The organism is Mesorhizobium sp. M7A.F.Ca.US.007.01.2.1 (assembly GCF_003998165.1).
In the GTDB taxonomy this organism is placed as follows: domain Bacteria; phylum Pseudomonadota; class Alphaproteobacteria; order Rhizobiales; family Rhizobiaceae; genus Mesorhizobium; species Mesorhizobium ciceri.
Genome location: NZ_RZQP01000024.1, coordinates 1 through 46025 on the forward strand (window position 1 = coordinate 1; position 46025 = coordinate 46025).

35 protein-coding genes and 1 tRNA gene are annotated in these 46025 nt (G+C 63.0%); 16 read left to right on the forward strand and 20 right to left on the reverse strand.

Annotation, left to right across the window (positions count from 1 at the left end):
* The 3 genes from EN949_RS07045 to EN949_RS07055 all read left to right on the forward strand — a co-directional run.
* Nucleotides 1-8157: glucoamylase family protein (locus tag EN949_RS07045; RefSeq protein WP_127371659.1), on the forward strand; the 8157-nt coding region annotated here is incomplete at its 5' end.
* 510 nt (nt 8158-8667) lie between these two features.
* Nucleotides 8668-10449: a glucan ABC transporter ATP-binding protein/ permease gene (locus EN949_RS07050; RefSeq protein WP_013532297.1), complete on the forward strand. Its 1782-nt coding sequence runs from the start codon at nt 8668-8670 to the stop codon at nt 10447-10449.
* Between the two features lie 107 nt (nt 10450-10556).
* On the forward strand, nt 10557-11333 hold the full coding sequence (locus EN949_RS07055) for a heme ABC transporter permease (RefSeq protein WP_027162453.1): 777 nt from the start codon (nt 10557-10559) through the stop codon (nt 11331-11333).
* A 21-nt stretch (nt 11334-11354) separates the two neighbouring features.
* Here the strand turns inward: EN949_RS07055 and EN949_RS07060 are convergent, their stop codons facing one another.
* Complete coding sequence (locus EN949_RS07060) at nt 11355-12413, reverse strand: D-TA family PLP-dependent enzyme (RefSeq protein WP_164754816.1); 1059 nt, start codon at nt 12411-12413, stop codon at nt 11355-11357.
* A gap of 190 nt (nt 12414-12603) precedes the next feature.
* Between EN949_RS07060 and EN949_RS07065 the strand changes: the two genes are divergently transcribed.
* Complete coding sequence (locus EN949_RS07065; RefSeq protein ID WP_013532294.1) at nt 12604-13290, forward strand: D-lyxose/D-mannose family sugar isomerase; 687 nt, start codon at nt 12604-12606, stop codon at nt 13288-13290.
* Nucleotides 13291-13376: 86 nt separating this feature from the next.
* On the opposite strand, the gene EN949_RS07070 is transcribed toward EN949_RS07065, so the two are convergent.
* The 6 genes from EN949_RS07070 to EN949_RS07100 form a co-directional block, all read right to left on the reverse strand.
* Nucleotides 13377-14525 (reverse strand): L,D-transpeptidase, encoded by a 1149-nt coding sequence (locus tag EN949_RS07070; protein ID WP_245461887.1) that lies wholly within the window; start codon nt 14523-14525, stop codon nt 13377-13379.
* A 567-nt stretch (nt 14526-15092) separates the two neighbouring features.
* Nucleotides 15093-16772: a hypothetical protein gene (locus tag EN949_RS07080; protein WP_127366985.1), complete on the reverse strand. Its 1680-nt coding sequence runs from the start codon at nt 16770-16772 to the stop codon at nt 15093-15095.
* A 133-nt stretch (nt 16773-16905) separates the two neighbouring features.
* Nucleotides 16906-17538, reverse strand: coding sequence for a hypothetical protein (locus EN949_RS07085; RefSeq protein WP_024505763.1), 633 nt, complete (start codon nt 17536-17538; stop codon nt 16906-16908).
* Between the two features lie 264 nt (nt 17539-17802).
* Nucleotides 17803-18159 carry a hypothetical protein gene (locus tag EN949_RS07090; protein ID WP_024505762.1) on the reverse strand — a complete coding sequence of 119 codons (357 nt, stop codon included), beginning with the start codon at nt 18157-18159 and terminating at the stop codon, nt 17803-17805.
* A 151-nt stretch (nt 18160-18310) separates the two neighbouring features.
* A tRNA-Gln gene (locus tag EN949_RS07095) sits at nt 18311-18384 on the reverse strand.
* 187 nt (nt 18385-18571) lie between these two features.
* Entirely contained in the window at nt 18572-19504 is a 933-nt protein-coding gene (locus EN949_RS07100; protein ID WP_127366986.1) for a lysylphosphatidylglycerol synthase domain-containing protein, read from the reverse strand.
* A gap of 364 nt (nt 19505-19868) precedes the next feature.
* Between EN949_RS07100 and EN949_RS07105 the strand changes: the two genes are divergently transcribed.
* Entirely contained in the window at nt 19869-21227 is a 1359-nt protein-coding gene (locus EN949_RS07105) for a Ppx/GppA phosphatase family protein (protein WP_127371660.1), read from the forward strand.
* A gap of 229 nt (nt 21228-21456) precedes the next feature.
* On the forward strand, nt 21457-22200 hold the full coding sequence (locus EN949_RS07115; RefSeq protein ID WP_013532288.1) for an RlmE family RNA methyltransferase: 744 nt from the start codon (nt 21457-21459) through the stop codon (nt 22198-22200).
* A gap of 104 nt (nt 22201-22304) precedes the next feature.
* Here EN949_RS07115 and EN949_RS07120 read toward each other — a convergent pair whose 3' ends face one another.
* Nucleotides 22305-23723, reverse strand: coding sequence for a DHA2 family efflux MFS transporter permease subunit (locus EN949_RS07120; protein ID WP_013532287.1), 1419 nt, complete (start codon nt 23721-23723; stop codon nt 22305-22307).
* Between the two features lie 307 nt (nt 23724-24030).
* Here EN949_RS07120 and guaB point away from each other — a divergent pair, with 307 nt between their 5' ends.
* The 3 genes from guaB to EN949_RS07135 are packed head-to-tail and all read left to right on the forward strand — an operon-like array spanning nt 24031 to nt 26564.
* A complete protein-coding gene (guaB, locus tag EN949_RS07125; RefSeq protein WP_013532286.1) occupies nt 24031-25533 on the forward strand; it encodes an IMP dehydrogenase in 1503 nt (500 codons plus the stop codon).
* Nucleotides 25484-26107 carry a hypothetical protein gene (locus tag EN949_RS07130; RefSeq protein ID WP_127366195.1) on the forward strand — a complete coding sequence of 208 codons (624 nt, stop codon included), beginning with the start codon at nt 25484-25486 and terminating at the stop codon, nt 26105-26107. Before guaB ends, EN949_RS07130 begins: the two co-directional genes overlap by 50 nt.
* Before the next feature lie 37 nt (nt 26108-26144).
* On the forward strand, nt 26145-26564 hold the full coding sequence (locus EN949_RS07135; RefSeq protein ID WP_127371346.1) for an MAPEG family protein: 420 nt from the start codon (nt 26145-26147) through the stop codon (nt 26562-26564).
* 53 nt (nt 26565-26617) lie between these two features.
* Here the strand turns inward: EN949_RS07135 and rnd are convergent, their stop codons facing one another.
* The 3 genes from rnd to EN949_RS07150 form a co-directional block, all read right to left on the reverse strand.
* Complete coding sequence (rnd, locus tag EN949_RS07140) at nt 26618-27769, reverse strand: ribonuclease D (protein WP_127366197.1); 1152 nt, start codon at nt 27767-27769, stop codon at nt 26618-26620.
* A 75-nt stretch (nt 27770-27844) separates the two neighbouring features.
* Nucleotides 27845-29089 carry an MFS transporter gene (locus EN949_RS07145; RefSeq protein WP_127366198.1) on the reverse strand — a complete coding sequence of 415 codons (1245 nt, stop codon included), beginning with the start codon at nt 29087-29089 and terminating at the stop codon, nt 27845-27847.
* A gap of 72 nt (nt 29090-29161) precedes the next feature.
* Nucleotides 29162-29530, reverse strand: a complete 369-nt coding sequence (locus EN949_RS07150; protein WP_127366199.1) for a hypothetical protein — start codon at nt 29528-29530, stop codon at nt 29162-29164.
* A 194-nt stretch (nt 29531-29724) separates the two neighbouring features.
* On the opposite strand from EN949_RS07150, the gene aspS reads away from it, so the two are divergent.
* Nucleotides 29725-31515 (forward strand): aspartate--tRNA ligase, encoded by a 1791-nt coding sequence (aspS, locus tag EN949_RS07155; protein WP_064995496.1) that lies wholly within the window; start codon nt 29725-29727, stop codon nt 31513-31515.
* 111 nt (nt 31516-31626) lie between these two features.
* On the opposite strand, the gene EN949_RS07160 is transcribed toward aspS, so the two are convergent.
* Both EN949_RS07160 and EN949_RS07165 read right to left on the reverse strand, forming a co-directional pair.
* Nucleotides 31627-32817, reverse strand: a complete 1191-nt coding sequence (locus tag EN949_RS07160) for a hypothetical protein (protein WP_127366200.1) — start codon at nt 32815-32817, stop codon at nt 31627-31629.
* A gap of 103 nt (nt 32818-32920) precedes the next feature.
* A complete protein-coding gene (locus EN949_RS07165) occupies nt 32921-33190 on the reverse strand; it encodes a hypothetical protein (protein WP_127423385.1) in 270 nt (89 codons plus the stop codon).
* Here EN949_RS07165 and parC point away from each other — a divergent pair.
* The 3 genes from parC to EN949_RS07180 all read left to right on the forward strand — a co-directional run bounded on the left by parC (nt 33146) and on the right by EN949_RS07180 (nt 37319).
* Nucleotides 33146-35398 carry a DNA topoisomerase IV subunit A gene (parC, locus tag EN949_RS07170; RefSeq protein WP_127366116.1) on the forward strand — a complete coding sequence of 751 codons (2253 nt, stop codon included), beginning with the start codon at nt 33146-33148 and terminating at the stop codon, nt 35396-35398. The genes EN949_RS07165 and parC overlap by 45 nt on opposite strands.
* Before the next feature lie 271 nt (nt 35399-35669).
* Nucleotides 35670-36875 carry an AI-2E family transporter gene (locus EN949_RS07175; protein WP_127366115.1) on the forward strand — a complete coding sequence of 402 codons (1206 nt, stop codon included), beginning with the start codon at nt 35670-35672 and terminating at the stop codon, nt 36873-36875.
* Between the two features lie 42 nt (nt 36876-36917).
* Nucleotides 36918-37319: a hypothetical protein gene (locus EN949_RS07180; protein ID WP_013532276.1), complete on the forward strand. Its 402-nt coding sequence runs from the start codon at nt 36918-36920 to the stop codon at nt 37317-37319.
* 46 nt (nt 37320-37365) lie between these two features.
* On the opposite strand, the gene EN949_RS07185 is transcribed toward EN949_RS07180, so the two are convergent.
* The 3 genes from EN949_RS07185 to EN949_RS07195 all read right to left on the reverse strand — a co-directional run bounded on the left by EN949_RS07185 (nt 37366) and on the right by EN949_RS07195 (nt 39766).
* A complete protein-coding gene (locus tag EN949_RS07185; protein ID WP_127366114.1) occupies nt 37366-38262 on the reverse strand; it encodes a DMT family transporter in 897 nt (298 codons plus the stop codon).
* A gap of 128 nt (nt 38263-38390) precedes the next feature.
* On the reverse strand, nt 38391-39155 hold the full coding sequence (locus EN949_RS07190; protein WP_024504696.1) for an arginyltransferase: 765 nt from the start codon (nt 39153-39155) through the stop codon (nt 38391-38393).
* Nucleotides 39156-39295: 140 nt separating this feature from the next.
* A complete protein-coding gene (locus tag EN949_RS07195) occupies nt 39296-39766 on the reverse strand; it encodes an RDD family protein (RefSeq protein WP_127366113.1) in 471 nt (156 codons plus the stop codon).
* Between the two features lie 202 nt (nt 39767-39968).
* On the opposite strand from EN949_RS07195, the gene sthA reads away from it, so the two are divergent.
* The gene (gene sthA, locus EN949_RS07200) at nt 39969-41357 is read left to right on the forward strand and encodes a Si-specific NAD(P)(+) transhydrogenase (RefSeq protein WP_027162436.1); all 1389 of its coding nucleotides are present in this window, start codon (nt 39969-39971) and stop codon (nt 41355-41357) included.
* 26 nt (nt 41358-41383) lie between these two features.
* Here sthA and EN949_RS07205 read toward each other — a convergent pair whose 3' ends face one another.
* Nucleotides 41384-42052, reverse strand: coding sequence for an alpha/beta hydrolase (locus tag EN949_RS07205; protein WP_127366112.1), 669 nt, complete (start codon nt 42050-42052; stop codon nt 41384-41386).
* A 200-nt stretch (nt 42053-42252) separates the two neighbouring features.
* Here EN949_RS07205 and EN949_RS07210 point away from each other — a divergent pair, with 200 nt between their 5' ends.
* Nucleotides 42253-43488 (forward strand): OpgC family protein, encoded by a 1236-nt coding sequence (locus EN949_RS07210; protein ID WP_024504692.1) that lies wholly within the window; start codon nt 42253-42255, stop codon nt 43486-43488.
* 2 nt (nt 43489-43490) lie between these two features.
* On the opposite strand, the gene EN949_RS07215 is transcribed toward EN949_RS07210, so the two are convergent.
* Nucleotides 43491-44570: a substrate-binding domain-containing protein gene (locus EN949_RS07215; RefSeq protein WP_127366111.1), complete on the reverse strand. Its 1080-nt coding sequence runs from the start codon at nt 44568-44570 to the stop codon at nt 43491-43493.
* A gap of 82 nt (nt 44571-44652) precedes the next feature.
* Here EN949_RS07215 and EN949_RS35790 point away from each other — a divergent pair, with 82 nt between their 5' ends.
* Nucleotides 44653-45081 carry a hypothetical protein gene (locus tag EN949_RS35790; RefSeq protein WP_164753438.1) on the forward strand — a complete coding sequence of 143 codons (429 nt, stop codon included), beginning with the start codon at nt 44653-44655 and terminating at the stop codon, nt 45079-45081.
* A 32-nt stretch (nt 45082-45113) separates the two neighbouring features.
* Here the strand turns inward: EN949_RS35790 and EN949_RS07230 are convergent, their stop codons facing one another.
* Nucleotides 45114-45488: a DUF423 domain-containing protein gene (locus EN949_RS07230; RefSeq protein ID WP_027162433.1), complete on the reverse strand. Its 375-nt coding sequence runs from the start codon at nt 45486-45488 to the stop codon at nt 45114-45116.
* Nucleotides 45489-45516: 28 nt separating this feature from the next.
* On the reverse strand, nt 45517-46025 hold a 509-nt coding region (locus EN949_RS07235; protein WP_127371661.1), incomplete at its 5' end, for an MFS transporter.

Consider the following 46025-nt stretch of genomic DNA (forward strand, 5'->3'; position numbering starts at 1 on the left):
CATTCGGACAGTTCCGTTTCGGCGACGATGTTCAAGTCCATCGTCCAGGGTTTTCAGTCGGTCGAGCCGCTGAAGATCGGCGAACTCTGGGCGCTGCCTTCGCTGTTGCGCTTCGTGCTGATCGAAAATCTGCGCCGGCTGGCGGTCAGGGTCAATCGAACCCGTCAGATGCGTCAGATCGCCAACGATGTGGCAGACAAGGTCCTGGCCACCGACGACAGCGCCGACCGGCAGTCGATCCTGTCCAATTTCAGCGCACACGCACAGGACACCACCTTCGCCACCCAGCTGCTCTATCGCCTGCGCGATGGCTCGCAGAATGCCGGCAAGGCTCTGGAATGGCTGGAAGGCGAGCTCGAAAAGACCGGCTCCGATGCCGAGGAAATCATCATTTCCGAACATCACACGCTGTCCAGCGGCAATGTGACGACGGGCAACATCATTCGTGGCCTGCGCCTCATCAACGACGTCGATTGGACCGTGTGGTTCGAAGGCGTTAGCCGCATCGACACCGTGCTGCGCGAGCGCACCGATTTCGCCGCGCTCGACTTCTTCTCGCGCGACCAGTACCGGACCGCGATCGAGGAATTGGCGCGCCGCTCGAACCTTTCGGAATATCGCGTCGCCGAGAAGGCCATCGAGCTGGCCGGCCACGCCGCCAGCGATGGCGACGGCGACGTCGTTTTAACCGGGTCCGCCCACACCGATGTCGGCTTCTTTCTCGTCGGCCCACGCCGGCTCGAGCTGGAGAAGGCGATCGGCTATCGACCCACCATCAGCCAGACAGTCAAGCGTGCCTTCGGCAAGACCGGCTGGCTCGGCATCGTCGTACCGGTGTTTGCGCTGACGGCGCTGCTTCTCGTCCTCTCAGGCAACGCGCTTGCCAATCTCGGCCTGTCGGTGCCCTCGATCGTCCTCATGCTGGCGCTTTTTGCCGTGCCGGCCAGCGAGGGCGCGCTCGCCTTCTTCAACACGGTCGTTTCGCTGTTCCTGAAACCGACGCGCCTCGTCGGCTACGATTACCGGCACGGCGTGCCGCCCGAGGCGCGCACGCTGGTGGTGGTGCCGTCGCTGATCGGCTCGCGCGACGATGTCGAGGAAAACATCCGCAATATCGAGGTGCATCATCTCGCCAACACGGCCGATGAAATCCATTTCGCGCTGCTGTCGGACTGGCCGGACTCGAAGACCGAGATCGATGCTGCCGACACCGAAATCCTCGAATTCGCGCGTGCCGAGATCGCTCGTCTCAACGCACGCTATCCCTCCGAAGGCGCGCCGCGCTTCTATATCCTGCACCGGCGCCGGCTCTTCAATGCGGCGCAAGGGTCGTGGATGGGCTGGGAGCGCAAGCGCGGCAAGCTGCATGAACTCGACCTTCTGCTGCGCGGCGACAGCGACACCACGTTCCTGCCGCTCGACGTGCCGCTGCCGGAGAACGTCGTCCACGTGATGACGCTCGATGCCGACACGCGCACCACCCGTGACGCGGTCGCCACCCTCGTAGGCAAGCTCTGCCACCCGCTCAACCGGCCGCATTTCGATGCCAGCAAGCGCGTCGTCACCGCCGGCTACGCGATCCTGCAGCCGCGCATCACCGCGTCGCTGACATCAGGCGACGATGCGTCGTTCTTCCAGCGGGTGTTTTCGGCCAATCGCGGCCTCGACCCTTATGTCTTTGCCGTGTCCGATCTCTATCAGGACGTCTTCGGCGACGGGTCCTTCACCGGCAAGGGCCTCTATCACGTCGACGCCTTCGAGGCCGCCCTGCAGGGCCGCATCGAGGAAAACACCATCCTCAGCCATGATCTGCTGGAGGGCGCGCTGGCGAGATCGGCGCTGGTCACCGATGTCGAACTGGTCGAGGACTATCCGACCCGCTACTCGGTCGACGCCTCGCGCCACCATCGCTGGGCGCGCGGCGACTGGCAGTTGCTCGGCTTCATGCTCGATCCGCGCTCCGGCGTGCCTGCGCTGTCGCGCTGGAAGATGATCGACAATCTGCGCCGCTCGCTGACGCCGATCTTCTGGGTGATGGCGGCGATTGCCGGCTGGACGCTGCTGCCCTTCACACAGGCCGCGCAATGGCAGGCCCTGCTGATCCTCAGCCTGTTCATGGCGCCGACATTCGACATCGTCAACGCCATCCTGCCCAAGAGCGGCGACCAGACGCCACGCGGCCATTTCTCGGCCCTGGCACGCGACGTCGCCTTCGGCACCGCCATGGTGGCGCTGAAGATCGTGCTGATGGCGCACAACGCCTGGATGATGGGCGATGCCATCGTGCGCACGCTCTATCGGTTGTTCGTCAGCCGCCAGAACCTTTTGGAATGGCGCACCGCCTCGCAGGCGCACAAGGCGGGCGACAACGATGTCGGTTCGTATTACGGCATGATGTATGGCGCCGTGATCATCGGCTTCGTCGGCCTTGCCATTCCGGTGCTGGCCGATTCGACCGGCGCCTTCGTTGCCTTCTTCTTCGCGCTGTTCTGGATTGGCTCGCCCGCCATCGCCAGCTGGATCAGCCGTTCGGCTGAAACCGAGGATCGCTTGCGCATATCGCAGGCCGATATCCATACGCTGCGCACGGTGGCGCGGCGCACATGGCATTATTTCGAAAGCTTCGTGACGGCAGAGCATCACCATCTGCCGCCCGACAATTTCCAGGAAAGCCCGGCACCGGTGGTGGCGCCTCGTACTTCGCCCACCAATATCGGCGTCTACCTGCTGTCCGTCGTTTCCGCCCGCGACTTCGGCTGGATCAGCCTGTCCGACGCCATCACCCGCATCGACGCCACCATGGCCACGATCGAGGGCATGCCGCGTGAGCGCGGTCACCTCTTCAACTGGTACGACACCACGACGCTGAAGCCGCTCTATCCGCTTTACATCTCGGCAGTCGACAGCGGCAATCTCGCCGGCCATCTGGTGGCGGTGGCGGCCGCCTGCGCCGAATGGGCGGAGGCGCCCTCCGTCCACCTCCAGGGCGATTTCGAAGGCATTCTCGACACGGTCACCATCCTCAGCGAAAGCCTCGATGATCTGCCCGACGACCGCCGTCAGTTGCGCCCGCTGCGCCAGCGCCTCGCCGACCGTCTCGACGGCATGCGGCGCGCTGTCGACACCATCAAGGCGCAGCCCGAAATGGCGTCGATCCGCACCATCAACCTGGCTGTGCTGGCAGGCGAGATCCGAAAATTGGCCACCGCCATCCATACCGAGGCGGTGTCGCCCCAAAGCGACGTCATCGTCGACTGGGCGGCAAGGCTGGAAGCCACCTGCGAAGCGCACGTCCATGACGCGCACAGCGACGACAATGCCGTCGAGGCGCTGCGTGCCAAGCTGCTCACCTTACGCGAGCGCACCCGCCGCTATGCCTTCGAGATGGATTTCTCCTTCCTGATGCGGCCGGAGCGCAAGCTGCTGTCGATCGGCTACCGGGTCGAGGAACACCAGCTCGACGAAAGCTGCTACGACCTTCTGGCTTCCGAAGCACGGCTGACCAGCCTGTTCGCCATCGCCAAGGGCGATCTGCCGACCGAGCACTGGTTCAGGCTTGGCCGGCCGATCGTCGAAATCGGTTTCCAGGGCGCGCTGATGTCCTGGTCCGGTTCGATGTTCGAATATCTGATGCCGCCGCTGGTGATGAAGGAGCCGCAGGGCTCGATCCTCAACCAGACGAGCAAGCTGATCATCAAGCGCCAGATCCAGTATGGCCGCCAGAAGAACGTGCCGTGGGGCATTTCGGAGGCCGCCTACAATGCCCGCGACCGCGAACTGACCTATCAATATACCAATTTCGGCGTTCCAGGCCTCGGGCTGAAGCGCGGTCTTGGCCAGAACACGGTGATCGCGCCTTACGCCACCATACTGGCGGCCCAGTTCAATCCGCGTGAAGCCGTGCTGAATCTCGCCCGATTGCGGGAGATCGGGGCGCTCGGCCGCCACGGCTACTACGATGCCGTCGACTTCACGCCACAGCGCGTGCCGGAAGGCACGGACCATGTCGTCGTCCAGAATTATATGGCCCACCATTCGGGCATGTCGATCGCGGCGGTTGCCGACGCCATCTTCGAAGGTCGCATGCGCGACCGCTTCCACAGCGATCCGGTCATCGAATCGGCCGAACTCTTGCTGCAGGAGAGGGCGCCGCGCGACATCCCGACAGCGACCGTCAGGACCGAGGCCGACGAACGCTCCAAGGACGAGACCGAAGTCGACAGCCCCGACACCCGCATCGTGCTCAATCCGCTGCAGTCGCTGCGGTCGACCAACGTCATGTCGAACGGCCGCTATTCGGTGATGGTCAGCGCGACCGGCTCGGGCTACAGCCGCTGGGGCGATCTCTCCGTCACCCGCTGGCAGCCGGATCCGACCGAGGACCGGCTCGGCTCCTACATCTTCCTGCGTGACGCCGGCACCGGCGACTGGTGGTCGGCTACAGCCGAACCGAAGCGAGCCGCCGAGGAAAAGGCGCAGACCTTGTTCTCCGACGACAAGGCGAGCTTCGTCAAATCGGTGGGCACCTTGCGCTCCGAGGTCGAATGCATCGTCATCTCGGAAGGCAATGGCGAGGGCCGTCGGGTCACGCTCTACAATGACGGTCCGTCCGACCGTCACATCGAAGTGACCTCCTTTGCCGAGCTGGTGCTCGGCCTGGAGGCGTCCGACAACGCGCATCCGGCCTTCTCGAAGATGTTCGTGGAAACCGAAATCTCTGCGAACAACGCGGCGATCTTCGCCACGCGGCGCAAGCGCGAGACCAGCGAGCCCGATATCGCCATGGTGCATTTCGTCACCGATCCGTCCGGATCGGCGCGCGACGCCGAGGCCGAGACCGACAGGCGCGCCTTCATCGGCCGTGGCCGCACCATCGTCGACGCAGCCGCTTTCGACCCGGGCGCCAGGCTGGGCGGCCACTCAGGCTTTACGCTCGATCCCGTCGCCTCGCTGCGCCGCCAGGTGCGCGTGCCGGCCAACAAGAAGATATCGCTGACCTTCTGGACGGTTGTCGGCGCCGGCCGTGCCGAACTGGACGAAGCCATCGCCCGCCTCGACCATCCGGAGAGCTTTGCCCGCCAGGCCATGCTTGCCTGGACGCGGAGCCAGGTGCAGACCCGCCATATGGGCCTCAGCCTGACCGATGCCGCCAATGTGCAGAAGCTGGCGCGCTATCTGATCTATCCGGATCCGTTCCTGCGTCTTCCCGCCGAATCCATCGCCTCGGGGCTGGGCAAGCAGTCGAGCCTGTGGCCGACAAGCATTTCCGGCGATTTCCCGATCTTCCTGGTCAGGATCGGCGATGTCGCCGATCTCGAAATCGTCGCCCAGGCGCTGCGGTTCCAGGAATATATGCGCACCCGCGGCATGATGATCGACTTCGTCGTCGTCAACGAGCAGGCGTCCTCCTATGTCCAGGACCTGCAGCGGGCGGTCGAGACGCTGTGCGAAAACAGCCGTCTGCGCGGCAAGGAGCTCGGGCCGCGCCAGCACATTTTCGCGGTGCGCCGCGATCTTATGGACGAGACCACCTACAAGACGCTGCTCGCCGTCGCCCGCGTCGTCCTGCACACGCGCAACGGCACCATCTTCGACCAGATCGAGCGCGCCGAGGCGGCGGCCCTGCAGGCGCGGGATGCTCTGGCAACGTTGCCGATTCCGCGTGAATTGCCGTCGCCGCTATCCACGACGCATACTGCTGCCTCGCAGGCGGTGGCCAATGTCAGCGCCGATGGCAGCGGGCTCAGCCAGTGGAACGGCTTTGGCGGTTTCGACGGCGACGGACGGCACTATGTCGTGCGCCTGGCCGGGCGGCGCACGACGCCGCAGCCGTGGATCAACGTCGTCTCCAACGCCTCGTTCGGGTTCCACACCTCCGCCGAGGGCGCAGCCTTCACCTGGAGCCGAAACAGCCGCGACTACCAGTTGACGCCGTGGTCGAATGATCCGGTCTCGAACCGCCCGGGCGAGGGCCTCTATATCTACGATCAGGCCAGCGGCAAGGCATTCTCGCCGCTCGCCGCCATGGTGCGCGATCCCTCGATGACCTACGAGGCCTGGCACGGCCAGGGTTTCTCGACCTTCCGCTCGAAGCGCGGACCGTTGTCGATGGACCTTACCCATGTCGTCGATCCGGTCGATTCCCTGAAAATCTCGCGGCTGCGCATCCAGAATTCCGGCTCGGTGCCGGCGCGGCTGCGTGTCTATGCCTATGCCGAATGGGTGCTCGGCGGGCATCGGTCGCGCACTGCGGCAACCATCGTCCCGTCGCGGGATGCCGCCAGTGGGGCGCTGCTCGCACAAAACCCCTACGGGCTGGATTTCGGCGAGCGTGTGGCCTTCCTGGCGGCCGACGGCGGCGTCCATTCGGTGACGACAGACCGATCGGAGTTCCTGGGCCGGCATGGCTCCAGCGAGCTACCGCAGGCGGTGCTGAGTGGTGCAGCGCTGTCTGGCCGTGTCGAGGCCGGCGACGATCCGTGCGCGGCGATTGCCCGCGACGTCGAGATTCCGGCTGGCGGCGACGTGACGCTGCTCTGGCTGCTCGGCGACGCCGAGTCCGCCGAGGAGGCGAGCGCGCTGGTGGAGGAGCATAAGGTCAAGGACTTCGACCAGCGATTGGCCGACAATGAGCGCGAATGGCGCGGCTTCCTCGACACCATCCAGGTCGAGACGCCCGACAAGGCGCTCGACGCCATGGTCAACCACTGGCTGCCCTATCAAAGCCTGGCCTGCCGCATCCGCGCCCGCTCGGCCTTCTATCAGGCCAGCGGTGCCTTCGGCTTCCGCGACCAGTTGCAGGATACGCTGGCGCTGCTGGCGCATGACCCGCAGCTGGCGCGCGACCAGATCCTCAACGCGGCGCGGCGGCAGTTCCCCGAAGGCGACGTGCAGCATTGGTGGCTGCCGCGCACGGGTGCTGGCGTACGCACGTTGATCTCCGACGACGTGGTCTGGCTTGCCCACGCTACGGCGCGCTATTTGCTGGTCACCGGCGATGCCTCCATCCTCAAGGAGCAATTGGCCTTCATCGATGGACAGCCGCTGGGCGAGGGCGAGCACGATGCCTTCTTCACCCCGGAAATCTCGAAGAAGACAGCGACGCTCTACGACCATTGCGCGCGTGCGCTCGATCTCGCCATCAAGCGCAGCAGCCCCGCGGGCCTGCCGCTGATCCTCGGCGGCGACTGGAACGACGGCATGAACCGCGTCGGCGAGCACGGCAAGGGCGAGAGCGTCTGGCTCGGCTGGTTCCTGCTGAAGACGCTGGGCGATTTCGCGCCCGTCGCCAAGACCGAGGGTGATGCCAAGCGAGCACAGGCCTGGGCAAAGCATGCCGATGTTCTGAAGCGGGCGCTTGAGAGCACCGCATGGGACGGCGAATGGTACCGGCGCGGCAGTTTCGACGACGGCACGCCTTTGGGGTCTCGCAACTCGCAGGAGTGCAAGATCGACTCGATCGCCCAGTCCTGGAGTGTGCTTTCGGGAGAGGGCGACCCGGCACGGTCGACCACCGCCATGGAGCAAGCAACGAAGCTGCTCGTCGACGACAAGCTGAAGATCGTCAAGCTGTTCACGCCGCCATTCTCGAAGACGGAAAAGGACCCCGGTTACATCAAGAGCTATCCGCCTGGCGTGCGCGAGAATGGCGGCCAGTACACCCACGCCGCCACATGGTTCGTCATCGCGCTTGCCGAGATGGGGCAGGTCGACGAGGCCTATCGTTGTTTCTCGATGCTGAACCCCGTCAACCACGCGACCGACGAGGCCACGGCCGAGCACTATCGAGTGGAGCCCTATGTCGTGGCGGCCGACATCTATGCCGGGGACGACAATGCCGGCAACGGCAAGGGCGGCCGTGGCGGCTGGACCTGGTACACCGGCTCTGCCGGCTGGCTCTACAGGGCTGCGGTCGAAGGCATTCTGGGCATCGAACGGCGCGGCAAGCGTGTCCAGTTCAAGCCGAAGCTGCCAAGCCACTGGGATGGGTACTCGGCAAATCTCAAAATGCTGGGGGCGGAACTCAAGGTTCGTGTCATCCGCGACAATAAGGCCAAGGCCGTGTCGCTGGAGGTGAATGGGGCAAAGACCAAGGCTTCGGCAGTCGAGCTGAAGGACGGCGAAGTTGCCGAGGTGGTCGTCAGGATTCCGGCCTGAGGCCTGTTGCCCAAAAAGCATGCGCTCGGGGCGGGGTTCCGGGCCGCGACTTTTGTCACCACGGCGGATGAGAGGCCCCATCCCGCCTGGCGTTGCCGTCTGCCGTTGACGGGCATCTCGCCGAGAAGTCTATGAAATCAAAGGCTTGAGGCGTCCCATAGGAGTAGCCGCGAGCGGTGAGGGTTTGGCCACCCTTCGCCTGGAAGGGCATCCTGCAGCTTTGTTTTGCTTTATACTTCGCGAAAGGCGATTTCGGCCTCAGTCATCCGCCCGACATTGTTGCTGATTAAAATTATGGCAGCACGTGCCAACTGCCATGATTTCGCCGCATGCCTGACATTTTACCTGTCTTCTCAAACCGTTAGGTGATCACGGCAGATTTCGGAACGTCGCCATCTTTTGTTCGCTCTAAGGGAACTGAAGGGGTACACGGCCATTGTTTTGCGACGTATCAACCGGTACGAATAAAATGATGCAGTGCACAATAAACAGCGTGGCGGAGTAACTGGGGTGACCCTTCTGCAAATCTACTGGCGAGCTCTCGGTTATCTGGCCGCGGACAGGAAACGCGTTGCGTTGATCTGTTCGGCCAACGTGGCTCTCGCCATCGTAGCGCTTCTCGAGCCGATTATGTTCGGTCGCGTCATCGGCGCCATCTCCGAGCGTGGCTCTGTCTTCACCACGCTGGTCATGTGGGCCGGTCTCGGCGCCTTCAACATCGTTGCCTTCGTCATGGTGGCGCGCGGCGCTGACCGTTTCGCCCATGCTCGGCGCAGCGAAGTGCTTTGCGAGTCGTTCGAGCGCGTGATCACCATGCCGCTCGCCTGGCACCATCAGCACGGCACCTCCAATGCGCTGCACACGATGCTGCGCGCCGTGGAAACCCTGTTCAGCCTTTGGCTCGAATTCATGCGCCAGCATCTGTCCACGGCTGTCGCCCTCGTACTGCTGGTCCCGACCGCGATCAGCATGGACCTGCGCATGTCGCTGGTGCTGCTTGGCCTCGGGCTGCTCTATGTCGGCATCGGCCGGATGGTCATGCGCCGCACCAAGGCGGGCCAGGCCGCGGTCGAGCGCCACTACCACAAGGTGTTCGCGCATGTGACCGACTCGGTCAGCAACGTTGCGGTGCTGCAGAGCTACAATCGCCTCGGCCACGAGGCCGATACGCTGCGCCGCTACGTCAAGAACCTGCTCGACGCGCAGAACCCTGTGCTCGACTGGTGGGCGCTGGCCAATGCCTTGCACCGTCTGTCATCGGCAATCTCGATGCTGATCGTATTGTCGATCGGCTCCTATCTCGTGACTCATGGTCAGTTGGGTGTCGGCGACGTCATTGCCTTCACCGGTTTTGCCACGATGCTGATCGCTCGCCTCGATCAGATGTCGGCTTTCGCGAACCAGATTTCCGAGGCCCGTGCCAAGCTCGAGGATTTCTACCATCTCGAGGACTCCGCGGCTGATTCCGCCGAGCCGGACGGCTTGCGCGATCTTTCCAACGTCACCGGCCATGTCCGCTTCGAGAATGTCGGCTTTGAATTCGCCAATTCCGGCCAAGGCATCGACGACGTGTCCTTCGAGGTGCAGGCGGGCCAGACCGTCGCCATCGTGGGCCCGACGGGTGCCGGCAAGACCACGCTCATCAATCTGCTGCAGCGTGTCTTCTCGCCGTCCCATGGCCGTATCCTGATCGACGGCATCGACACCCGCACCGTGACCCGCAAGTCGGTGCGCCATTCGATCGCCACCGTGTTCCAGGATGCCGGCCTGCTCAACCGCTCGATCGAGGACAACATCCGTGTTGGCCGCGCCGATGCAAGCAATGACGAGATCCATGCCGCTGCCAATGCGGCTGCCGCACAGGACTTCATCCTGTCCAAGAGCAATGGCTACGACACGGTGGTTGGCGAACGTGGCGGCCAGCTGTCGGGCGGCGAACGTCAGCGCATCGCCATTGCCCGTGCCGTGCTGAAGGACGCACCGATCCTGGTGCTCGACGAGGCGACCAGCGCGCTCGACGTCGAGACCGAGGACCGCGTCAAGGAAGCGATCGACGAACTGCGCCGCGACCGCACCACCTTCATCATCGCCCACCGCCTGACCACCGTTCGCGACGCCGATCTGGTCGTGTTCATGGACAAGGGCAGGGTGGTCGAGATGGGCGGCTTCACCGAGCTGTCGCTGCGCAATGGCCGCTTTGCCAGCCTGCTGCGCGCTGGCGGCCTGCTCAACGACGAGGAGGTCCGCCGCCTCAGCCGCACCGTGCTGCAACAGCAGGAAGCGGCCGCCTGATCAGGCACGTCTCTGCCTTCTCCCACAGGGGAGAAGGCAAAGCGCTGCAGCCCTGCGACACCACCGCTCGATTGCCCCGAACGCCGCGGCGGTTTATGTAGAACCGCATGAGCGACACGACTTCACGCCTGACAAGCTGGATGGATCTCGCCAACCCGACGCGCTTCGTCGGGCTGGCGGACAAGGTCGTGCCATGGCTGGCCACGATCGCCGCACTGATCCTCGCCGTCGGGCTCTATATGAGCTTCGCCGCGCCTGAGGATTTCCAGCAAGGCATCACCGTTCGCATCATGTACATCCACGTGCCTTTCGCCTGGCTGGCCATGATGTGCTACACGCTGATGGCGGTTTCCGCACTTGGCACGCTCGTCTGGCGGCATCCGCTGGCCGATGTCGCGCTGAAATCAGCCGCCCCCATCGGTGCGGTCTTCACCGCGCTGGCGCTGATCACCGGTTCGATCTGGGGCAAGCCGATGTGGGGCACCTGGTGGGTCTGGGATGCGCGGCTGACTTCGGTCTTCGTGCTGTTCCTGATGTATCTCGGCATCATCGCGCTGACCCGTGCGCTCGACGATGCCAGCCGCGCCGCCTGGGCCGCCGCCATCATCACGCTGGTCGGCTTCATCAACATCCCGATCATCAAGTTCTCGGTCGACTGGTGGAACACGCTGCATCAGCCGGCCTCGGTGTTCCGCATGGGCGGCTCCACCATCGACCCCAGCCTGCTGTGGCCGCTTCTGGTGATGGCGCTCGGCTTCACCGTGCTGTTCTTCGCGCTGCACCTGATGGCGATGCGCACCGAAATCCGCCGTCGCCGGGTGATTGCCATGCGCAGGGTCGCGGCACGGCAGGCGGAGCGCTCTCCCCCTTCTCCCCTTGTGTGAAAAGGCAAGACGCTTCTTAGTTCACCCCATCCTTCCGCGCGCCGCCACAGGCAGCGTTTCCAGCACTTTGTCGCCGTCGACCAGGTTGACCTCGTTGAACAAGTTTGTGACGACGCAGCAATGGTCGGGCACGACACGCACGCGCTCGCCGATGCGCAATTTGCCGTCACCCGAAAGCGTGACGGTGCCGTGCTCCTCGCTCAGGCCCGTCACCCGCGCTCCCGGCACGCCGGGCAACTCGCCGAAATCGGCGAGACCCAGCGTGTCGCTGGACAGCGCCTTGCTGCCGGCATCGAGGATAGCGCGCATCGCGGTGGGATGGCTGACCACCGTCGACAGCACCGTCAGCGCGCAATCGTCGAGCGCGCCGACGCCTTTGGCGACCTGATAGCGGTCGAGATAGATGTAGGTGCCTGGACGATACTCCGTGACAACAGATGTATCGCTGGAGCGCCACATATCCGGCGTGCCGCCGCTGGAGATGCGTTCGCAGGCGAGGCCCGATGCGGCCAGCGCCTGCTTGGCGTCGGCGAGCCAGGCTTCGGCCTCCGCTGCCTTCCCGGCGGCCGGGTAGGTCATCAGTCCTCCGAAGGCGAGGCCACCGGCTCTGTCGATCTGTCTTGCCAGCGCAACCGCTTCATCGGCCGACTGCACGCCGCAGCGACCCATGCCGGTGTCGCATTCGACCAGCACCGGTAGACGATGACCGGCATCGGTGAAGGTGGTTGCCAGCCCTTCGAGCGTCTCCATGCTGTCCGCTGTCACCGACAGGGTGACGCGCCCGTGCAGCGCCAGAAGCCGCTCCAGCTTGGCGCGCCCAAGGATGTTGTAGGGAAGAAAAATATCGGTCAGCCCGGCATCGGCCATCACCTCGGCCTCGCCGATCTTCTGGCAGGTGATGCCGACGGCGCCGGCCGCCACCTGCTTCTTCGCCCAATAGGGCAATTTGTGCGTCTTGATATGCGGCCTGAGCTTCAGCCCGTTCCTGTCGGCATGCGCCTGGGCGCGGGCAATGTTGGCTTCGGCGCGCGCGGCGTCGATGAGAATCGACGGCGTATCGAGGTCGTGGACGGTCGGCATCATCTTTCACCCCATGAGGAATCCGCGGGATTTATGGCCCTGAAAATCCGCGATGTCACGTGGCCAGCGAAGCGGATCTGTGGTCCATGCGCCTAAGCGCAAGGCCGGGCAGGTGGCGAGATGGATCGACACCGCATCGACGTTCGGCTATGCGATTTGCCAGACAAATCGATACGAAGGGATCATGATCATGAAGCGCTCCGCCATCAACGACATCATCCGCGAAGCCGACGCTTTCATCCGCTCGTTCGGCTACATCATGCCGCCCTTCGCCTATTGGTCGCCGCAGGAGGCGAAGGCGCGCCAGGTCGACTCGTCGGCGGTGTTCACCTCGCGGCTCGGCTGGGACATCACCGATTACGGTCAGGAGAAATTCAGGGAACTCGGCCTGTTCCTGTTCACCGTTCGCAATGGCCGCTACGAGGACATGAAGAAGGGCATGGGCATGCTCTATGCCGAGAAAATCATGATCTCGCGCAAGGACCAGCTGTCGCCGATGCATCGCCACAACATCAAGGCCGAGGACATCATCAACCGTGGCGGCGGCAAGCTGGTGCTGGAACTGTTCATGCATGACCGCGACGGCGGCATCGATCCCAAGGCCGAGGTTTCGGTGCCGGTCGACGGAACCATCCACAGGCTGCCTGCGGGCGGGCTCCTGAAGCTCGACCCGGGCCAAAGCGTCACGCTGCTGCCCGGCGTCTGGCATGCCTTTTGGGCCGAGGGCAAGGATGTGCTGATCGGCGAGGTCTCGACCGTCAACGACGATCTCACCGACAATGTGTTTCGCGAACCGATCGGCCGTTTTTCCAACATCGACGAAGACGTTGCCCCGATCCATCTGCTGGTGTCCGACTACGAGAAGTGGCTGGGGTAAGGGGCCGCTCCACGCCCTCGGCGACGCCAGTCACACGACCGTGTGACTAGTCACACGGTCGAAAATGGGTAGGCCGTAGCGCCTACCTACTGCGATCCTTGTTCGACCGATCCTGCCGCTTCGTCCTTGAAGACGACCTTTGTGCCTTTTTGCACTTCAGAGGCGAGGTCTTCGGCATCCCAGTTGGTCAGCCTGATGCAACCATGCGAGAAGGTCTTTCCGATCTTGCCTGGGTCCGGCGTTCCGTGAATGCCGTAGCTATCGATGGACAAGTCGATCCAGACCGATCCCACCGGATTGTTTGGCCCGGCAGCGATCGTGAAGGGGCGCTTGGTCTTCACCCCCTTGAAGGCAAACTCGGGATCGTAATGATAGGTTGGGTGGTGCACCACGCGTTTGACCTCCGCCTGGCCACTCGGCGCGGGCTTCTCCTGGCTTCCGATCGAGGCGGGGTACGTCGCAAGCACTTTGCCGGAAGGGTCAAGCACCCGAACCTGGCGAGCGCTCTTGTCGACCTCGACGCTCGCGATGTCTTGCGGCGGATCACCTCGGGTGACAGCTGGCACGAGCAGCTTTTGCCCCGCCCTCCTGAAGCCGATGCCGGGATTGAGCCGTTCAAGCAGTTGCTCGCTGATGTGGAAGCGCTCCGCCATCTTTTCCAAGGCATTGTGGTAAGCCAGCCTGGGCAGGCGGGCCATCCTCTCCATGCGTGCCGGAATTCGCCTGGTGAACGGCCCATGCACATCCTTGCGTGTCAAATCGTAGGTCTCAATCGCGGGGCGCGAGGAGGTCGCGACCAGCTTGTCCCATGTCTCGCGGGTGAGCTTGCCGTCGGCAGGCAATCCGTTGGCCGCTTGGAACGCACTGACTGCCCGGGTGAAGTTCTCTGCTTGGCGGCCATCGATCAGGCCTGGCGAGAAGCGTGCACGATCCAGGAGGATTTGCGCCTTCAGCACGGTCGCACTGACGCCTTTCGCTTCGCTGCCGTCAAATTGGGCGTTGTTGACGGCGGCCGCGTCCAGTTTTGCCGCCGCCGTTGCATCGCATGCCATGACGAGCATGGCGACCGCGACAAGAACGAGCCTGATCATGGAGGTCACACTCCCGTATGGGCACCTGCTTCTATGACGTCGCACGGCCGATCTGGTTCCATTTCCTGCAGTTGCGTCCGACTGCCGAGTGCCGTGCGCGCAGTGAACCCGGACCAGGAGCACCCGGCGGTGGCGCGGGTGCATTGTTGATAAGGGTCCGCCATCATCAAGATGAATGGCGACTCCCGTCAGCGCATGTGTTGGCTTCAGAACCGCAGAGACCGGAGCGACAACGGGCCAACGCCCGATTGAGTCCGTCTCCACAGGCTCGGTGATCGAGGAGAGCCAGGATGCAATTTCCTGCCCAGAAGAACAAAGGACCGGCTCAACCAGCCGAGGATGAGCGCCAGGCACGGCTTGAGAAAACAGCCAGGCTCAAGCAGCTTCGCTCCTATGCTTCCTGGCTTTCGTCTGACCCAAACGCCCAACTTCACGATGAGATAGACTGCTCCGTGCTGATCGAAGGCGTGGGACGACGCAGCATGGAGCCTTGGCTGATCGGCAGGTGACATACCCGGGCGGCGAGGTTTCCACCGCCAACGACGATCTGGTCGACAATTTGTTTGGCTAAAGCAGTTCACCGTTTCACGGAAACGGCGACCCGCTCTAACTCCTTGTTTTGACGCAATTCCGGACGGAAAACCGTTTCACACTTTTCCTGGAATTGCTCTAGCCGATCGGCCGCAACAGTGGCGACAGGCAGACTTCGCGTCAGTGACAGCAGCCTTGCTGCGCGCTCGTCCTGCACAGGCAGGACGAGGTGATCGGTACGTCCGCCTTGGCCAGCGCCGCTGCAAGGCTTGTCTGCAATGTCGGCAATTCATCGGTCTCGCCGCGCCGTTTCAGGCATTCCACAAGCCCGTGCAATGCCCAGACATTGTTCGGATGCTGGGCACAGCGCTGCACCGTGCCGCTCAGGCCCAGATCGTCGCGATAGACCTGTTCTGCTTCCTGCGCGTGACCCTGGTCGAGAAGCAGCGCCGCCAGCGCATGGCGCGGCGGGTGCATCCAGGCCCACGGCTCGGTGTAGGACAGATTGTCGTCAAGCTCGACCGCCTGCCGCAAATGGCCATACGCCTCCTCATGCCGGCCCTGGTGGTACGCGAGCTCGCCGTCGAGCAGGGCGGCACCGACAGCCAGCGAAGCTTGCGCCGGGTTGCTGAGGAAGCGCCGCTCGGGCGCAATGCCTTTCAGATGCCGATGGAACTCTTCGCGCTCACGTTCAGCCTCAGCGAAATGCTTGAGCGTCGCATGCGCCACACCCTTGGCGTAGCGCTGCATGGCCGCCGTCAGCACATAGAGGCCCGGCTCCTCGGTGACCGGTTCGTCGATGATCTCCTGCCAGCGGCCGAAGCGCACCTGCACATGCGATTTCATCGCATGGTAGCCTTCCACCGTCTGCGTGAGCTTTGGCCGGCCCTGGATGGCGACCACGTCGCGCGCGACCAGGCTGCGCACTCTGTCGGCCGCCCACAATGCAGGCTGGTACTGGCCCGACAACATGCAGGTGAACATCATCAGATGCAGATCGTGGCAGCAGCCGAGCAAATAATAGGTCGGCTCGTCGGCATAGGCGAGATAGAGGTCGTTGGCACGCACCGCCTTTTCGCTGGCGCGTTTTGCTTTCTCATACTCGCCGCACAGCACATAGATGTGCCCCGGCATGTGGTTCATATGCCCGGCATCGGGGCACATCTCGCCGAGCAGATCCGCTGACCGCATGCCGCGCTCCGGCATGGTGGACATTTCCAGGAGATGGATGTGCAGGTGGATGATCGCCGGATGTTGTGCTGCGCCGGCCTCATCGGCAAGCCGGATCGACCGCTCACAGACGTCGAGCGCCTCGACGACATCGGAATTCGGCGCCGGCGCGCCGGTCTTGAGGTTCCACAGCCGCCGCACCGTGCGCATCATCAGTGCTTCGACCAGCAGTGCCATCACATCATGGTCATCGGGAAAGTCCCGATACACAAGCCGCATCGCGGCGGCATAGGCGTCATCCCAACGTTCGAATTCCTCCAGGCTCACCCGGTGTGGCTTCTGGAAGCGGGCGGCCAGCGCCTCGATCAGCCGCTTCTCGATCTCACTGGCGGCAGCCGCATTGGCCCGCGCCAGCTGGACATGCTCGAAGCAGCGCTTGGTCGCGCTGTCGGCTTCGGCCTCGCCATGCTCCTTCCAGGTCAGATTGTAGAAAGGCCCGGCGGCATAGGCGATGCCCCAGTGAACCATCGCGCAGTGAGGATCTGTTTCGAGCGCCTTCTCAAAACACTTGATGCCTTCCTCATGGTTGAAGCCGTAGCACCAGTTAAGGCCAATATCGAACCAACGCTGGGTTTCTGTCGAGCGAGTGGAGATGGGGCGGCGGTAGGTGCCGAGGTCGAAGCGGTCCATGTGGTCTCATTCAATTCTGATTGCCAGCGAGCCAGCTCTGGTCAGACTCCTTCGCCATCAATGTGTGCCGAAACTGGCAGGCATGGCAAACGCAACGAGTGCCATCGCTGCTTGCATTTGGATACTACCGCCCTTAGCCGGTCTCTTCGGGCACCGTTTCATTTTGCCAGCCGGCTAGCTCAGGCAGGTCGTCAAGCCAGCTTTTCTCGGTCATCAAGGCATCGCCGGCCTGCGGAGCAGCCTCGGTGGCGTTTTGAATGAGCCAGTCCATCCACTTCCGATAGGCAGCCGGGGTCAACTCGGGCGGCAGCACCTTGGCCTTGGCCAGCATGCGTTTGCGGAAACTCACCTGCCTGCGGAGTTTCGTCGTCGTGAATTTGATGGTCTTGCCCTGATATTCGACCGTCCAGCGCCCGTCGCCGTGGCTGGCGAGCCTGTCGATGGCGAAGCCGCTATCCACCGGCCTATCCCGCCAAGGAAGCTCGACGGCATTCTTCCTCAGATCGAGTGCCCATCGCCTGTAGTTGGTCCCGGCACGCTGGGGCGGCAGCACCCCTGTCTGTTCGAGCATTTTCCTGCGGAAGGTCGGCTGCTTCTTAAGCTGGCCTGTCGTCAGCTCGATGCGATGCCCGCGGAATTCGACGTGCCAGCGGATCCTGCCATTGCCGAAATACTTGACCAGCCTGTCGATGACGAATTCGTCGTCGGAGAGCGTCACGCAGCCTTGGCTGATGCGTTCGAGAATGAATCGGCTGTCACTGACCATTACGCGTTTGCTCCATGCTCCTCGATGTAGCAGAGGCCGGGTGCCGGGAGTGGAGCGCGACCGGAATCGGCCTCGGCTTCATCGAAGGAAATCACGCGGCCGAGGCGGCCTACAGGAAGGCAGGGTAAGTGACGACACGGCGCGCGATGCGGCGAACGCCGGAATAAATATGCCGGCTCGTCGGATCGACTGGTGTTGCTGGCGGTGTCTTGAATTTCACGCTTGGCGCGTTCGACGGGGTCGCTGGTACAGCACTCCACTCGCTTAATCTGGTGCCATCTGGCAATTGGGGCCAATCCATTTATTTGCCGAAGTATCGAGTTCATTGTCCATGTCGGAGGCGCTGCATACAGGATACCGATCATCACCGCGCCGAGCCATACTTAAGGACTTATACCGGCGAAGGAGTGCATCGTGATCTTGGGGCTGTTGGCCTTGTCGCTGCGACGAAAGCTTCATCATGCAATTGGCAAAAGCATCCGTGCCTTGTTTAAAACCAAAGCCGGTACACTGCGCCTTGTCTTCCGCAGTCTGGGTTTGACTGGCATTCCCCTTGTCTGTCGTGCAGCCAACCAAGAAAGTAACGAACATCAGAAATCCGATGAAGACCAAAGCGCGCATTCCGTTCTTCCTTCGATAATTTCGATCCTTTGACGATCCTATAAATGTCACCCCGCCGCAACCCACCATAGCTGGAATCCCGTCAGGTGGTCGCCAGGGAGCATTTCACGATGATGAGCGTTGGTGATTGTTTTGATCGAGAGAAGAGGAGTGGCTGGGGAACCTGGATTCGAACCAGGACTAACGGAGTCAGAGTCCGTGGGTCTACCGTTAACCTATTCCCCAGCAGGCACGATCTTGAATATCACGATAAACGTGAAAACCGTGCGGGCCGAGCGGGCAAGCCGCTGTGAGCGCTGCCTTGTAGCCGCCAGCGGAAAATAGTCAAGCCTGCTCTGTGCTTCAATGGCACGTTTCGACAGGACGCCACACTTCAGATGCCGGCGCGCGGCGCCCAGTCCTATTCCACGCCTCAAGGCTCCGTCCGGCTGAACTGCGAGCGTTCGAAGAACAACACCACGCCCAGGCCCAGAATCAGCGGGACGATCAGGTAGAACAGCCGGAACACCAGCAGTGCCGCCAGCACGCCGACCGGATCCATGTCCGACAGGCCGGCGAGGAACACCACCTCGAACACGCCGAGTCCGCCCGGCGCATGCGAGATCTGCGCGATCGAGAAGGAGACGAGGAAGACGCCCAGTATGACGAAGTAGCCGGGATTGTGGGCTGCGGGCAGGGCGAAGAAGATGATCGCGGCGGCGGCCAGCAGTTCGATCGGGCCGATCAGCAACTGCCGGGCGACGATCGGCAGCGCCGGATAATGCAGCTGAAAGCTGGCGATCTTCAGCGGGCGCAGATGCAGCCAGCTGCCGAAGACATAGGCGGCGACGAGCAGCAGCATCGCGATACCGGCCGCTTCGGACAGGCCATGATGGGCGATGCCGGAAAATCGGTCGAGTATCTCAGGCTCGAACACCAGAACGAGGCCCGAGGCCAAAATCGTCGACAGCACGAAGGTGATCCAGCAGACCGCCACCAGCACGCCGACATCCTGTCCGGTCAGGCCCCTGGTACCGTAGGCGCGGTAGCGGATGACGGCGCCCGAGAACACCGAACCGCCAATGTTGTGCGACAGCGCATAGGTGGTGAAGGAGCACAGCGTGACGAACAGCCACGACACGCGCTTGCCGATATGCAGAAGCGCGATGTGGTCGTAGCCGGCGAGCGAAGCATAGGCGATGATCGAACTCAGCGCGGCAAGAACCCAGCCGCGGGTCGGAATGGCAGCGATGCCGTCCCAGACATCGTCGAGCGAAATGCCGCGCAGTTCGTGCCAGAGCAGCAGCAGCGAGAAGATCACCGCCGCGATGCCGACGACCGGCCAGAAATAGCGTCTCCAGTTCATTGCCTGACTGCCATGCGTTGCGGGGTCCGCTTCCTTTCGCGGCTGGTGGGAGGCCGGCTGCGCCGGATTCTTCCGCTCATTTCAGAAATGCCTCATCGAAGCCGGCTATTCAACCGCGAACCCTTGTCGCAGCGGCGGCCGGCAAGATTTGTCCGTGGGGCGACCGAAGAGATGCCGGCAGGCGTTGCGCCGGCAACGGATTCATCTCACGGTGGCACCGGAACGGCGGTCAGCGGCCTGCCGGTAAAATTCGGCATGCGGCTCTTGGTGATCGGGCACGGCGCTGTTAGTCTGGCGACAACTTAAAACACTGAAGCGCCTGCTGCGTCCATCATAGGTTCGCGCGGCGCCGGAAGGAACGACAGTGGAAGACCACGATACCGGCGCCGGCGCGCCGGAGGTGGGCGTGTCCAGCGCTTCCCAGCGGTCGGCTGACCCGGGGAACGCAAGCTGGCAGCAACGCCGCCCGACGGAGCTCCGCTCCGCAGACGGGCAGGCGGGCGACGCACCCCACAAAGGCAAGCCCAAGAAGCGGCGCAAGCGAAGGCGCGGGCGCAAGGTTTTTGCGCGCGAGGAAGCGCGCCCCGCGGAGAATCGATCGCCGGCGCCAGGCAAAACCGGTGCCCCGGCGGCGGAGGCCCACAGACCGGCGGAAGCGGCGGTCTCGCCCGCCGCTCTTGAGCCGCGGCCGGAACAAGGCGCCCGTCGGCCGCCGGTCCATGAGCTTCCGGTGTTTGCGGCGCTTGACCTCGGCACCAACAATTGCCGGCTGTTGGTCGCCGTGCCGACGCGGCATGGCCAATTCCGCGTCATCGACGCCTTTTCGCGCATCGTCCGGCTGGGCGAGGGGCTCACCGCCAATGGCCGGCTCGGCCAGCCGGCGATGGACCGCGCGGTCGAGGCGCTGAAAATCTGCGGCGACAAATTGCGCAACCGCAAGATCAGAAAAGCCCGGCTGATCGCCACCGAGGCTTGTCGGACGGCCGAAAACGGCGTCGAGTTCATCGACCGCGTCGAACGCGAGGCCGGCCTGAAGCTCGAGATCATTGACCGCCAGACCGAGGCGCGGCTGGCGGTGTCCGGCTGCGGCTCGCTGGTCGAGCGCGACACCCAAGGCGTCGTGCTGTTCGATATTGGCGGTGGCTCGTCGGAAATCGCGCTCATCGATCTCGCCGGCCGCCGTTCGCCGAGGTTGGCCAATCATATCGTGTCGTGGACGTCGCTGCCGGTCGGCGTCGTCTCGCTGGCCGAGCGCTTTGGCGGCCGCACGGTGACGCGCGAGATCTTCGCCGCCATGGTCGATGACGTTGCCGGCCGGCTGGCCAGCTTCGACGGTCGCGATCGGCTGAGCCATCTCAAGGCCAGCCCGAATTTCCATCTGCTGGGCACGTCCGGAACGGTGACGACGCTGGCCGGTGTCCACCTTGAACTCGAGCGCTACGATCGCCGCCGTGTCGACGGGCTGTGGATGGACCGCGACAGCGTCGATCGCATGGTCGAGAGACTGGTTGGCTGGGATTTCCAGCAGCGCTGCGCCAACCCTTGCATCGGTGCCGATCGCGCCGATCTGGTACTGGCCGGCTGTGCTATCCTCGAAGCGATCCGCGCCGTATGGCCGTCCGAGCGGCTGCGCGTCGCCGATCGTGGCCTGCGCGAAGGTATTTTAAGCGAACTGATGGCCGATGATGGCGTCTGGCGCAACGATGGGCGTGGCAGAGCGTGAACAGTCGACCCCCACTCCGTCGAGCTACGCTCGACACCTCTCCCCCGATCGACGGGGGAGAGGAAAGGCGTGAACTTATGCAGGCTGGCTCCCTTCCTCTCCCTCCGGAGGGGGGAGAGGTGGCTCGGCGAAGCCGAGACGGAGTGGGGGAAGCCGTTCACGAAACGCGCAGACGTCGAAAAATGAACACAACTCGACGAGCGAGAAAACCCGGACCAGAAATCAGGCAATGACCAAGAAACCGGAAAAACCAGGATCCGCCAGCATTCGCGTGCTGAAGACGCGAATCAAGAAGAAGAGCGGGCTGAAGGAATCGTCGCGCCGCTGGCTGCAGCGCCACATCAACGATCCCTATGTCCAGCGCTCCAAGGCTGACGGCTATCGCTCGCGCGCGGCCTATAAGCTGATCGAGATCGACGACAAGCATCATCTGTTGAAACCCGGCATGAAGGTGATCGATCTCGGTGCCGCCCCCGGCGGCTGGTGCCAGGTCGCCGCCGCGCGGACGAAATCGACGGCCGACAAGCCGCATGTCATCGGCATCGATTATCTCGAAATGGACGCCGTGCCCGGCGCACCGGTGCTGCTGATGGATTTCCTCGATCCGCAGGCGCCGCAGAAGCTGGCCGAGGCGCTGGGTGGGGATCCCGATATCGTGTTGTCCGACATGGCGGCACCGACCACCGGCCACAAGCGGACCGACCATATCCGCACCATGCATCTGTGCGAGGTGGCGGCCGATTTCGCGCTGTCGGTGCTGAAGCCAGGCGGGCACTTCCTTGCCAAGACCTTCCAGGGCGGCGCCGAAAACGAACTGCTCTCCATGCTCAAGAAGAATTTCCGCTCGGTCCATCACGTCAAGCCGCCGGCGTCGCGGGATGAATCGGTCGAGCTTTATTTGCTGGCCAAGGATTTCAAAGGGCGAGATCTTCCTTCTCCCCTGGGAGAAGGTGTCGCCGAAGGCGACGGATGAGCTCCAGGGAGCGCCAACGTTTCACTCCGCTGGAACACCCCTCATCCGTCTCGGCGCTTTCGCGCCGATCCACCTTCTCCCACAGGGGAGAAGGCAAGAGGGAACTACTTCCCCGCCGTGCTCGTTTCCAGCGTCTTGGGTGTGGTCAGGCGGCCGTGGCCGGAGATGGCGTTGCCGGCATCGGGCGCCAGCCGCATGAACGACAGCGACGCGGCGGCCGAAATCGCCGCGACGACGAAAAACGCGGTGTGGAAATCCGCCAGCGTCAGTGATCGGTCGTGCAGGCTTGTGGACACTTCCAGGATTCCGCCGGCCAGCGCCACGCCGAGCGCGACGGACAACTGCTGGAACACCGCCGTGATCGGTGTCGCCTTGCTGGTGTCTTCAGCCGAAACCTCGGCATAGGCGAGCGCATTGACGCCGGTGAAGAACATCGAGCGGATGAAGCCGCCGACGAGCAGCATGGCCAGCATCAAGAGATAGGGTGTGTCGGGTGTGAACAGGCCGTTGATGGCGATCGAGGCGGCGGCGACCAGAGAACCGACAACCAGGACGCGGCGGAAGCCGGCGACGCGGAAGATCAGCGCGGTGACAAACTTCATCCCGATGGCGCCGATCGCCGAGACGAAGGTGATCATGCCGGACTGGAACGGCGTCAGCCCAAAACCGATCTGGAACATCAGCGGCAGCAGGAACGGCACGGCACCAATGCCGATGCGGAACAGTCCGCCGCCAAGCACCGAGGAGCGGAACACCTGGTTGCGGAACAATTCGAGCGCCAGCAAGGGATTTTTGGCGCGTCGCGCGTGCAGCAGATAGAGCGCGCCCGAAAGCAGGCCGACCGCTACGGTGATAAGGCCGGTGGCCGGCGGCAAATAGGGCAGGCTCACCACCGACAGGCCGAAAACCACGCCGGATGCCGCCAGCCCGCTTAGCACGAAGCCGAGGAAGTCGAGCGGCGGCGTCTCCATCGATTCGGTCTCCGGCAGGAAACGCGTCGCCAGCCAGATGCCGATCAGGCCGATCGGCACATTGATCAGGAAGATCCAGTGCCAGGTGAAGTAGGTGGTGATGAAGCCGCCGACCGGCGGCCCGACCAACGGTCCGACCAACGCCGGAACGGTTAGCCAGGACATCGCCGCGACGAGTTCGCTTTTTGGTGTCGCGCGCACCAGCACCAGCCGCCCGACCGGTGTCATCATGGCGCCGCCAATGCCTTGCAGGAAGCGCGAGACCACAAAAGCCGGCAGCGAACCGGACAGCGCGCAGGCGATCGAGCCGACGATGAAGACGGCGATCGCGGCGCGAAAGATATTCTTGGCGCCGAAACGGTCGGCCATCCAGCCGCTGATCGGAATGAAGATCGCCAGCGAGACGAGATAGGCGGTCAGGGCCAGCTTGAGCGCGATCGGGCTGGTGTGGATGTCGACGGCGATCGCCGGCAGCGATGTCGCGATAACAGTCGAATCCATGTTTTCCATGAAAAGGGCGACCGCCAATATAAGCGGGATGGTGCGGTTCAAGGAACGCGTCCAGACTTGAATGTTGCGTTGCCGGTTGCATGTCGGCCCTGAGGCGGGCGGTTACCATGCCTTCGCCGGGATGTCGCATTAATTTGCTGTCACTTTTGTGCGACCGGCAACCACAGGTGGCATCCCTTCGCCGGAAAGTCACCTTTCCGGGAGCGTGAAATCATCCGCTTTTCATCGGTGCTTGGACGTGGTACCAGCCAGCGCCAATCCTGAAAGGGAAGAAACGAGTCGGCGCTGTCCATTCCGGTCCAGCGCTTTTTTGTATTCCCCCACCGTTTTTATGTTCAAGGGACTGGCCATGGCAAAAATCATCGAAACGTCCACCGGCGCATTGGCGCTGACCTTTGACGACGTGCTGCTGCAGCCGGGTCATTCCGAGGTCATGCCTGGCGAAACCGATGTCCGCACCCGCATCGCCGGCGACATCGACCTGAATGTGCCGATCCTGTCGGCGGCGATGGACACCGTCACCGAGGCGCGGCTTGCCATAGCCATGGCCCAGGCCGGCGGCATTGGCGTCATCCACCGCAATTTCTCGCCGGCCGAACAGGCCGAGCAGGTGCGGCAGGTCAAGAAATTCGAATCCGGCATGGTGGTCAATCCCGTCACCATCGGCCCCGACGCGACGCTCGCCGACGCGCTGGGCCTGATGCGCAGCTATTCGATCTCGGGCATTCCGGTGGTCGAGAACGGCGGCAGCGGCGGCCACAAGATCGGCCGGCTGATCGGCATCCTGACCAATCGCGACGTGCGCTTTGCGTCCGATCCGGCGCAGAAGGTCCATGAACTGATGACCCGTGACAACCTGATCACGGTCAAGGAGAACGTCGACCAGGACGAGGCCAAGCGCCTCCTGCACCAGCACAGGATCGAAAAGTTGGTCGTCGTCGACAGGCAAGGCAATTGCGTCGGACTGATCACCGTCAAGGACATCGAGAAGTCGCAGCTCAATCCGCACGCCACCAAGGACGCACAGGGCCGCCTGCGCGCCGCCGCCGCCACCAGCGTCGGCGATGACGGTTTCGAGCGCGCCGAACGCCTCATCGATGCCGGCGTCGACCTTCTGGTGATCGACACCGCGCATGGCCACTCGCAGCGCGTGCTCGACGCCGTCACGCGGGCGAAAAAACTATCCAACTCCGTCCGCATCCTGGCTGGCAATGTCGCCACCGCCGCGGGCACGCAGGCGCTGATCGACGCCGGTGCCGACGCCGTCAAGGTCGGCATCGGCCCGGGTTCCATCTGCACCACCCGCATCGTTGCCGGCGTCGGCGTGCCGCAGCTCTCAGCCATCATGTCGGCGGTCGAGACGGCGCACAAATCCGGCGTCTCGGTGATCGCCGATGGCGGCATCAAATATTCCGGCGATCTGGCCAAGGCGCTCGCCGCAGGCGCCAGTGCGGCCATGATCGGCTCGCTGCTGGCCGGAACCGACGAAAGCCCGGGCGAGGTCTATCTGCACCAGGGCCGCTCCTTCAAGGCCTATCGCGGCATGGGCTCGGTCGGCGCCATGGCCCGCGGCTCCGCCGATCGCTACTTCCAGGCCGAGGTGCGCGACACGCTGAAACTGGTCCCGGAAGGCATCGAAGGGCAGGTTCCCTACAAAGGACCTGTGTCTGGCGTGCTGCACCAGCTTGCGGGCGGCTTGAAAGCCGCTATGGGTTATGTTGGTGGCCGCGATCTTGCCGATTTCCGCGAGCGCGCCACTTTTGTGCGCATATCCAATGCCGGACTTCGTGAAAGCCACGCCCATGACGTCACGATTACCCGCGAAAGCCCGAACTATCCCGGCGGAGCCTGACCGGTACGGGCTCGGGCGGAGCCTGACGGCAACGATCCTGCGGCTGCCGCGCCACGCAGGCGCACTCTGTTTCCTGTCGGCGGTCGTTTTCATCGCCATGACGGCTATGGAATTACTCTACTTCCGCCAGTTGAGCGGCGGCTTGCCATCACTCGACATGCGTATTTTCGGTTTCACTCCGGACGAAGGCATGGCCTGGCTGACGGCACTCGGCCGGCGCGGCGGCGAGATCATTCTCGTCTGGCACTATCTGACCTTCGATCTGTTGTTCCCGGCGCTGCTGTCTGTGACGCTGGTCAGCCTGATCCTGGCCACCGGCCGGCGATTGAAGGCTTTCCGCGTGCAGCCGGTGCAGCTGCAGTCGATCTTCGCGCTGGTCCTGGTGCTGCCCTACACGCTTGCCGACTACGCCCAGAACATCGCGGTAGCGCGGCTTCTGTCCGATTTCCTGTCGGCGAATCCGGACTCGCTGTCTTTGGCTTCGGCGCTCACCGTCACCAAATTCGCGCTTTTCGCCGTCCCGGTGATCGTCATTGCCGCCTTCTGGCTGGCAGGCCAGAAACGCCTGGCCTGATGCCGCGCGCAAAGCTCAGCCCGCTAGGGGAAACTTCGTGAACCAGACCACGATCTTCTGGCCTGTTCTGGCGCATGTGCTGCTGATCTACATTGTCTACTGCGTCCTGGGTCGCCGCAGATACGGCGCAATCAGGTCAGGCGAGGCGAAGCCCGGTCATTTCAAGGTGCGTTCGACCGAGCCGGCCTCCAGCGTTACCGTTTCCGCCAATCTCACCAACCAGTTCGAGCTGCCGGTGCTGTTCTATGTGCTGTGCCTGGCGCTGCACCTGACCAACGGCGTCAACTATTTGACCCTGGCGCTGATGTGGATTTTCGTCGCATCGCGCTATTTCCACGCCTGGGTTCACCTGACCAGCAACAATCTGCTGCTGCGCAGCCGCTCGTTCTTCGTCAGTGCGGTGATTCTCCTGCTGGGATGGATCTGGTTCGCGCTGCACCTGCTCGGCGTGGTTTGAGCAGACAGTTCTGCCTTCTCCATTTGCTTGCGGGAGAAGGAAAGAACGCTCCTCTACAGGTCGAACACCGCAATCTTGCGCTTGTCGAACTTGATGCCGATCTCGCCGCGTACCAGCTTGAGCGCGGCCTCGCCGAACACCGCGCGCCGCCAGCCCTGCAGGGCCGGTACGTCGGCTTCCTCGCCCTCGGCGGCGATACGGTCGATGTCGTCGCTGGAGGCCAGCACCTTGGAGGCGACGCCTTCCTTTTCGGCGACGATCCGCAGCAGCACCTTCAACAGTTCCGCCGCGGCGCTCGAGCCCTCGGGCGGCTGGAAACTCTTTGGCAGTTTCGGCATCTGCTCCTTGGGCAAGGCAAGGGCGGTGTTGACCGCGCCGAGCAGCGCCGTCGCCGTCGAGGAGCGTTCCCAGCCCTTCGGCGTCGTGCGCAGCTTGCCCAGGGCTGCCGCGTCGCGCGGCGCCTGCTGCGCCACCTCGTAGATCGCGTCGTCCTTGAGCACGCGGCCGCGCGGCACGTCGCGTTCGCGCGCCTCGCGCTCGCGCCACGCCGCAACGCCCTGCACGATCGCCAGTTCCTGCGGCTTGCGCAGCCGCATCTTCAGCCGTTTCCAGGCGTCCTCGGGGTGCGGATCATAGGTTTCGCGCGAGGTCAGCACCTCCATTTCCTCGTTGAGCCAATGGGCGCGGTTTTCGCGCGCCAGTTCGGCGCTGAGGTGCTGATAGACCTCGATCAGATGGGTGACGTCGGCCAGCGCATAGTCGAGCTGCTTGTCGGAAAGCGGCCGGTGGCGCCAGTCGGTGAAGCGCGACGACTTGTCGAGCCGCGCGCCGGTGATGCGCTGCACGAGCTGATCGTAGGAAACGCTGTCGCCGAAGCCGCAGACCATCGCCGCCACTTGCGTGTCGAACACTGGATGCGGAACCAGATCGCCGAGATGGACGATGATTTCGATGTCCTGCCGCGCGGCGTGGAAGACTTTGACCACCGCCTCGTTGGCCATCAGCCTGAAGAACGGCTTCAGGTCGATATCGGGAGCCAGCGGATCGATCAGTGCCGTCACGCCGGGAGCGGCCATCTGGATCAGGCACAGGATCGGCCAAAACGTCGTTTCTCGAATGAATTCGGTGTCGACAGTGACGAAATCCGACTTTTCGAAAGCGGCGAGAACGGTCTCGAGTTCTTTCTGGGTGGTGATGACGTGCATCAAATCGCTTTTGGCAGGAGTAAGGTCTTCCTAGATTTCAGCCGCCGGGGCTTTCGTCAAGCTTTGGCACCGCCATCATGAGGTTCCCGGACCGTCGGAATCGCCGTTTCTCCTGGCCAGCCGCGCGAAAACCGTCGAAGTGCGCAGGAGCGCAATGAAGCGGCCGCGCCTGCCCGCCGGCACCCCGGACCGGGCCTGCATGCGGTAGAGGATGACGGCGATGAAGATCGCATAGACCACCGCGCTGAATACAAACAGGGCGCCCGGTCCGAAATATTGCATCGCCGTCGAGGCGGCGAACGGGCCACCAATGGCGCCGAAGGAATAGAACAGCATCAGCGCCGCGTTGATCAGCACGAACTCGCCCGTGTCGGCGCGGTCGTTGGAATGCGCCGCCGACAGCGAATAGAGCGGCATGGCGAAACAGCCGAAGATGAAGATGAAGATGAAGTTGAGCGCCGGATTGCTGCCGGCGATGAACACCAGCGCCAGCGCCGAAAACATCGCGCAGCACGTCGTCATCAGCAGCACCCGGCGCCGGTCCCAGCGGTCGGAAAGGTAACCCAGCGGATACTGGATGATGGCGCCGCCGAAAATGCCGACGCTGACGAAGGTGACGACATCGGCGACCGACATGCCGATCTGCTCGGCATAGACAGGCGACAAGGTGCGAAAGGCGCTGTTGGTGACGCCGACGGCGATGCAGCCGAAGCAGCCCAGCGGCGAAATCCGCCAGACGCGCGCCAAGTCGAGCTTGACCTCCTCCGGCGGCGTCGGGTTGGAGCGGTCGCCGAGCGAAACCGGCACCAGCGACAGCGTGATCATCATCGACATGATAGCGAAAATTGCGAAACCGCCAGCGCCGAAGATCGGGATCAGGAACTGGGCTGATGTCACCGAACCGATGTCGACCATCCGGTAGATCGCCAGCACGCGTGCCCGATCGTGATTGCTGACGCCGGAATTCAGCCAGCTTTCGACGATGGTGAACAGCCCGGCGAAGCAGAAGCCGCCGGCAAGACGCACCGCGCACCACATCACCGGATCGATGACCAGCACCAGGAGCAAGGTGCCGACTGAGGCGATTGCCGCCAGCGCCGAAAATGCCCTGATATGGCCGACCGCCTTCATGATGCGGGTGATGGCCAGGCAGCCGAGCAGGAAGCCGGCGAAGTAGAAGGTGCCCATCAGGCCGATGTCGGAAGCCGAAAACCCTTCCTGCGCGCCGCGCAGCGCGATCAGCGTGCTCTGCAGCCCATTGCCGCCGAGCAGTATGCCTGCGGCGAGAAGAAGCGGGATCATCGGGCGGATGGAGGACATGAAGCAATCACGTGTCGGTGATCCCTTCTTGAACCATCGCCTTGACCAATACCAGCGGCAATTCCCGGCAAACTACAGCGAGGATATGTCCAACTCTTCGTGGAAGGTCCAAACGCTTATGAACGGGCCGTCGTTTAGGTTCTTGCTACAGATCGTCATGATCACCTGTTGCCGTTGATCGTCGCGCGGAGGCAACTGACCGGTGATGAGCCGGAAACCGTCGGGATCTACGCCAACAGCGAATTGCTGTTCCGGGTCGATACGATCGTAGTCGATTATGAGCCGCGATCCGTCGAACTGCTCCCGCATCGATTCGTCGTTCGGAAAGTCACCGTCGGAGAGGGCTTTGAACCGCGCCCAATCGTCTATGCGAGCCGCGTCAAGCAGGTTGACGATGCGGCTGCGCTCTTGAGGTGTCAGAAAGAGCTTCTGGTTTTGCATATCCTGATCTCATTTGCCGTAAACGTAGCGGTAGAGGATATCGCTATCCATTGTGCCGCCCAAGTTTACAACGGATGTCCTGTCGAAGCTGCTTGCCTTGACAAATCCGGCCTCCCATGCGCTTTTCGCGCAAATTTTGAGGCCGGGCTTGATGCTTGGCCTGCAACCCAGCACCCCGGACTTTACCAATGACAATGCACCGTTACCGCAGCCATACCTGTGCCCAGTTGAGGAAGAGCGACGTCGGCTCGACCGTTCGCCTGTCGGGTTGGGTGCATCGCGTGCGCGATCATGGCGGCCTGCTCTTCATCGACCTGCGCGACAATTATGGCCTGACCCAGATCGTCGCCGATCCGGATTCGCCGGCCTTCAAGGTCGCCGAGACCGTACGCGGCGAGTGGGTCATCCGCGTCGACGGCGAGGTCAAGGCGCGTTTGCCCGAGACCACCAACGCCAATTTGCCGACCGGCGAGATCGAGATCTTCGCCCGCGAGATCGAGGTGCTGTCGGCGGCCAAGGAATTGCCGCTGCCGGTGTTCGGCGAGCCCGACTATCCCGAGGACATCAGGCTGAAATACCGCTTCCTCGATCTGCGCCGCGAGACGCTGCACAAGAACATCATCGCGCGGACGAAAATCATCGCGGAAATGCGCAAGCGCATGGGCGAGGTCGGCTTCACCGAATTCTCGACGCCGATCCTCACCGCGTCGTCGCCGGAAGGCGCGCGCGACTTCCTGGTGCCGTCGCGCATCCATCCCGGCACCTTCTATGCGCTGCCGCAGGCGCCGCAGCAGTACAAGCAGCTGATCATGGTGTCGGGCTTCGACCGCTATTTCCAGATCGCGCCCTGCTTCCGCGACGAGGACCCGCGTGCCGATCGCCTGCCCGGCGAATTCTACCAGCTCGACCTTGAAATGAGCTTCGTCGAGCAGGACGACGTGCTGTCGACCATGGAACCTGTCATGCGCGGGGTCTTCGAGACCTTCGCCAACGGCAAACCGGTGACGCAGAACTTCCAGCGCATTCCCTATGATGTGGCCATGCGCAAATACGGCTCCGACAAGCCGGACCTGCGCAACCCGATCGAGATGCAGGCCGTCTCCGATCATTTTCGCGATTCCGGCTTCAAGGTGTTCGCCAACATCCTGGCCAACGACCCGAAGGCCGAAGTGTGGGGCATTCCCGCCAAGACCGGCGGCAGCCGCGCCTTTTGCGACCGTATGAATTCCTGGGCGCAGGGCGAGGGCCAGCCGGGGCTGGGCTATATCTTCTGGCGCAAGGAGGGCGACAAGCTCGAAGGCGCCGGTCCGCTCGCCAAGAACATCGGCGAGGAGCGCACCGAGGCGATCCGCCTTCAGCTCGGCCTTGCCGATGGCGACGCCGCCTTCTTCGTTGCCGGCGACCCGAAGAAGTTCGTCTCCTTCGCGGGGGCTGCGCGCACCCGTGCCGGCGAGGAGCTGAACCTTGTCGACCGCGAGCGTTTCGAGCTGTGCTGGATCGTCGACTTCCCGTTCTTCGAGTGGAACGAGGAAGAGAAGAAGATCGACTTCGCCCACAACCCGTTCTCGATGCCGCAAGGTGGCATCGATGCGCTGAATGGCGAGGACCTGCTCGGCATCAAGGCGTTCCAGTACGACATGGTCTGCAACGGTTTCGAGATCGCCTCAGGCGGTATCCGCAACCATCTGCCCGAAACCATGGTCAAGGCGTTCGAGACGGTCGGGCTGGACCGCGCCACGGTCGAGGAGCGCTTCGGCGGCCTCTATCGTGCCTTCCAGTATGGCGCACCACCGCATGGCGGCATGGCCGCCGGCGTCGACCGCGTCGTCATGCTGCTGCTCGGCGCCAAGAACCTGCGTGAGATCACCATGTTCCCGATGAACCAGCAGGCCTATGATCTGTTGATGAACGCACCGTCGGAAGCGAGCCCGCAGCAGCTTCGCGACCTGGCGCTGCGCGTTGCCGTGCCCAAGAAGGACGCCTGATCGCGCTTCGGGCGATGCTTTAAAGACCGCCCGAACCATTCTTTCGATTCGCTAATCCCAACGAAAAGCCCGGCATCGCTGCCGGGCCTTTCGCATACCAGATCGCTTCGATCAGTCTTCGTTGGCCTTGACGGAGACGCCAAGTGTCTTAGGCAGGTCGAGCGGGTTGGACATGGCGCCCGCCATGATCAGCGCGAACGGCACCGAGGCCGGCGGCTCGGCCGAGATTTCGAGGCTCTTCGGATCGTCGAGGAATTTGCTGACCGCGGCCGTAACCTGCGCAGTCAGTTCCGGATTGTTGAGCTGAGCCATGCCGAACGGCACGATCGCCTTGGCCTGGTTGGCGATGTCCTTGCCGGACATGCCTTGCTGCTTGCCGACATAGTCCAGAACCTTGTTGGTCAGCGAATCGTCGTCGAAGCGGATCGAGGCGCTGTTGAACGAAAGCTGCTGCAACAGGCCGAGCATGGCCATGCCTTGCGCCGAATTGTCGGCGCCTTCCGGCTGTGCCGCCATCTTCTTCTGCATTTCCTGCAGCGACTTGATGAAGTCCAGCGTGTAGCCGCCGAGATCGAAGGTCATGCCGAGCGTGCCGGCATTCTCGACCGAGATGTCGTATTTCGACAGTTCCATCTTGCCGTCCGTGGGCTGCCAGGTGCCGGCCATTTCGAGGTTGCCCGCGATGTTCTGGTAGCCGAGCGCGTTGATGACTTCCTTGGACTTGGGATCGTCCACCAGCGTCAGGTCGGCATTGAATTTTTCGGTGGTTGCGGTGAATTCCATCGCCTTGCCGTCCGCCGGCGGCGTGATCTCGATGGCAAGTCCGTCCATCGAGAAGGCGGTCTTGTCGGCGACCTTGACGGTCATGTTCGAGAGTTCGGCGGACTTGTACATCATCAGCGAGCCCAGCGGGCCGGTGGCGCCGTCGGCCGGAACTGTCATGTCGTGGATGACGAAGGGGCTGAGGTCGAGGGTGACGCCGTCCTTGCTGTGTGTGAAGGCAGCCGTTGATACGGTGGCGATGTCATAGCCGCCATTTGCCTCGGTCACGCCTTCGAGTTTGACGTCGCCGATGGGAAGCGCTTCCTTCTCCGCCGCCGGTTTGATGGCAACGCCCTGTAGCACCATGCTGGTGTTGTCGCCGGTCACCCCGGTCCAGGTGATGTCGACACCTTGTGCGACAAGCGCTGCCTTCAGCCGGTCGGCCACTGCCGTATCCTGTGCGAGGGCCGCATTCAGCGGCAGCGTGAGCAAGAAGGTCGAAAAAGCCAGTTTCTTGAGAATTGAGCGTTTGATTGTCATCGCAAGGTCCCTGAGAGTGTCCTGAAATTGTTTTTTCAATTATTTGCGCCATCACCATTCCGTGACGAACTGGACCGGAAAAAGGCGTGTCCCGGCACATTGGTCAAAAATCGCGGTGAAAGGCAAACCCGATCCCACCGTCTTTGCGCAAACCGGTGAATTTGTCATGAAGAGCCGATAGCCGGATATCGTCGCGCTTGGCGATAGAGCCCGCATGTAACAGGCTGATGTTGGCCGACATCCGCTGGGGTATGGTTTCATGTTGCAGAAAGGCCGGTATCTCCGTCGGGCTCTTGCCGCGAATCACCCGCTCGGCTAGTCCGAGCCCATGGGAAAAAGGCTTTTGCCGCCTGAAAATGGCGGTGGCGATCACATCGAGCCGGTCGATCTGAAGAAGGCGCTGGAAGAGCGCTATCTTGCCTATGCGCTGTCGACCATCATGCACCGGGCGCTGCCCGATGTGCGCGACGGACTGAAGCCGGTCCATCGCCGCATCATGCACGCCATGCGCCTGCTGCGGCTCAACCCCGATCAGGGCTTTGCCAAATGCGCCCGCATCGTCGGCGAGGTGATGGGCAAGTTCCACCCGCATGGCGACCAGTCGATCTATGACGCGCTGGTGCGGTTGGCGCAGGATTTCTCGATGCGCTATCCCCTGGTCGACGGGCAGGGCAATTTCGGCAACATCGACGGTGATAACGCCGCCGCCATGCGCTACACCGAAGCGCGCATGACCGATGTGGCGACCGAACTTTTGTCCGGCATCACCGAGGATGCCGTCGATTATCGGCCGACCTACAATGAAGAAGACGAGGAGCCGGTGGTTTTGCCCGGCGCCTTTCCGAACCTGCTGGCCAACGGCTCGTCCGGCATTGCGGTGGGCATGGCGACATCGATCCCGCCCCACAACGCCGCCGAGCTTTGCGATGCCGCACTTCACCTGATCGAAAACCTGGACGCGCCGGTGGCGAAGCTGATGGACTTTGTCCAGGGGCCGGATTTCCCGACCGGCGGCATCATCGTCGACAGCCGCGCCTCGATCCTCGAAGCCTACGAAACCGGTCGCGGTGGCTTTCGCGTGCGCTCGAAGTGGTTCCAGGAGGACCAGGGCAGGGGCACCTGGAGCATCGTTGTCACCGAAATCCCGTACGGCGTGCAGAAGGCGCGGCTGATCGAGAAGATCGCCGAGCTGCTGATGGCGCGCAAGCTGCCGCTGCTCGAGGACATCAGGGACGAAAGCGCGGAGGACGTCCGCGTCGTGCTGGTGCCGAAGAGCCGTTCGGTCGACCCCGGCATCCTGATGGAATCGCTGTTCAAGCTGACCGAGCTCGAAAGCCGCTTCCCGCTCAACATGAATGTGCTGTCGCGCGGCAAGGTGCCCAACGTGCTGTCGCTGAAGGGCGTGCTGCAGGAGTGGCTCGAGCACCGCCGCGAGGTTTTGGTCCGCCGCTCGAAACATCGCCTCGGCGAAATCGAAAGACGGTTGGAGATACTTGCCGGCTACCTGATCGCCTACCTCAACATCGACGAGGTGATCAGGATCATCCGCGAGGAGGATGAGCCCAAGCAGGTGATGATGGCCCGCTGGTCGCTCACCGACACCCAGGCCGAAGCCATCCTCAACATGCGGCTGCGCGCCCTGCGCAAGCTGGAAGAATTCGAGATCCGCAAGGAATTCGACGGCCTGAGCGCGGAGAAGAAGCAGATCGAGGCACTGCTTGCTTCAAACGAGAAGCAGTGGGCGACGATCAAGTGGGAAGTCACCAACATCCGCGACAAGTTCGGTCCGGAGACCGAGCTCGGCAAGCGCCGCACCCAGTTCGCCGACGCGCCCGAGCATGATCTGACCGACATCGCACACGCCATGATCGAGCGCGAGCCTGTCACCGTCGTCGTCTCGGAAAAGGGCTGGCTGCGGGCGATGAAGGGGCATCTGGCCGATCTCTCGACGCTGACCTTCAAGGAGGGCGACAGCCTCAAGCTCGCCTTCCATGCGCAGACCACTGACAAGGTACTGGTCTTCACCACCGGGGGCAAGTTCTACACCATCGGCGCCGACCGGCTGCCTGGCGGGCGCGGCCATGGCGAGCCGATCCGCATCATCGTCGATATGGACAATGACCAGGACATCGTCACCGCCTTCGTTCACGATCCGAAGCGCAAGCTGCTGCTGGCCTCGCACGACGCCAACGGTTTTATCGTGCCGGAGGAGGAAGTCGTTGCCAACACCCGCAAGGGCAAGCAGGTGATGAACGTCAAGGCGCCGGACGAAGCCAAGCGCTGCATCCCGGTCACCGGCGACCATCTCGCCATCGTCGGCGAGAATCGCAAAATGCTGGTGTTCGCGCTCGCAGAGATTCCGGAGATGGGCCGCGGCAAGGGCGTGCGCCTGCAGAAATACAAGGATGGCGGCCTTCTCGACCTCAAGCCGTTCACGCTTGAGAGCGGCCTCTCCTGGCAGGATTCAGCCGACCGCACCTTCACAAGGTCGCGCGAGGAACTGGCTGAATGGATCGGCGCCCGTGCCTCGGCCGGACGCATGGTGCCGAAGGGATTCCCGAGGACGGGGAAATTTGGGTAGCGAGTGAAGCTGCCGATCTCCCCCCTCGTGGGGAGATGCCCGGCAGGGAGAGGGGGGCGCTGTCCCGCCGACGGTCGAGTTCACAGATACTCGATTGGTTTGCGGCTCACGGTCCAAATCCAAGGCCGCGATCCTTCACGCCCCCTCTGTCCTGCCGGGCCTCTCCCACGAGGGGGAGATTGGCAGCTTCACCATCTCATTTGGACTATCGTCACGATTGCTGCACTATATCAGTGCATAGACAGGAGGGGTGTTTGGGAGAGCCAGGCGTTTGAAGGAAGCAAGAATCCAGAAACCGGAACGGCAGCAGCGCCTCTTCGGCCTGTCGACGCCGCTCAGGGCAGCCGTCATCCCGCCGCTGTCGGCGGCACGCTGGCTGCTGGTGCTGATCGTTGCCGCCGGCGTCTATTTCTTCCACGGCTTCCTGTTTCCGGTGCTGGCGGCGCTCGTCATCGCTTTCGCCAGCTGGCCGCTCTACCGCCGCCTGCTTGCCGCGGTCGGCGGCAACCGCACCATCGCCGCGACCTTCGCCATCCTGTTCATCCTCGCCTTCCTGGTGATCCCGATCGCGCTCGCCGGCACCTATGCGATCAACGAGGTCCGCGAATGGGTCGCCTGGGCGATCGAGACCAACCGCCACGGCGCGGTGACGCCACACTGGATCGCCACCATGCCTGTCGTGGGCGAGTGGCTGAACGAACAGTGGACCACCAATTTCGGCCATCCGGGCGGCATTGGTGAGCTGATCCAGCTGGTCAGCGGCGCTAATATCGGCAGCATCTATCGTGGCGTGCTGGCCGCAGGCGGCAGTGCTTTCGGCCTGCTGTTGACGCTGCTGTTCATGATGATCGCGCTGTTCTTCGCCTATCGCGACGGCGAGCACTTTGCCGGCCAGGTCGACCGTCTCGGCGAGCGCATCCTGCCGACCAGATGGGAGCGGATCTCGCGCGTCGTGCCGGCGACGATCTCGTCGACGGTGACCGGCATGACCGTCATCGCCATCGGCGAGGGCCTGGTGCTGGGCATCGCCTACTGGCTGGCCGGCGTGCCGTCGCCGGTCACACTCGGCGCCCTGACCGGCGTCATGGCGCTCATCCCGGGCGGTGCACCGCTGTCGTTCACGCTGGTCTCGATCTACCTCGCCGCCAGCGGCTCGCCGATGGCCGGGCTGGCGCTGTTCCTCTGGGGGGCGGTCGAACTGTTCATCGTCGACAAGACATTGCGCCCCAAGCTCGTCGGTGGCCCGATAAAACTGCCCTTCCTGCCGACTTTTTTCGGTCTGATCGGCGGCGTCAAGACCATGGGGTTTCTCGGCCTGTTCATCGGCCCGGTGCTGATGGCCCTGCTGGTGGCTATCTGGCGCGAATGGCTGCGCGAGGTGGAAATGGCGGAAGACGTCGTTCCCGATGGCGTCGCCGAGATCGAAGGCAGCCCGCCGCAGATCGAAATTGTCGCCGAGAAAAAGGCCCGGGCATGATCTTCGGGATCCAAGCGCGACTCACCTGACGTCGGTCTACGCATGTTTTTGCGATTTGTTCTGCCAAGAATTATTGAGGGAATGCAGGCGCGCGAAGGTTTTTTTGGCGCTGCCTACGAATTGCGAGGCCAACCTGATATCGATCAACACACGTTAGATCGGCTGGAAGATAGTCTCGCCTGGTTTCGACAGAACCTTGCGGTACCGCCACGTTTCAACCTCTCAAGATCGAAAGGTTTTTACCGGAAACAGACGACCCAAGGATTAAGCTGGTTCAAGCCAACGGCAACGGACCATTTGGCAAGGGCTTATGACCTCGCGGCGCTCCTTGGGCGGCATGGGCATCATGTCGAGGTCATGAAGAGTTCCCGTCTGGGATATGTTGTTTACGAGGACGAATACCAGATAATCGCAGAGCCTTTTTCAGATACGGCAACGCGTTGATTGCGCTTGCGTGCGCTGCAGGTCTGGAACGACTGCCGTCCACTCTCTAGGCCGGGTGAGCGACGGCGAGCGTCGCTCGGCGCTTGCGGCCCTCATGCAGTTGCCACAGCGAATGCGCAGTCAGCGTGACGATCAGGATCCCGCCACCGATCAGGCTGTTCCGGGTCGGTGCCTCGGCGAAGATCATCCACACCCAGACCGGCGCCAGCACCGTTTCGAGCACGTAGAACATCGCCACTTCCGGTCCCGAAATGTATTTCGGCCCGGCGGCAAGGCAGAAGAACGAAATCGGCATGACGACCGCGCCGTTGAAGATGATCCACCAGGGCGCGTTCACGTGAAAGCCTTCGCCTGTCACCATGAAGGCCGCCAGCCCAAGCGGCAGAAGCACCCCGACGAGCGAGGTGAATCCCATGTCCTTGCCACTGGCGCGCGAGATGGTGATGGCCACGGCGATGAAGAAGGCCGAGCAGAGCGCCATGAAATCGCCGAACAGCTTGCCGGTGCCGACGGAACCGCCGACGATGACCAGCACGCCGAAGATCATGATCGCCATCGCCGCGATGGTCACCAGCCGCGGCCTCTCGCGCAGGAATATCCAGGACAGCAACCCCGCAAAGACGGTGTTGAAGGCCAGGATGAACACCAGGTCGGCGGTCGAGGTGTGGTAGACGGCGGTGACGAAGGTGATCCCGGTCAGCCCGTAGCATATCGCCACGATCAGGCCGGACCAGCCGGGGATCAGCGGCGGGGCGTTTCGGCTGAGTGCCCGCCAGACCGACCAGATGACCATGGCCGCGACGAAAGTTGTGCCGGTGCGCAGCAGCATGATCGTCCATGCGCCACCGTCGGCGAGGCGGATCAACGGTATGTCGACAGTCAGCGTGAGCCCGCCGATGGCGGTTATCAAAAGACCTTTCTGGTGATCGTGATGAGAGGACATGCAGGAACTTTCGCAATGAAATGCAGGCTGGCGGCCGGCCGGTGCAATGGCGCACTCTCTCCAGCCAACCGGCTGAAAGACCAGCATCCCCTGCCTTGAAACAGTTTAAAGGCGGACCTTGGAAAAGCTCAGCGTGAAACCGCTTCGTTGATGTAGCGTTCCCAGCCCTTGGGGCCGAGATGCTCCTGCGGCATGAAGCGCATCTTATAATTCATCTTGCGCGAGCCGTTGACCCAGTAGCCGAGATAGACATGGGGCAGACCCATCGCCCTGGCGCGGGCGATGTGGTCGAGGATCATGAACGTGCCGAGCGACCGTTCCTCGAAATCGGGATTGAAGTAGGAATAGACCATCGACAGGCCGTCAGCCATCTTGTCGGTGAGCGCCACCGCGATCAGCTCGCCCTGTCCCTTGCCGGTGATGAAGGTGTCGGGTCCACGCCGCCGATATTCGATCACCTTGGTGTCGACATGGGTATCCTCGACCATCATCGCATAGTCGAGCACCGTCATGTCGGACATGCCGCCACGGCGGTGGCGGGCATCGAGGTAGCTGCGGAACAGGGAATATTGTTCGGTCGAGGGCTCGGCATTGTGCATGTAGCCGACGAGATCGGAATTGTGCTGCAGCACGCGCTTCATGTTGCGGCTGGCGACGAATTCCTGGGCGAGGATGCGTACCGAAACACAGGCGCGGCAGGTCTCGCAGGCCGGCCGGTAGGCGATGTTCTGCGAGCGCCGGAAGCCGCCTTGCGTCAACAGGTCGTTCATCTCCGCCGCCTTGTCGCCAACCAGGTGCGTGAACACCTTGCGCTCGAACTGGCCGTCGAGATAGGGGCACGGCGACGGCGCGGTCAGGAAGAACTGCGGCGACTGGGTCGGATGCTGCGTCATCGAGCCTTGGAAACACTCCTTCGAATCGCTCTACCTTTGGCGCGGATGGCGAAAAATTCAACAGGATTATGTGGGCGCGGTCGACTCGACTCCTTCACATTTGTGCTCAATCGGTTGCGACTGCTCTTCAGAGGGCCGTTTCAGCGGTCGGTGCGGCTGACGACCGTGCCAAGCAAAAGATCGTGCAAGGTGCGTTTGCGGTCGGAAAACAGCGTCACCAGCAGGACAAGCGGCGACAGGATGACATTGCCGGCCCAGAACAGCACCGAATGGACAACCGCAGTGAGGCCGTCGATCGGCCTGCCGTCGAGCCGGTCGAGCCGGATGCCCATCATCTTCATGCCCGTGGTGGCCTGGTCAGCGCTGCCCAACGTGTTCCAGATGTAGAGGATGGCCACAGTCGGCACCAGGACGCCGAACAGCATCCAGCCAAGGCCGAGGGTCAAAAGCCCGAGAAAGAACACCAGAATGGCAAACGGAATGGTGAGCAGCGCGACGATGATATAGTCGATCACAAAAGCCAGGATGCGCCTCGTGCGTACGCCGTCATAGGCCCTGACATCGTCGAGCCTGCTGGTGATGATTTCGCCGTCGAGAACGCGCGCGTTCATGTCATTTCCTCGTAACAAGGTCCGACATAGGGTGCGGACTGCTCAGCCATGAAATGGTGAAGGCCTGTGGCGGAATCAAGATCGCGCTTCCAGCGGTGCTCCAGCTTCGATGGCGTCGGGCCCGATGCGAACTGGTTGAATTTGCGGCGCGGATAGCATTAGCTTGTTGCGGCGCAGCAGAGCGCACAGGGGACGGGGCAATATGGACTACGACATGCTGGTCATCGGCAGCGGCCCTTCCGGCCGCCGTGCCGCGGTGCAGTCGGCCAAGCTCGGCAAGTCCGTGCTGGTGGTCGACCGCGGCCGGCGTCTGGGCGGTGTCTCGGTGCATACCGGGACCATCCCATCGAAAACGCTGCGCGAAACGGTGCTCAATCTCTCGGGCTGGCGCGAGCGCGGCTTCTACGGGCGTGGCTACCGCGTCAAGCAGGATATTTCGGTCGGCGATCTGGTCGAGCGCCTGCACAAGACGCTCGACCATGAGGTCGAGGTGCTGCAGCACCAGTTCATGCGCAACACGGTCAAGAGCGCTCGCGCCGCGGTGAAATTCCTTGGCCCCAACAAGGTCAGCCTGACATCAGACACCGGCGATTACAGCGAGGTCGGTTTTGCCAATGCGCTGATAGCGGTCGGCACCAGGCCGCACCGCCCGCGCGACGTGCCTTTCGACAAGACCCGCGTCTTCGACAGCGACGAGATGCTGGAGCTTGATCGCTTGCCGCGCACGCTGACCGTGATCGGCGCCGGCGTCATCGGCGTCGAATATGCGACGATCTTTTCCGCGCTCGACGTGCCGGTAACCTTGGTCGAGCCGCGCAACTCCATCCTCGATTTCGTCGACCGCGAGATCGTCGACGATTTCATCCACCAGATGCGCGATCGCGGCATGACCATCCGGCTGGGCAGCGCGGTGAAGGAGATCCGCTCCAAGCCGGACGCCGCCGAAGTGGAACTGGCCGATGGCCGCACCATCCGTTCCGAGGTTGTGCTCTACGCCGCCGGCCGCACCGGCAATGTCGGCAGCCTGGGCCTGGATGTCGTCGGCATCGACGCCGACTCCAGAGGGCGCATCAAGGTCGATCCGCAATCCTTCCAGACCAGCGTGCCCAACATCTATGCCGCCGGCGACGTCATCGGCTTTCCGAGCCTGGCCTCGACTTCGATGGAGCAGGGCAGGGTGGCCGCCTGCCATGCCTTTGGAGTGCCTTTGCCGCCGCCGCCGGAAACCTTCCCCTATGGCATCTATGCGGTGCCGGAAATCTCGACGGTCGGCCAGTCTGAAGAACAGGTGCGTGAGAGCGGTGCGGCCTACGAGGTCGGCGTGGCGCGTTTTCGCGAGACCTCGCGCGGCCACATCATGGGTGTCAACACCGGCTTCCTGAAGCTGCTGTTTTCGATCGAAACGCGCCGTCTGCTCGGCGCGCACATCATCGGCGAGGGCGCCACCGAGCTCATCCACATCGGCCAGGCGGTGATCAATCTCGGCGGCACCGTCGACTTCTTCGTCAACAACACCTTCAACTATCCAACGCTCGCCGAAGCCTACAAGATCGCCGGGCTGGATGCCTGGAACCGGATGGGAAGAGGGTAGGCCGGCTGGTCGTGGCGGCGAGCCTGTCAGCTTGCCTGCGCCACCGCCGCCGGTCCCGCCAGCCATTGCCTGACGATTGCCGCGTCGGCGCTGCCGACTTCATGACCTGATGAGACAATCCTGGCGTCGATCTCGGCGCCATGCCGACTGAGCAATGTCACCAGAGCAGGGGCGAAAGGCGCATAGGTGAGGTCGGCGGCGCCGGCGATCATCAGCACCCGCACCTTTGACAGATCCGTCGCCGGCACATCATCGAGCACCGGCATCGGTCGCAGCAGCGCGGCGCGTTCGACAAGGCCCGGATGCAGCAGCATCAGGCTCGAAACCAGATTGGCGCCGTTCGAATAGCCGAGGAAAATTGTGCGCGAGAGGTCGAGACGATGGCGTGTGGCCGCATCAGCGACGAAGCCCGCAAAGGCCTCGGTTTCGGTGCGGATGCTCGCCTGTTCGAAGCGCGTCGGCGTGATCCGCGCGAACCAGCGGAAACCATCCTCCTGGACAACGCGGCCACGCACCGCGATGAGCGTGGCACGCGGTGCGATCTCTCGCGCCAGCGGCACCAATGTCGTCTCGTCGACACCCGACCCATGCAGCAGGAAGAAGCAGTCGCCCGTTGAATCCGCCGCGCCGTAAAGCCGGTAGTGGAAGGCGAGATCACGCCGCAACGCACCATCTTGTGAGGTCTCGTCGATCATCGACCATCCTCTTGATTATATGACGTTTCGCTCAATTTGCCGGCTTCAAAACGCAATATTTTCAAGCTCCGCGAAAGTTGATTGAACCGGGCGCATTACAGTCCGTTTCTCCGCCGATAACATCCTTCGGGAGGAATCGAAGCGGTGCGCCGGGGGTCGCATTGCCGGTATGAACAACCAGCTTTGAGGCCTTTTTGTCGATGACCACCCAGATTTCCCCGGACCGCGATGCGCGTGTCCCAGACCGCGAGGCGCGTGTCCCGGACCGCACTGAGCGCGACACGCGCATCGATGTGATCCGTGCTCTCGCCTTGTTGACCATCTATGTCGACCATGTGCCGGGTACCGCCTTCGAGTATCTGACATACAAGAATTTCGGCTTTTCGGATGCGGCGGAGGTCTTCGTGCTGATCTCGGGAATCTCGGTCGCGCTCGCCTACGGCAAGAAATTCCAGCCTGGAAACCGGCTGCTGGCAACTTTGAAGATGTTGCGCCGCGCCGGTGTGCTTTATGCCACCCACATCGTCACCACCATGGTGGTGATGGCCATTTTCTGCGCTGCGGCGGTGTTTGCCAGGCGGCCGGAGCTTTTGACGATGATCAACATCGAGCCGTTGATCAAGAATACGCCGCAGGTGCTGATCGGCATCGTGACGCTCGGCCACCAGCTCGGCTACAACAACATCCTGCCCGTCTATGCGGTGCTGCTCTTGCTGGCGCCGCTGTTCCTGCTCATTGTCAGCTATCGGCCGGTCCTGGCACTGGTGGCATCCGGCGCCCTGTGGCTGGTCGCGGGGATTTATCAGATTGCTCCGCCCAACTACCCCGAGCCCGGCTTCTGGTTTCTCAACCCGCTGTCGTGGCAGTTCCTTTTCAACATCGGCCTGGCGGGCACGCTGCATGTGCGTCGCGGCGGCACCATCCCGGTCAATCGCTGGCTGGTTGGGGCGGCCTTGGCCTACACCGTTGTGGCCCTGGTCTGGGTGCACAGCCCGCTTTGGGGGCATATCTCCTGGTTTGGCCTGCCTCCGGTGCTGACCGGTTTCGACAAGACGTTCCTGTCGCTGCCGAGGCTCCTGCATATACTCGCAGTGAGCTACCTGATCGTGGCATTCCCGGCGATCTCGAATCTGTTTCGCACCGGGCGCGATCATCCGCTTGCCATATTGGGCAAACGATCGCTGCCGGTTTTCATTGCCGGCACGGTGCTTGCAATGGCGGCGCAGGTGCTGAAGCTGATCAATCCGGGCGGATTTGCCTATGACAGCCTGTTGATATCGGCCGGCATCGTCATGCAGTTCGCGCTCGCCTACTATCTCGAATGGCTATCGGGCCTTGGCTGGTCCGCCAAAAGCAGGCCGGCTCACAGCGCCGCATCGCCCGTCCATGCTGCATCCTTCGCGATGCCGGGCATGGCGACAAGAATGGGCCGTTGAGCTCAGGTGGGCGAGGGGCCGGATGAGGCCCGCACCACGAGTTCGACCGGCAGCGATTGCCGGCTGAACGAACCATCATTTTCAAGGATCGCCTTGACGGCAAGGCGGCCCATCTCGGCGATCGGCTGGACGATCGTGGTCAGCGGCGGCTTGGAAACCGCCCCTTCCGGAACACCGTCGAAGCCGACGACAGAAACATCGCCCGGTACCGCAATGTCGTGCTGCCGCAGCCAGTCCAGCGCATGGAGCGCCATCCTGTCCGACATCGCCAGGATGGCTGTCGGCGCCTCGGCACCGGCGAAAATATGTTCGAGGCCGGCCCACACGCTCTTCTCGTCATTGACGGTCTCGTAGATCGGCACACGCTCGACGTCGATGTCGACGCGGGAGAGTTCCGCGAAATAGCCACGCAAGCGGTCCCGCGTAGCGGAGTAGAGGGCCATTTCCACCTGCTCCCTTGTGGTAGGGCCGAAGCCTGCGTCGGCACAGGGCAGGGTAAGCACGGCAAAGCGGCGATGTCCGAGTTCGGTCAGGTGGCGGGCCGCCAGGCCGGCACCGGCGATGTTGTCGACGCCGATCGCCGCGACCGCATCGTCGTCGTCCGAATCGAGATCGAGCGCCACAAAGGGGAGCTTGCGTTCACGTGCCAGTTGGACCAGCTTTGAGCCGCCATCGACACAGAAAACGATGAAGCCATCGACCAGCGCACTCTGGATGTTCCACGCCAGCTGCTCGCCATTGACGGCGGAGACCAGCGAAATCCCCGCACCGGTCGCGTCACAAGCCTGCGAGATGCTGGCCATCATCACCCGGGCAAAGGGATCGTCGAAGAAATAGGAGAGGGGTTCCGCGGTCGCGACACCGATGGCATTGACCTTGCCGGCGCGCAGCAGCCGGCCCTTGGGATCCGGTCCGCCATATCCCATGGCCTCGGCTGCCGCCTTGACCCGTTCACGGACCTCCTCGCGCACGATCTCCGGACGGGCGAAGACGTTGGACGCGGTGCCGTGCGACACGCCGGCTGCCTTGGCAATGTCCGCCAGCCGGACCGGTCTTGTCTTTGCAGAGATAAGTGGCGCCATCTTCGTCTCCTGAATTCTTCCCATTTAACACTTTCGTTGGATCGGTTCAAATTTTGGCTTGATCGAGGCTTCGATAGGGCCTATGTTTGAATCGATCCAAGGAAACGCCTGCTGGCAGAATTGGATCGATTCAACATCAAGTAGGGAGTTGTGTCATGCATCCCGTCAATTTTCTGTTCGAAGACATTTACCGCAACGACTGGAGCATCTCGTCGAACACCGCGACGCAGAAGCGCCGCGGCAAAACCAGCCCATGGGTCCGCGAGTTGCGGTTCCTTGTGGAGCGCAAGCGGAGCTGATCGGGGTCGGTTTTTCGCACCTCTCGATTGGATCGATTCAAGTGCTGAAAGGAGCGCACATCATGCATCCCGTGAGCTATCTATTTGAAGACATCTATCGCAACTATTGGGGCATCGCGCCGGCTTCCGAACGGCCGGAGCGGCATCGGTTGGCAAGGCTGCGGCGGCGCAATCGCGAATTGCTCATCAAGCCCGAGCGCCGGCAGGATTAGCCGCCACGCTCGACGTTTGGTGCCGGCGGGCGTCAGGACCGCACGCGCACCAGCGCCGAGGCAGCGATCGCCAGCCAGCCGGCAATGAGCAGCGTGCCGCCGATCGGCGCCGACAGCGGGAATAGCCGCGACCCGATGAAATCGCGGGCCAGCAGATCGCCGCAGAACAGCAGAAGCCCAACCAGCAGGATCAGGCTGCCGATGCGCAGGATCCGGTTCGCGCCAAGCAATCCGGCGGCAAGGAAGACCGGCGCATGCATCAGCAGGAACGATGCGGCGGTGCCAACGAAGGCGCCGCCGAGATGCGCCGCCGCGGCCGACAGCGCCACGCCGGCAGCACCGCAGAGGCCCCCGGCCAGGACGAGGATACGGCTGCTGTCGTCGGAAGGTCGTTCGGCTGTGCTCATGTTTGGGGCCCCGTGACGCCCAACCCCGTCAGGGCTTGCCGGGGTTGGCAAGCATGTCCTGCTCGCGGCGTGACTGTGCCAGCCAGTTATACACCGCGCCCCCAGCCATCAAGACGGATGTGCCCAGAAACACCGAGCGCATGCCGAAATGACCACCGGCAAAGCCGCCCAGCAAGGGGCCGGCGACTTGCCCGACATATTGGGCGGAGATCGACAGCCCGAGCACATTGCCGCCGACCCCATCGGGAACATTGTGGCGGATCACGCTGGTGATGCAGGGCAACAGCCCGCCCAGCGCCAGACCCATCAGGAAGCGCAGGCCGATGAGTTGCCAGCTCTGCGTGACGAAGGCCTGCGGGATCAGCAGCAGCGCCGAGACGGCAAGCGCGCCGATGATGACGTTCCAGTGGCCGACGCGGTCGGCGAGCTTGCCCAGGCGCGAGGCCGACAGGATGGCGCCAAGGGCCGCCGCCGACATGACGACGCCTGATACCAGCGTGACGCGGCTCTGGTCCTCGATGAGCTGCTGCACATAGA

Bases quoted from the DNA above. Each gene is read 5' to 3' on its own strand.
- EN949_RS07145 (WP_127366198.1), bottom strand. From the start codon at position 29,089: ATGTCCTCCATCCGCCCGATGATCCCGCTTCTTCTCGCCGCAGGCATA.
- EN949_RS35790 (WP_164753438.1), top strand. From the start codon at position 44,653: ATGTTTGAATCGATCCAAGGAAACGCCTGCTGGCAGAATTGGATCGAT.
- EN949_RS07205 (WP_127366112.1), bottom strand. From the start codon at position 42,052: ATGATCGACGAGACCTCACAAGATGGTGCGTTGCGGCGTGATCTCGCC.
- rnd (WP_127366197.1), bottom strand. From the start codon at position 27,769: ATGCACGTCATCACCACCCAGAAAGAACTCGAGACCGTTCTCGCCGCT.
- EN949_RS07115 (WP_013532288.1), top strand. From the start codon at position 21,457: ATGACCAAGAAACCGGAAAAACCAGGATCCGCCAGCATTCGCGTGCTG.
- EN949_RS07190 (WP_024504696.1), bottom strand. From the start codon at position 39,155: ATGACGCAGCATCCGACCCAGTCGCCGCAGTTCTTCCTGACCGCGCCG.
- EN949_RS07100 (WP_127366986.1), bottom strand. From the start codon at position 19,504: ATGAACTGGAGACGCTATTTCTGGCCGGTCGTCGGCATCGCGGCGGTG.
- EN949_RS07185 (WP_127366114.1), bottom strand. From the start codon at position 38,262: ATGTCCTCTCATCACGATCACCAGAAAGGTCTTTTGATAACCGCCATC.
- EN949_RS07130 (WP_127366195.1), top strand. From the start codon at position 25,484: ATGACGTCACGATTACCCGCGAAAGCCCGAACTATCCCGGCGGAGCCT.
- aspS (WP_064995496.1), top strand. From the start codon at position 29,725: ATGCACCGTTACCGCAGCCATACCTGTGCCCAGTTGAGGAAGAGCGAC.
- EN949_RS07055 (WP_027162453.1), top strand. From the start codon at position 10,557: ATGAGCGACACGACTTCACGCCTGACAAGCTGGATGGATCTCGCCAAC.
- EN949_RS07195 (WP_127366113.1), bottom strand. From the start codon at position 39,766: ATGAACGCGCGCGTTCTCGACGGCGAAATCATCACCAGCAGGCTCGAC.
- EN949_RS07090 (WP_024505762.1), bottom strand. From the start codon at position 18,159: ATGCGCGCTTTGGTCTTCATCGGATTTCTGATGTTCGTTACTTTCTTG.
- EN949_RS07065 (WP_013532294.1), top strand. From the start codon at position 12,604: ATGAAGCGCTCCGCCATCAACGACATCATCCGCGAAGCCGACGCTTTC.
- EN949_RS07210 (WP_024504692.1), top strand. From the start codon at position 42,253: ATGACCACCCAGATTTCCCCGGACCGCGATGCGCGTGTCCCAGACCGC.
- EN949_RS07230 (WP_027162433.1), bottom strand. From the start codon at position 45,488: ATGAGCACAGCCGAACGACCTTCCGACGACAGCAGCCGTATCCTCGTC.
- EN949_RS07070 (WP_245461887.1), bottom strand. From the start codon at position 14,525: ATGCACCCGCGCCACCGCCGGGTGCTCCTGGTCCGGGTTCACTGCGCG.
- guaB (WP_013532286.1), top strand. From the start codon at position 24,031: ATGGCAAAAATCATCGAAACGTCCACCGGCGCATTGGCGCTGACCTTT.
- EN949_RS07060 (WP_164754816.1), bottom strand. From the start codon at position 12,413: ATGCCGACCGTCCACGACCTCGATACGCCGTCGATTCTCATCGACGCC.
- EN949_RS07180 (WP_013532276.1), top strand. From the start codon at position 36,918: ATGTTTTTGCGATTTGTTCTGCCAAGAATTATTGAGGGAATGCAGGCG.
- parC (WP_127366116.1), top strand. From the start codon at position 33,146: ATGGGAAAAAGGCTTTTGCCGCCTGAAAATGGCGGTGGCGATCACATC.
- EN949_RS07160 (WP_127366200.1), bottom strand. From the start codon at position 32,817: ATGACAATCAAACGCTCAATTCTCAAGAAACTGGCTTTTTCGACCTTC.
- EN949_RS07150 (WP_127366199.1), bottom strand. From the start codon at position 29,530: ATGCAAAACCAGAAGCTCTTTCTGACACCTCAAGAGCGCAGCCGCATC.
- EN949_RS07080 (WP_127366985.1), bottom strand. From the start codon at position 16,772: ATGGACCGCTTCGACCTCGGCACCTACCGCCGCCCCATCTCCACTCGC.
- sthA (WP_027162436.1), top strand. From the start codon at position 39,969: ATGGACTACGACATGCTGGTCATCGGCAGCGGCCCTTCCGGCCGCCGT.
- EN949_RS07085 (WP_024505763.1), bottom strand. From the start codon at position 17,538: ATGGTCAGTGACAGCCGATTCATTCTCGAACGCATCAGCCAAGGCTGC.
- EN949_RS07215 (WP_127366111.1), bottom strand. From the start codon at position 44,570: ATGGCGCCACTTATCTCTGCAAAGACAAGACCGGTCCGGCTGGCGGAC.